The following is a 57,671-nucleotide window of genomic DNA, read 5'->3' as shown; positions in this document are numbered from 1 at the left end:
CCTGCCACCGGAACGCGCCCGCACGCCCGACAATTCCAGGCCTGATCACCAGGCCTCGCGCTTCCTGGGCTTGCCGGATCCGGGCCAGCCGCGAGCTGATGGCCGGCAACAGTGTCAGGGTGGAGGCGACCACAAACGCGAACCGCGCGTGGACGCCGCGAGTGGACAGGGAAGCCACCAGGTCCGGGACGCTCATGGTGAACGAACAGAGCAGCAGCACCAGCACTGCTGCGGAAATCTGCGCAGCCCGTTGGAGGGCAAACTGCAGTCCTTCGACGGTGACGCGGGCCGGTCCCCACTGCGCCAGGACCGTGGTGCCCTCAGGAAAGAACAGTCCGTGCAGGGCAAGCAGCGACAAAACCAATGGAATAAGGATGACCGCCGCCGCCGGCAGCATCCGGCGCGCGGCTCCCCCGGCGACTGACAGAACCGCGGCCGCGGCGATCACGGCGAGGGACAACGGCCAGCTTGCGGCCGCCGTCGTGATGATTGCGGTGCTGCCAGCGGCCGCGAGCGATGTCAGAGGGTGGAGGCGCATCAGGGCGTGGGTCAGGAATCCCGGACGACGGGCTGGTCGGTGGAATTGCCGGCGGGCTGGTCGATGGATTTGCCGGCGAGCTGGTCGATGGATTTGCCGGCGAGCACGCGGCGCCCCCGGACAAAAGGGAACTGCAGGAGGGTACGGCGTGGCAGGGCGTACACCAGGACGGCTACGAGCGTAAAGACGATGGCCTTGTCCATGGGGTCCGAGATCAGGGCCTGCTTGGTGATCGCGGCCAGGAGCGTGTCGCCCATGGAGCGGAAAGCGCTGACGATGGCGCCGGTGGCCAGCCCTGAGGTGCCGCCGAAGACGAACGCGGCCACGGGGGCGGAGACCACACCGCCGATGATGCCGGTCAGGAAGCCGGCCACCGGCGCCAGGTAGAAGCGACGGAACAGGCCGTAGCGGGCGGCGAGGCCGGCCAGGCAGCCGATCAGGGCGGCACCGGCGGCGAAGGGCAGGACTGTCGGGTTGAAGAATGACCAGACAATGCTGCTGAGGGCGCCCGTGGCAGCACCTGCGGCAGGTCCGGCCAGAACGGCAATCAGGACGGTGCCGATGGCGTCGAGGTAGAACGGCACCAAGGTGCTGCCCACGAACTGGCCCAGGACAATGTTCAGCACCAGGGCCACCGGAATCAGAACCAGCGTGGAGACGGGCAGCGTGGGCAGGACGCCGATGATCAGCAGCGCCGCGCCCACGAGGAAGCCGGACAGGGCGATCAGGGCTGAGGCGCTGCCCGGGCCGCCGGTGATGTCCGCGGGCTGGTTCAGCACCAGATAGATATAGGTGCCGGCAATGGCCACGGCACCGAGGATTTCGAGCAGGCGACGGTTCCGGGCAGTGGCCGGCGTGTGCGGCGGCAGTGTGAGGGGGTGCGATGACATGGCGTTCCTTCGAAGGATGCGGGCTGTGGCGCCCGGATGGCCCCGGGCGTTGCGGAACGCCGCCTATGTCACCTCGGCGGCAGCCGGGGGCGTCTGCGCCGGCCCGGTCCCGCCCATCATTCTACCGGGAAGGGCCCGGTCTCAGCCGACCCTGCGGGCCAGGCGCCCGAGGGAGGACACCAGTTCGTCGAAGGCCTGCGGCGGGTTGTTGTCCGAGACGATCCGGGCGTTGGGCGGATGCTTCCACAGGTTCCTGTAGTCGGCCACGGTGGTCCCCATCAACAGCGCCGATTCAACCTCGACATCCACGGTGGCCAGGCGGGTTGCATAGTCGAGGGTCCCGGCCGCCACACCGGCGGCGAAGTAGTCGTGGACGTGCGCCAGGTAGCCCTGGCCATGGAGCCGGTGAAACTCAAAGTAGAAGCGCAGGGCATCGGACAGGTGCCGTACCAGCGGACTGTCCGCAGTGCTCCTGAGCCCTTCAGGCTGCTTTGGCAGCACCAATTCCGGCTCGCCGCAGCCGGCAGCTTCCGCAAGCCGCCACACATGCTCGGGCCGCAGCTCGATCCGCTCAGTGGTGTCCAGTGAACAGACAATGGGCAGCCGGTCCACCGGCAAGCCGCGGTAGGCCGCATAAACTTCCTTGGCCGCCTGCGGATCAACGTGCGTATTCCATTCGGCTGTAGGCGTGGTGTTCCCCTGGTGGTAAAAGCTGCCGCCCATGATCACCACCTTGCCCAGCAGTTCGGGCAGCCGCGGTTCACGCCGGATGGCCAGCGCGAAATTCGTCAGCGGTGCCGTAATCAGGGCCGTCAGTTCCCCCGGACTGGCCCGGGCCGCCTCCACCCATAAATCGGCCGCGTGCCGCGGCGACACCGTCCCGGACGGCCGCGGCAGGACCGCATACCCAAGCCCCTGGGGGCCATGTGTCTCCGGTGTTGTCACCAGCGGAATGGTGAGTGGACCTTCCGCGCCGACCACGACCTCAACCCCGGTGCGGCCGCACAGTTCCAACATGGCCAGCGTGTTGCGTGCCACCTGGTGCGCATCCACGTTCCCGGCCGACGCCGTGACGGCCACAAACTCCACGTCGGGCAGCGAGGCCAGGTAGGCCAGCGCCAGGGCGTCGTCGATCCCGGTGTCAACGTCCAGCAGGAGCCTGGTCATCGGTGGGATCCCTAGAAGAGTGCCACTTTGGGGACCTTGGGAAAGATCCCGTCCAGTTCCTCAAGCTCCGCCGGCGTAGGCACCCATGCCACGGCCTCGGCGTTCTGGCGGATCTGTTCGGGCCTGGTGGCCCCCGCGATCACGCTGCTGACGGCAGGCTGCGCCGCGAGCCAGGAGAAGGCCACCTGAATCTCGGTCAGCCGGCGTTCCGCGGCGAAGTCGCTGAACCGCTGGAGCTGGCCCCAGTCGGCGTCGTGCACCATGTGGGTTCGGGTATGGCTGAGCCGGGAACCTTCCGGCGCCTTGTCCGGCGCGTATTTTCCGGTGAGCAGCCCGTTGGCCAGCGGGAAATACGGCAGGACGCCCAAGCCGTAGGCTTCCGCCACCGGAGTGACTTCCAGTTCGGCCCGCCGATCCAGGAGGTTGTAGTGGTTCTGGGTGGAGATAAAGCGCGCCCCGCCGGCTGCGCGGGCCACAAATTCGGCCTCGGCGATCTGCCAGCCGGCGCGGTTTGAGTGCCCGATGTAGCGCACCTTGCCGCTGGTGACGAGGTCATCGAGGGCGGACAGGGTTTCCTCGATGGGGGTCAGCGGGTCCGGAGTATGGAACTGGTACAGGTCGATCCAGTCAGTACCGAGGCGGCGCAGTGAGGCTTCGGCGGCGCGGATGATGTAGCGCCGGGAGCCCCTGGCACCGTAGTCTGGTCCGTTGGCTCCGCGCATGTTCATCCCGAACTTGGTGGCCACCACGGCCTCATCGCGCCGGCCGGCCAGGGCCTTACCCAGCATCGTTTCGCTGAGTCCGGGCTCGCGCCCGTAGTTGTCGGCAACGTCGAAGAGCGTCACCCCGGCGTCGAGGGCGGCATGCACGACGGCGTCCGTCCCCTCCTGTGACTCGGTCACCGTTTGGGCGCGGCCCAGGTTGTTGCAGCCGAGCCCCACCACGGAGACGGTCAGCCCGGACTTTCCCAGGCGGCGGTATTCAGTCACGGAGATCCCCTAAACGCTGAAGCTGTTGGCGGGTTTCGCCGAGTGCTTGAGTTTGAAGTTGGCCGGTTCCTTGCAGGGTGCGGCGCCGATGCTCAGCTTGGTGAAGTCCAGGTCCTCACCACGGCTGCAGATCTTGATGGCGCTGACAGCCTTGTTCACCTCAGGGCAGAGGCAGAAGATGTTCAGCTTGTAGTCGCTGAACTCGGAGCGTTCAACGGTACCCAGTCCACGCCAGGCCAGATGGCTGATGAGGGCGTCCTTGGCTTTCTCCTCAAGGTAGCGGTCCCTCTCGGTGCCGTCCTTGGTCTTGAGGGCGAACTGGGCAACCACCCAGAACTGTTCTTCCTCAGGGATCTCGGCGTAGCCGTCCTCGCCACACTGGACCGCAAAGGCGTCCATCAGTCCCTCCGCGGCAGCGGCGTCCGCAACGTCTGTCTCTTCGGTCTTGCTCTGGTGGCCCACCACACCGTAGTTCATCACAAACTGGCTGTAGTCCTCGTCAAACCAGCCTTCGCGGAAGTGCAGCGCTCCCTCGTCGTCCCGTTTGTAGACCCTGATAATTCCGCTCATGCCCGTCCCTTCGTGAACCATTCGACGTGGGTGCCGTCGAACGGTGCGTGCTGTGCCTTGACGGCCTGATATAGCTCGTCCGCGGCCGCCTGGATATCGTCCACCAGCCGGTCCGGGTAGTTCATGGCGATCCGGTGCTCGGCGAACTCGTCCTGGTCGTCAATGAAGACGCCACGCCCCGCCATCCGGATGACGTCCAGGTCCATGTCGATGACATGGAACTCGGTGACGGCCGCCCGGATCTCCGTCCACTCATGGGCAACTGCCAGGTCGACGTAGACCCGGACCCCGCTGGGGTGGGCCGAATCGTAGAACGTTGCAACCCAGTCTCCGGAACGCGGTACCAGCAGCACGGCATCGGACTGGGTGTAGAACGCCGCACCGGGCCGGGAGCAGAACTCGTTCGTCCCTTGGAAGATCCACCAGCCGTGCCGGTCCTCCCCCAGGTAGCGCCCCGGAACCACCCAGTGGGCTTTGCCGTTCCATTTCCTGTTGCGCGCCACCACCAGCTGGCCGGGCTGCAGGTCGGCTGGAACCCGCGTGGTGCTGGTATGCGTCGCCGGTCCTCTTTCCGCTGCTGCGCCCGGATACTTCAGTGCGTCTTCTTCCCTCACAGAATCGGAAGACTGCCGGTGGTGGGGTGCTCCTGGCCGGGCAGGGGCCGCGCAAACGGGACCTTTGTGCCCAAAACCTGGGCGACGACGTCGTGCGTGACCTGCTGTGCTGTCAGTCCCACGCGTTCCATGACCTGGCTCCGGGTACCGTGATCCAGGAATTCAGCAGGAAGCCCCACCTCGTTTAAGGCGGTGTCCACCCCGGCCGCGCGCATCTCCTGCCGGATGCGTGACCCTACGCCGCCGGCCCTGACGCCATCCTCGATGCAAATGACCAGCCGGTGGTGGGAGGCCAGCGCAATGATGGAACGGCGCACGGGCAATACCCAGCGCGGATCCACCACGGTGGTGCTGATGCCCTGGGCGCCGAGCCGGTTGGAGACGTCCAAGGCGAGTTCGGACATTGCGCCGACGCTGACTATCAGGACATCGTTTTCGCTGGAACCTGCGGGGCGGCGGGCCAGCACGTCGACACCGTCGCTCAACCGTTCGAGGGCTTCCACTTCGGCGCCCACCGAGCCCTTGGAGAAACGCACCACTGTGGGGGCGTCGTTGATGGCCACAGCTTCGCGGAGTTCCTCCCGCAACCGGGAGGCGTCCCGTGGCGCGGCAAGGTGCAGTCCGGGCACAATCTGGACCATGGCCATGTCCCACATGCCGTGGTGGCTGGCGCCGTCCGGCCCGGTCACGCCGGCCCGGTCCAACACGATGGTGACGCCGGCCTTATGCAGGGCGACGTCCATCAGGAGCTGGTCGAACGCACGGTTCAGGAAGGTGGCATACAGGGCCACGACGGGGTGGAGGCCACCGAAAGCCATGCCCGCTGCGGAGGTGAGTGCGTGCTGTTCGGCAATGCCGACGTCGATCACGCGGTCCGGGTGCTTGGCGGCGAACTTGTGCAGGCCCACGGGGATCAGCATGGCCCCCGTGATGCCCACAATGTCAGCGCGCTCATCGGAGATGACCGAGATCTCGTCGGCAAAGACAGACGTCCAGGACTGTGCACCGGAGGCTCCGGTGGGTTCTCCGGTTTCGGGGTCGATAATGCCTACGGCATGGAACTGATCGGCCTCATGCGCCCGGGCCGGAGCGTAGCCATGGCCCTTTTCGGTCATGGCATGGACAATCACGGGCCCTGCATAGGTCCGGGCGGTGGAGAGGGCGTGCTCCATGGCCTGGAGGTTGTGGCCGTCCACGGGGCCGATGTACTTCATGCCGAGGCCCTCGAACATCCCCTGTGGAGCCCACCAGTCCTTGATGCCTTTTTTCATGGCATGCAGACTCTTGTAAGTGAACTGGCCCATCGGGCCGCCACTCTGGAGTTTTTTCTTCCACCAGTCCAGCGTGCCCTCATAGGCCGGAGCAGCGCGAAAGGAGTCGATAGTGGGGCGAAGCGAGGCCAGATAGTCCGCGAAGCCGCCGACCGTGGGCGCATATGAGCGGCCGTTGTCATTAACAACAATCACTACGCGGCGGCGTTTGTCCGCCGCAATGTTGTTGATGGCTTCCCAGGCCATGCCGCCGGTCAGGGCACCGTCACCGACGACGGCAACCACGTAGCGGTCACCTTCCCCGGTCAGCTGCCTGGCGCGGGAAATACCGTCCGCCCAGGACAGGGAGGAAGACGCATGCGAGCTTTCCACGATGTCGTGCTCTGACTCGGCGCGGGACGGGTAGCCGGACATCCCGCCCTGCTGGCGCAGGGTGCGGAAGTCCTGGCGACCGGTCAGGAGTTTGTGCACGTAGGACTGGTGGCCCGTGTCGAACACGATACTGTCCCGCGGCGAATCGAAGATGCGGTGCAGGGCCAGCGTCAGTTCCACAACACCGAGGTTGGGACCCAGGTGTCCACCCGTCTGGGAGACATTGGTGATCAGGAAACTCCTGACCTCATCAGCCAGTTCTTCGAGCTGCCCCTGGGACAGTCCGTTCAGGTCCTGCGGATTCCGGATGGTGTCCAAGATTCCCAATGACCCCTCCTTCGGGTGGTAGACGTGCCTAATAACTCTAACGCCTTGGTTGAAATGCAAAGCCGAAGCCCCGGCTGGTCGGTGACCGGCCGGGGCTTCAAAAGGCTGCTGCGTGGGTTCAGTTACCGGCTAGTTTGCGGAGATCTGGCGCAGGACGTACTGCAGGATGCCGCCGTTGCGGTAGTAGTCGGCCTCGCCCGGGGTATCGATGCGGAGTACTGCATCGAAGGACTTGGCGGAGCCGTCTTCTGCTGTGGCCGTGACCTTGAGGGTCTTGGGCGTGGTGCCTTCGTTCAGGGCGGTGACGCCCTCAACCGAGAAGGATTCCGTGCCGGTCAGGCCCAGGGTGGCGGCAGATTCTCCAGCCGGGAACTGCAGGGGCAGGACGCCCATGCCGATCAGGTTGGAGCGGTGGATGCGCTCGTAGCTTTCGGCGACGACGGCCTTGACGCCCAGGAGCGCCGTACCCTTCGCAGCCCAGTCGCGGGAGGATCCGGAGCCGTATTCCTTGCCCGCCAGGACTACCAGCGGGGTGCCGGCTGCCTGGTAGTTCTGAGCGGCGTCGTAGACGTTCGCCTGCGGACCGTCTGCCTGGCTGAAATCGCGGGTGAAGCCACCCTCGACGCCGTCGAGCAGCTGGTTCTTGATGCGGATGTTCGCGAACGTGCCGCGGATCATGACTTCGTGGTTGCCACGGCGTGAGCCATAGGAGTTGAAGTCCTTGCGCTCCACACCGTTGGCCAGGAGGTACTGGCCGGCGGGGGTGTCCGACTTGAAGGAACCGGCCGGGGAGATGTGGTCGGTGGTGACCGAGTCGCCCAGCTTCAGCAGCACGCGTGCGCCGGTGATGTCCTGGACGGGCTCCGGCTGTGCTTTAATGCCGTCGAAGTACGGGGGCTTCCGCACGTACGTGGAGTTCGGATCCCAGGCGAAGGTGTCGCCGGCCGGCGTGTCGAGCGCCTTCCAGCGTGCGTCGCCGTCAAAAACACCCTCGTAGCCGCGGGCGAACATGTCCTTGTCGATCGAGGAATCGATGACCTGCTGGACCTCGACCGGGTTGGGCCAGATGTCCTTCAGGAAAACGTCATTGCCGGCTTCGTCCTTGCCCAGGGAATCGGTGTCGAAGTCGAAGTCCATGGACCCGGCCAGGGCGTAAGCGATGACAAGCGGCGGGGAGGCCAGGTAGTTCATCTTCACGTCCGGGTTGATCCGGCCTTCGAAGTTGCGGTTACCGGAGAGCACCGCGGTGACGGAAAGGTCGTTGGCCTGGATGGCTTCCGAGATTTCGGCGTCCAGCGGGCCGGAGTTGCCAATGCAGGTGGCGCAGCCGTAGCCCACGATGTAGAAGCCGAGCTTCTCCAGGTACGGCGTCAGGCCTGACTTCTCGTAGTAGTCGGTGACTACCTTGGAACCGGGGGCCACGGAGGTCTTGACCCACGGCTTCGACACCAGGCCCTTGTCGACGGCGTTGCGGGCCAGCAGCGCGGCTGCCAGCATCACCGACGGGTTGGACGTGTTGGTGCAGGACGTGATCGAAGCGATGGAGACCGCTCCGTGGTCCAGTTCGAACTCGCGGCCATCTTCAGTCTTGATGTGCACCGGGCTGCTCGGACGCCCGTCGGCGCCGTTCGCGGCGGACACAACACGGCTGGTCTCGGTGGTGTGCGAGTCGGCGTGCGTGAAGGACGGTGCGTCCGAGGCCGGGAACGATTCGTCCAGGGACTCGTCCACGCTGCCGTCTTCGATGGCGACGTAGTTGTGGATGTCCTTGCGGAACTGCTCCTTGGCATCCGTTAGCTCGATGCGGTCCTGCGGACGCTTCGGGCCGGAGATGGACGGAACAACCGTGGACAGGTCCAGTTCGAGGTACTCGGAGAACTTGATCTCATGCGACGGATCGTGCCAGAGGCCCTGTTCCTTCGCGTAGGACTCCACGAGTGCCACATTCTCGTCCGAACGGCCGGTGAGCCGCAGGTAATCCAATGTGACGTCGTCGATCGGGAACATTGCGGCGGTGGAACCGAATTCCGGGCTCATGTTGCCGATGGTGGCACGGTTCGCGAGCGGCACCGCGGCAACGCCCTCGCCGTAGAATTCCACGAACTTACCAACAACACCGTGCTTGCGCAGCTGCTCGGTGATGGTCAGCACAACGTCGGTGGCGGTGGCGCCGGCCGGGATGGACCCGGTCAGCTTGAAGCCAACAACACGCGGGATGAGCATCGAGACAGGCTGTCCCAGCATGGCCGCTTCGGCTTCGATGCCACCCACGCCCCAGCCCAGGACACCCAGGCCATTGACCATGGTGGTGTGCGAGTCGGTACCAACGCAGGTGTCGGGGTAGGCCCGGACAACGCCGTCGATTTCGCGGGTCATGACCGTGCGCGCCAGGTATTCGATGTTGACCTGGTGCACAATGCCGGTTCCCGGCGGAACAACCTTGAAGTCATCAAAGGCCGTCTGGCCCCAGCGCAGGAACTGGTAACGCTCACCGTTCCGCTGGTATTCGATCTCCATGTTGCGCTCCAGTGCGCCGGAGTTACCGAAAACGTCAATCTGCACGGAGTGGTCAATGACCATTTCCGCGGGGGCCAGGGGGTTGACCCGCTTGGGATCGCCGCCCAGTTCCTTGACGGCTTCACGCATTGTCGCCAGGTCCACCACGCACGGGACGCCGGTGAAGTCCTGCATGATCACGCGGGCAGGCGTGAACTGGATTTCTGTATCGGGCTGGGCATTAGGATCCCAGCCCGCCAAGGCGCGCACGTGATCGGCAGTGATGTTCGCGCCGTCCTCGGTCCTCAACAGGTTTTCAAGCAATACCTTGAGGCTGAACGGAAGGTTTTCTGCACCTTCAACGGAGTTCAACCGGAAAATTTCGTATTCGGTTCCGGCTACATTAAGTTTGCCTTTTGAACCGAAGCTGTCCACAATGCTCATCGCAGGACTCCTCTCGCAACAGTTTCATCTTTGTCGTGCGGTACACCGCTTGCTAGTTAGGCAGGCCTAATCAGCGCAGGCCGCCAGAATTCAGGGGCCAGCCATGGGAATACCAGGCGCGACGCGGGATTACTACCGCCATCGTAGTCCACTCAGGCGTGCTGTCACTGGTGAGGCGTCAGCAACGCGACCGTCTCCAAGTGGTGCGTGTGCGGATACAGGTCAAAGCCGCGAAGCCCGGCCAAGGACCACCCCGCCTGCTGGAAGTACCCCACATCGCGTGCAAATGATGCCGGATCACAGGAAATGTAGGCCACCGCCCGGGGCCCCGCAGCTATCAGCTGGCTGACCACGGCCTTGCCGGCCCCCGCCCGGGGCGGATCCAGCACAATGGCGTCGAAATTCCGCTGTTTCTGGCGGAGAATGCGCTCCACCCGTCCCTGCACAATTTCCACCTGCGGCGCTTCGTGCAGGTTTTTGCGGGCGTCCCGACTGGTTCCCGGAGCACCCTCCACGGAGAGCACAGACCCGGTCTGGCCCACCGCGTCCGCCAGCGGTGCCGTGAACAGCCCGGCTCCCGCGTACAGGTCGGCCACCACGGAGCCCGGCGCGAGGAAGCCGCCGTTCTGGAGGAATTCTGTGACGGCACCCACAAGTGTCCCGGGCGCGTCGCGGTGGATCTGCCAGAAACCAGCACCGGTCACCCGGTAGTCGTGGCCGGCCGCTGACTCCTGGACCCATGTGCGGCCCCGCAATTGCCGGACTTCTTCGGTGAGGGGGTCGAAGGCGGCCACAGAGACATGGTCCGGAAGCTGGGACGCCACGGCATTGAGCCGCTTGGGGCTGGTGCCGGGAGCGGGGGCGAGCAGCACCAGGGGGCGCGAGCCGTTTGACGGCGCGGCCACCTCAACGCGCTCGATGCCTTGGAAATCCAGGTCCCACAAGCGCAGCTGGTTGATACCGGCGGCTGCCAGGGGCATCTCCCGGACAGGAATGATGTGGTCCGAACGGTGGGCGTGCATGCCCAGTTTCCCAGCGGTGGTGACCGAAAAACTGACGCGGGTCCGCCACCCCAGGCCGGTGCCGGCGTCGTACGTTGCGTCCGTCCCTGACCCTGCCTCCGCGCCCGCACCGCTCCCCTCAACGGCCTCCACCAGGTTTCCGGCGTCCTGGCCATCGGGCAAACGTTCGACGCCGGCGAGCCGCTTAAGCTGTTCGGCCAGGACCGCCGATTTAAGTCCGCGCTGGCGGGCCAGCGCGATATGGCCGAATTCGGCGCCGCCCACCGGCGGGTGCCCGTGCTGCCAGGAACGGAGGGCGTCCGCCGCGTGCCAGAAGTGGCCTACGCGGTCCGGGGAAGCGGCCAGCACCTCCACCACATCGGCGCGCCAGAATTTTGCTGACTCCCCCGCCTCGGTCAGGCGGGCACGTATCTTTTCGCCGGGAATGCCGTGCCGGACAAAGATCACCCTGCCCTCGTGGCGGGCCACGCAGTGGCCGCCGTGGGCCACCGGGCCAACGTCGAGCACCAGCTCGACGGCCTCTTGTGCGGGAGCGGCAGTGGAAGGGGACTGGGACTGGGTGCTCATTGGGTATCCTGCAGGTTCTTTGCTTCTTCGGATGATTTAAGCTGCCACGGGACGCTGGCCACCATCACGCCAGGTTCGAAGTGCAGCCGGGTCTTGATGCGCAGTGCAGTCTGGTTGTGAACCAGCTGTTCCCACCACTTCCCCACCACGTATTCCGGTATGTAGACCACAATCAGGTCGCGGGGGGAATCGCGCCGCATGTTCTTCACGTATTCCATGATGGGCGTGATGGTTTCCCGGTAGGGACTGGCGAGTACAGTCAGCGGCACGGGGATTTCCAGCTTCTCCCAATCCGCCACCGTGTGCGCGGTTTCCTCGGCGTTGATGTCCACAGTGATGGCGTCCAGCCGTGACGGCCGCGACGCCCGTGCGTAGGCCAAGGCACGCAGCACAGGTTTGCGCACATGCGAGACGAGCAGGACGGCGTGCACGCGAGAGGGCAGGGCGCGAGGGGAGGAATCCTCATCCACCGCCAACTCCTTGGCAACGTTATCGTAGTGCGCCCGGATGCTCCACATAATCAGGAACAGGATGAACATGGCCAGCAGCGCGATCCAGGCGCCCTGTTCGAACTTGGTGATCAGGACGATCACCAGCACCAAGGCCGTCATGCCGAAGCCGATGCTGTTGATGGTGCGGGACTTCATCATCCGGCGCCGGATGGTCTTGTCCTTGGCGAGCTTAAGATGCCTCCCCCAGTGCCTGATCATGCCCAGCTGGCTCGCGGTGAATGAAATAAAGACACCCACGATATAAAGCTGGATCAGCTTGGTGACATCGGCGTTGAAGGAAATGATCAGCACCAGAGCTCCGGCAGCCAGGGCCAGGACACCGTTGCTGAACGCCAGGCGGTCTCCCCTGGTCCGCAACTGACGGGGAAGGTAGCCGTCCTGGGCGAGGATGGAGCCCAGGACCGGAAAGCCGTTAAAAGCGGTGTTCGAGGCGAACACCAGGATCACGCCGGTAGCCGCCACCACGATGTAGAAGGCGATGGACCCGGGCCCGAAGATGGTCTGGGCGATCTGGCTGATGGCCGGATTCTGGACGTAGTCTTCGGGCAGCGGCTGCCCGTCCAGGAGGAACTCCCGCGCCGGATCGAGCACGATGTGGACCTTCGTGGCGTTGGCCAGGAACATGATGCCGGCCAGCATCGCTGCACCGATGGTGCCGAGCAGCAGCAGGGTGGTGGCCGCGTTTTTGCTCTTGGGAACCTTGAAGTTGGGCACCCCGTTGCTGATGGCTTCGACACCGGTCAGGGCAGCAGCGCCGGAGGAGAACGCCCGCAGCAACAGGAAGGCGCCGGCAAGTCCTACCAACCCTTCGTCGAAACCGGGAGCCGGCACAATCTCGAAGGCCGCCGAGGGCGCCTCACCCAACTGGCCGGTGGCGACCTGGAAGATGCCCACCACAGTCATGCCCAGGATCGAGGCCATAAAAATATAGGTGGGGACGGCGAAAACGCTCCCTGCTTCCTTGATTCCGCGCAGGTTGACCAGCGCGAGGATAACGACGCCGATCGTGGCGATGAGCGCCTGTTGTCCGTGCAGGGAGGGCACTGCCGTGGTGAGGTAGGCGGCCGCCGAAGACATCGAGACCGCAACTGTCAGGACGTAGTCCACCAGGAGCGCCGATGCCACCGTCAGCCCGGCAAACCTGCCCATGTTTTCGTTGGCGATCTCATAATCCCCGCCGCCGGAGGGGTACGCGTGCACGTTCTGCCGGTAGGACGCGACGACGGTCAGCAGGACCACCATAACTGCCAGCCCCACCCACGGCGAAAAGGCCACGGCACTGACTCCGGCCAATGCCAGTGTCAGGAGGATTTCGTCGGGAGCATACGCCACGGACGACAAGGCGTCGGAGGCGAAAATCGGGAGTGCAATGCGTTTGGGCAGCAAGGTGTGGGCGAGCCTGTCATTCCTGAAGGGCCTGCCCACCAGCACCCGTTTCACGGCATTGAGTATTGTCAGCACTCCACAAAGCTAGTCTTATTCCCTGCCCATGTCATGACGGCGCCCGGGCGGCCTCTGCACGCGCGGTGCCGGTAGAGTTCTAGCAGCAGCAACAAGCTACGGAAGTTAAGGAGATACGGTGGCGCATTTCGTGATTATGGGATGTGGCCGGGTAGGGGCTACTCTCGCGCACACGCTGGAGGACGCCGGTCATTCCGTCGCCATCATTGACCAGGACGACCGCGCATTCCGCCGGCTTCGGCAGGGCTTCACCGGACGCAAAGTCACCGGGGTGGGCTTTGACCGGGACACCCTGCAGCAGGCCGGAGTGGCCGACGCCTACGCGTTCGCCGCCGTATCGAGCGGCGACAACTCCAACATCCTGGCCACCCGCGTCGCACGCGAGACCTTCCATGTCCCCCACGTCGTGGCCAGGATCTACGACCCCGGCCGGGCCGAAATCTACCAGCGGCTCGGGATCCCCACAGTTGCGGCCGTCCGCTGGAGCGCGGACCAGGTGTTGCGCCGCATTCTTCCGGAGCAGCACCTCGCAGGGGACTTCCGCGAACCCTCCGGCCGGCTGGTGCTCGCGGAAGTGGATCTCGACGCCGGGTGGATCGGCCATCGGATCAGTGAGATCGAAAAAGCCGCCGACGTCCGGGTGGCATACCTGACCCGGTTCGGCGAGGGCACACTGCCCGAATCCGGCACCTTGTACCAGGACGGCGATACCGTGCACGCCATGCTGCCGGTGGACCGCAGTTCCCAGGTCGCCCAGATCCTGGCCAAAGCACCCGCTAAGGAGTTGTAGTGAAAGTTGTTATCGTCGGCGCGGGCAGCGTTGGATCATCGATCGCCAGGGAACTGCTGGCGCACAAACACGACATCCTGCTGATCGACCTCAAGCCTGAGGTCATTGGACGCAGCGGGCTGCGCGGCGCGCACTGGCTCGTGGGCGACGCCTGCGAGCTCAGCACCCTGCAGGGCGCAAAGTTGGTGGACGCCGACGTCGTGGTTTCAGCCACCGGGGATGACAAGGTGAACCTGGTGGTCTCACTCCTGGCCAAGACTGAATTCGGCGTGGGCCGCACGGTGGGCCGGGTCAACAACCCCAAGAACGACTGGATGTTCAACGATTCCTGGGGCGTGGACGTAGCCGTCAACACCCCCCAGCTGATGACCGCGCTGGTCGAAGAGGCAGTGGAAATCGGTGACCTGGTCAGGCTGCTGACGCTTCAGACTGGTGTTTCCGCGCTGGTGGAGTTCACGGTGCCGCACGATTCCCATGTCATTGGCCTGACGGTGGGCGACATCCGGTGGCCCGAGGACTCCACGCTGGTGGCTATCCTCCGGGACCATGCGCCCATCACGCCGAGCCGCGACGACGTGATCGACGGCGGCGACGAACTGTTTTTTGTCACCACCATCGCCGCCGAGGATGAGCTGCGGGCACTGTTGTCCCCGGAATCAGCCCAGGCTGCGGATGATGCCCGGGAGCCGGAAGGCGCCCAGGCCGCCGAGGTTCAGGCCCCGGAGGACGACGGCTTCGGCGGCTGATAATCGGCGCCGGCCGGCGCCGGCCGGGTGACCAGCCACGCAATCCAGACGCCGAGGATGTACAGCGGCGCCGCCATGATCAGCCGTGTGGTGGCGAGGGCGGCCAGGCCGTCCTCCCCCATCAGGTACAGGGGAACCTGGACCACCAGCCGAAGCACCAGGACCGCCACGATGATCCACGTGCCCAGGCGGTAGGCCTTGAGCCTGACGGGGTTCTTGCGCCAGTCAAGGCCTTCGTTGCGGATGAAGCCGAACAGCAGGCCGGCCACTGGCCACTTGATCGCGATGGAAATGACCATGGCCAGAATGTAGGCGGCGTTGGTGAAAAAGCCGGGCAGATAAAAGTCCTCCACCTTTCCGGTGGTGTTGGCGAACCAGGCCGAAATGCCTACTCCCACAATGCCGGCCAGCGCCTGGGTCAGCGGGCGGCGCTGGACAAGACGCAGCACGGAAAAGACTGCGGCCGAAACCAGCGCAGCCACCAGCGCCGGTGTCAGGTCACGGGTGATGGTGAACGCCACCAGGAACACCAGGCCCGGCACGATGCTCTCCGCTATGCCCTGGACTCCACCGGCGGTCTTGAGGACATCGATGCGGCCGTCGTGGGTGCGGTGGAGGCCTGCTTTAGCGGCGTAGTCCGCCGCGAGGCCCGCCATGGGGGACGGATCTGTTCCGGACGCCTCATCGCGTGACTGTTCTGTCCCGTACGGTTTGGGGCGGGACGGTTCCATGCCGGACGCCTCGGGGCGGGGTGGCTGGGTGCGGGACGGCTCAGGAGGGAAGGGGCCTGGTCCGGAGGGCGGCTCGGGCAACTGGGACGGGGTCATTCGTGCTCCTGGGAGGAAAGTATTTCGTAGCGCGGATTGAAGATGGTGGGCAGTCCGTGGCTTTGCGTCACCATGCCCTCGACGCGGACTTCCGTCCCGGCGTCGATACCCTGCACCCGGCGCCGTCCCAGCCAGACCACGCGCAGGCGCCCGCCACTGCCATGTACCGGCCCGGAGCCGGAACTCGGAACGTCAGCGTCCGTGAGAGTGGCTGTGAACGCCGGGCTCTGGTCTGCGGGCATGTAGGTTACCGATTCAATGTACCCGTGGCACACCACACGGCCCTTTTCCGGGAGCCGGCTGACAGGCATCCCGGCACCCGACGGGGACGGGTCCAGTGAACCTTGGCGGGAATCAGCCAATCTGCGTAACTTCCGGGCCGCGCTCGGGCTCCTTGACCTCGGGGCCGCCAGGCGGCGGATTGACGCTGGCATCCTTGGGCAGGCGCAATTGCAGCAGGTCGCGCGGCGGCATGGGGCTGTCGCCGCGGATTACCACAATCCGGCGGAACAGGGCCTCCAGCGGAGCGGCGGCCTCACGCTCCATCGCGGCTTCCCCGCCCAGGACGCCGCGCAGGAACCACCGCGGTCCGTCGACGCCGATGAAGCGGGCTACCCGGTAGCCCTGGCTCCCGTCCGGGGCACCGGCGGGCAGCTTCGCCACCAGCTCGGTTCCGAAGGCACCCTGGACCTCTTCGACCTGGCCGCCCTGGCTTCCCACGGACTGCCCGATCTGCTCGCGGATCTCTTCCCAGAGACCCTCAGTCTTGGGGGCAGCAAAAGCCTGCAGCTGCAGGCTGGAGCCGTTGAGGTCCATGGTCACAGCCACCACGCGCTGGGTGGCTTCCTCAACCTCAAGCCGGAGCTGGAGCCCCTCGCTCGGCGCGATCAGAAGCGCACCGAGATCCACGTAGCCGTCGCGGCTGGCGACCTCGGAAACATCAAAGGGGCCATTAACCCGTGGACCGGTGTCCGCCGAACTGTTCCCGGCAGAATCCTCTGATCCCGCTGAGGCGGGGGATTCATCCGGTTCGGCGGCCTGTTCTTTCTTGGATTTCCGGCCGAGCCCAAAAACCATGGGGTTGTCTCCTTAGTTGTGAAAGTGCCCGGCCGGCCTTTGGGGCCTGCCGCAAATATTCGCTGCCGCCGCCAGCCAGCTCCAGGGTGCCACAGTGTGGCGGGTGTCAGGCGTTTTGCGGGGTGAATCCGCCGGTGGATCCGAATCCGCCGGCTCCCCGCACCGATTCACTCAATTCGTTGACCGGGACAAACTGGGCGTACTCCACGCGCTGGATCACCATCTGTGCAATTCTATCGCCGCGCCGCAGCTGGATGGCTTCCCGGGAATCAGTATTCAACAAGGTGACCGAAATTTCCCCGCGGTAGCCGGCATCCACGGTGCCCGGTGCGTTGACGATGGTCAGCCCGAGCTTCGTGGCAAGCCCTGAACGGGGATGGATCAGGGCAACAAAGCCCTCCGGAAGGGCGATGGCGACACCCGTGGGCACCAGCTTCCGCTCCCCCGGCTGCAACACCACATCATCCCTGGCACGGAGGTCCGCACCCGCATCACCGGGGTGGGCGTAGGACGGAGCCTCCAGCCCGGCGTCGAGCATTTTCAGCTGGACTTGCAGGGTCGGGGCACCGGCGGCCACGGCAGCTTCCGGCGCAGAGCCTCCCGGCGCACTGTCAGGAACGGTCTTAAGAGTGGCAAGTTCGTCAGTCACAATCACTCACTCTAACGCCCAGCCGCACTTCCCTCCTAGATGCGCTGACGGCCAACTGGCCCAAGGCCTGGCTGAAAAGGCCCGGACGAGGACGCCAAGGTGAATTACCGGGCCAAAGATGAAAAGCTGATGGCATGCCCGAATCCAGTTCCGCTGCCCACGTCCCCAATACCCACTCTGCAGGCACCCCGGCGGTCTACCGGGAGAAGCTGTGGCCCAATATCTGGATCTGGATCATCGCGGCGGGCGTCTCCGGCGCCGGCATCCTCGTCTTCGCCCCGATCAGCTTGGGGGCGGGTTACACGGCCGCAGGGGTGCTCTTCGCGATTATCGCTGTCCTGCTGGTGATTTCCACCCCCACCATCCTGGTCACGGACGACGCCCTCACCGTTGGCCGGGCCACCATCGAACGCCGTTTCATCGGCGCTGCAGGAGCCTTTCGGGGCAAGGAAGCCACCGCCGAGCGGGGCACCAGGCTCAATGGTCTCGCCTACCTGTGCATCCGGGGCTGGATCGACCCGGTGGTGCGGATCGAAATCACCGACCCGTCAGACCGGACGCCCTACTGGCTGACCTCGTCCCGGCGGCCCGAGGAACTCACCGCCGCCCTGTCAGGGAAATAGCTCCCGCCGGAGAGGTCGGCCGCGGGAAGCCCGGAGCCTGCCACGCACCGCAGGTTGCTGCCCCGGCGCACGAAAGTCGCGGAATATTGCGGCGCGCCCTTGCTCCTCACCCAAAACTGCGCCCTTGAGTGGCAGAGTTTCGATTGATAGTAATGCCAGGGTGGAGGATTTGTATGCAGGATCTACGGCTTGTAGGCGTACACGACGACGGAGAGCATCTCCTGTTGAGCGGTGCCGGCGGCGAGATGTTCCAGCTGCCGATCGATGAAGCACTGCGGGCGGCCAGCCGGTCTTCGGCGAAAGCAGCATCGGCGGCTGCGCCCATTGCCATGTCCCCGCGGGACATCCAGGCGAGGATCCGCAGCGGCGCCACCGCAGCGGACGTGGCGGAGCTCTCCGGGCTGCCCCTTGCCAAAGTGGAACGCTATGAGGGCCCTGTCCTCGCCGAGCGGGAATATGTGGCCCAACAGGCGCGCAAGATTGAGGTGGCTTCGCCCTCCCCCGGCCATGACGCCTACCGCTCCGTATTTGGTGAGAATCCTGCCACCCTCCACGACATGGTCAACCACCGGCTATCAGCCCACGGGATTGAACCGTCCTCGGTGGAATGGGATTCGTGGCGGCGCCAGGACGGCAATTGGACGGTGGCGGCCCGGTTCAACGCCAAAACGGCTGGCACGGCCGGCATCGGCGAGGAGCCCCCGGCGCTGTGGACCTTCAGCCCCGCCCGCAGGTCATTGCAGAACGCCAACCGCTGGGCCCAGCAACTCAGCGAGCTGGAGCCCCTGGACGGCCCTGTTCCGGCCCGCCGGCTGACGGCGGTCTCGGACCGGCCTTTCGACTTTGAAACCGATGCCGAAGCGGCCGCCCGCAACGCAACGGGCCCGCAGCCCATTCTCCAGGCCAAGGAATCCGACGGACTGCTTGATATGCTCCGTTCCCGCCGCGGCCAGCGCCTGGGCGTGGACGAGGACGCTGACGATGCTTTGGCGCTGCTGCTGACCCACGGCGTCCCGGCAGCGCATCCCCGTCCGTCGGAGGTAGTGCCTGAGCCGGAGCATGGAGCCGGCGAAGACACGGAAGAGGACAACCGGGAACCGGCTGGCATCGAAAGCACCGGTCCAGACAACACGGCGCCGGCTGGCCAGCCGGAGGCCCTGACTCGCAGGCGTGACGGCCGGCCGTCCATGCTCGCCCGCCTGAGTCTCATTCCGCCGCACCGCAACGATGATGATCAGGACAACCTGAAACTGCACGACGGCGTCAGCACCGAAACCAGGGAAATCACCATTGTGGCGTCCCCCCCTTGCCCGGCAGGGCCCGCGGTACCGGCCGAAGGACCTACGCAACCCGGACACGCTGCCCCGAGCGTGGGGCTGGACGAGCTGCTGGGCGGCGGAAGCCCCCGCCGGGCAGCCTACGCTGCCAGTCCCGACGAAGCCGGGTCCGGCCAGCACCATAACAACGGTGCAGAACTGCCTGAGCGGCAGCCGGCTAAGCCCAAGCGCTCAACCGTCCCCAGCTGGGATGAAATCGTCTTCGGCACCAAGCGGGAATGACGCGTCAGCGTCCACGGACCTTGCCTTCAGCCTTAAAGCACAGGAGCGGAACTTCGCGTTCGGCTTTGGTCAGCGAACCGTGCTGGCCCACCACCTCCATCGCGGCCGGCCGCACGCGTCGCGTGTCGTAAAACGCCAAAGCGTCCCGCGCGGCAACCAGTACGTCCCCGATGCGGGGCCCGACGGCGGGACGCAGCGTCCCGAACAGGCCGCCTGCTATGGCGTCGTCCCGGGTGAAAGCCCAGATCCTGTCGCCGAAACGGGCTCGCCAGGCGTGCAGCAGGCGCTCCCGGCCATGGACGTCGGCGGGGTCTTCAAGGTAGAGGTGCACCATCCGCGGCTCCCCCGCGGTATGTCGCACACCATCGATAAGTGCCGGGTCCGCTGTGTAGTCGATCCGCTGCTGTTCCGGCACGTCCAGCATGCCGTGGTCCGCGGTGAGTAGGACGGTGGTCCCGGCGGGAAGGGACGCATTGAGCCTTTTGACCGTGGCGTCGAGCTCTTCGAGCTGGTGTTCCCATTGTTCAGACTGGCAACCGTGGCGGTGGCCGGCCTTATCCAGTTCGTTGACGTAGAAGTACATCAGCGTGGGGCCGGCAGCGGCCATGGCGTCGGCGGCGGCAGCGGTGCGGGCATGGGACGTGACGGCGGAGACGAAATTCCCGCCCCGGAGGGCTGCCTGGGTCATGGGCGAGTTCCCGAACTGCGGCAGGCTGACGGTGGTCACGCTGACAGACTCAGCGGCCCGCTCGAACACGGTGGGGAACGGCTGCCAGGCGAGAGGGTCAACCTTGGGATCCCAGTTGCCCAGCATGTTGACCACCTTGTCCTGCTCCGGATCAAGCACGTCGTAGCCCACCATGCCGTGCTGGCCGGGCGGGAGCCCGGTGCCGAAGCTGGCCAGCGCCGCGGCGGTGGTCGACGGGAAGGTGGAGTCCAGCCAGACCGGTACCTCGCCCTGCCCGGCCTGCAGCACGGAGCGCAGGAACGGCGTGTGGGCGGACTTCTGCTTCAGCAGATTCCGGCCGAGGCCGTCCGCCAGGACCACGCAGACGCGCGATGCCGGCGGCAGGCCCAGGGTGTTGGTGAAGCCTTCCACGCCAAGGCTTGCCGCTGCGCTGGTGAGGACCTCAGCGACGGAGCGCTGGCCAAAAGCGGGAGCGGGCGGCACGTTTGGCCGGGTCATCCCTTCGGACGGAGCTGCCGGGACGGTTGTTTTCCCTTGGGCCGGCATCTCAGCGCTGGTGCCCGCGGCTGAGCCTGTTGGCGAACACGCCCGTCCGGGGCCGTGGCTGGAGCGTCTGGGCGGCGTAGGGCACAGGCGCCGCTGAGCCGGTGTTGACGGCCCGCAGGGCGCGGGCGAAGAGTTTTGCGTCCTGCACGGCCTGGGAGCCGTCCGCTTCGGCGCTGATCCGCAGGACAATGTCCTCCTGGGCAATGGTGCCGCTGTAGCCGTGGTCGGCCTCGCACTGCGGATCGCCGCAACTTGCGGGTCCCATGTCCAGCCGCTGGCCCCCGGACCAGGCGATGGCGAGGGTGACCTCCCGGACCGGATCCGAGGGCTTGTAGTTCTGCGGCTGGGAATACATGTAACTGAGGACCACGGAGCGGATCTGCGCCACAGGCACTGATTCGGTGGAAATCTGCGCGACGATTTGTTCGCCGGCATCATCAAGCTGCTGGTCATCCACGTGCGTGATCACCAGCATGTCGGAGGTGAGGACCAGAACGGTGATGTGGCGGCGGACCTCGGCCCGGTCAAAGTGGGTTTCCAGGTGCACCAGGTGGGCCACGCATTCGCGGCCGTCCAGGGCGTCGTCTACAACGTCGGCCACCAGGGGCGGGTAGAAGCCGGCCTTCTGGAGCGCGCCGTCCAAGCTCTGGGCCTGCGGCGTGTGGCTGTGTGAGCTGTGAGGTCGGGTTGCCTGGTTGTCATTGCCGGGCGTGGATGGCGTCGACTGGGAAGGCTGTGAGCTCATTCCCCCATTTTCACAGATCGGCCGGGGACATGCTAACCGCGCTCAGCCCAGCATGGCCCGGCGGGCGCTATCCGTGCGCCGGGCGGCGTTGCCGATCCGGATGTCTGCCGCGAGGATGGACGCGCCGCGGGTGCCGCACAGGACGGGGTTGAATTCGACCAAGGCAATTTCCGGATGGTTGTCCTTCATCCAGGCCAGCCTGGCGGCGAGATCTTCCAGGGCGTCCACATCGACGGCCGGAAGGCCCTGGTAGCCGAAGAGTTTGCGGGCGGCCCGCGGTGCACGGATGAAGTCCTTGACGTCCGCGGCGGACAGCGGCGGCACGCGGTGTGCCCAGTCGTCCAGCAGGTTGACGGCGTCCCCGGCCAGCCCGAAGGAGATTACCGGCCCCAACAAAGGATCCTCAATGGCGCGGAACGTACAGGCCTGCCCCACAGGTGCCATGGACTGCACCTCCAGGGACGACGAACCGTAGGGGGACAGCGAGCGCCGCATTTGCACGATGTTCCGGCGCAGTGAGTCTGTATCCTCGATGTCCAGGCGCACTCCGCCCAGATCCAGCCGGTGACGAAGGGCCGGGTCGGTGGTTTTCAGGGCAACGGGCCAGCCAAGCCCCGCCGCGGCATCAACCGCTTCATCCGCCGACTCAAAACCTGCGGACGGCAGCACCGCAATCCCATAGTGCGCCAGGAGCGACGCCGTGGACAACGGATCCAGGGCTTTCAGCTCGGCTCCGTGGACGTCGTGGAGCAGGCGGTCCAGGAGGACCTGCGCACTGTCCGGGTCGCAGCCGGCGGGCTCCACGAAGTGGCCCGCCTCCCGGGCGAGCCACTCCGAATAGCGCACCACGGCGGCGAGCGCCGCCACTGCTGCGCCCGCGTTGGCGAAGCAGGGGACGGCCTGCCCCGCGGCCCCCACCATGCCTTCCACGTAGACGGAGGGGTCGAGGATTCCGGTGAACGCGGCCACCACTGGCTTGCCGGCCGCGGCCGAGCATTCGGCCAGGACCTCGCCGATCCGGTCCACGGTCAGGCCCCGGACGGGCAGCAGCGCGGCCACCACGGCGTGGACAGCGTCCGAGGCGAGAGTGTGTTGGAGGCTGCGTCGGAGGGCCGGCAGTGCGAGGGACATCCCGGCCTCGAGATCCACGTCGGTGACGATGCCGTCCACCGCCAGGCCGTGCGCCTCAGCACTGTCCGCCACAACTTTGCCCAACGCCTGGGAGTTACTGAGGATGGCCAGCCCGGGCCCGGCGGGCAGCGGTTGGCCGGAGACAATCTGGGCGACGTCCATTAGTTGTTCGATGGTCTGGACCCGGATCACGCCGGCCTGGCGCATCATCGCATCCAGTGCCCCGGCGGGCGCCTGTGTGGTCCGGACGGCGTGGCCTGGCGGCAGCCGAAGGCCCATGGTCTCGGACTTCGCCACCACCACCGGTTTGGTACGGGCGAGCCGCCGCGCGATCCGGGAAAATTTGCGGGGGTTGCCGATGGACTCCAGGTAGAGCCCCACTGCCGTGGTGTCGGCATCGTCCTCCCAGAACTGCATCATGTCGTTGCCGGAGATGTCGGCCCTGTTGCCGGCTGACAGGAAGGTGGAGAGTCCCAGCCGCCGCCGGCTGGACGCCGCGTACAGGGAGACTCCGATGGCCGCCGACTGGCTGAACAGTCCCAGCCCGCCACGGAGCGGCATGGCCGGGGCCATCGACGCGTTGAGCAGAACATCCGGGTGGGTGTTCACAATCCCCAGCGATGCCGGTCCGATCACCCGCATTCCGCTGGCCCGAGCCTTCCGCACGAGGTCCCGCTGGCGGGCCAGGCCGCGTTCGCCGTCGTCCGCGAATCCCGAGGACGCAATCACCAGCCCCTTGACCCCTGCGTCGGCGCACTGGTCCACCACGCCCGGTACTTCCTCGTAGGGAACAGCGATCACGGCAAGCTGAACCGGGTCCGGAACTTCGGCAAGGCGGCCGAACGACATCATGCCGGCGAGTTCCAGCGCCTCAGGATTGATGGCGTACACCGGCCCGGCAAAGCCGCCTTCAATGACGTGCTCCAGCAGTTGGTGGCCCACAGTCCCCCATTTGCGGCTGGCACCGATGACCGCAATGGACGACGGCGTCAGCAGGTCCCGGACGCTCCTCGCCTCGGCGCGGTGCTCGCGTGACTCCATCACGGCCCGTGATTTTTCCGTGGGACCGATGTTGAATTCCAGGCTGACAACGCCGTCGTCGAAATGGCGTTTGACGTCGTAGCCGGCGTCGGCGAAAACCATCAGCATTTTCCGGTTTTCGGGCAGCACTTCCGCCGTGAACCGGCGGATTCCGTTTTCGTGGGCGGCCGCGGCCAAGTGTTCCAGCAGGATGGAGCCGATCCCCCTGCCCTGATGGGCGTCGGCAATGTTGAAGGCGACTTCGGCCTCGGTGCGTTCATCGAGCCTGTCGTAGCGGCCGATCCCCAGGATTTCGCCGCCGAAGGTAATCACCAGCGCCACGCGGTCCGCGTAGTCCACTTCCGTAAAGCGCTTGAGCTCCTTGCTGGACAGCCGGGCTTTAAAGGAGAAGAAGCGCATGTAGATTGAGTTCTGCGACTGTCCGACGTGGAATGCCTGGACGGCGTCCGCATCACTGGGGTGAATGGGCCTCAGGTGCGAGGTGCCTCCGTCCCGGAGCACGACATCGGCTTCCCAATGTTCCGGATATTCGCCGTCCCCGGGCTGATCCACCATAGGCTTAGCCTAACCACAAAGCGACGCCGCAGGCCGTCTGCCCAAAAAATCCTGCGCCAAACCAGAGCACCGCCAGTTACCCAGAAGGATCCACCAGCCCCATGGCCCGCCGCCAAAGCCCAGCCCCTGCAGGGGAAGCCACCCAGGATTTCGTCGATAATATCGTGGACATCGATGTCACGTCCGAAATGGAAGGTTCGTTCCTGGAGTACGCCTATTCGGTGATCTACTCCCGGGCACTGCCGGACGCGAGGGACGGACTCAAGCCGGTGCAGCGCCGGATCCTGTACATGATGAGCGAGATGGGCCTCCGGCCGGACCGTGGCCACGTTAAGAGCGCCCGGGTGGTGGGCGAAGTCATGGGTAAGCTCCATCCCCACGGCGACACGGCGATTTATGACGCCATGGTGCGCATGGCCCAGGACTTCTCGCTGCGCCTGCCGCTGATTGACGGCCACGGCAACTTCGGCTCGCTCGACGACGGACCGGCGGCTCCCCGGTACACCGAAGCCCGCCTCGCGGCGGCAGCCCTGACGCTGACGGACCACCTCGACGAAGACGTAGTGGACTTCGTCCCCAACTACGACAACCAGCTGACCCAGCCGGACGTGCTTCCTGCCGCATTTCCCAACCTGCTGGTCAACGGTGCCACGGGCATCGCCGTTGGCATGGCCACCAACATGGCCCCGCACAACCTGGTGGAGGTCATCTCCGCGGCACGGCACCTGATCGCGCATCCGGACGCCACCCTCGATGACCTCATGCGGTTCGTCCCCGGGCCGGACCTTCCCACGGGCGGCCGGATTGTGGGCCTGGACGGCATCCGCGACGCCTACGCCACCGGCCGCGGTTCGTTCAAAACGCGCGCCAAAGTGGAGATCGAGCAGCTCTCGGCCCGGCGCACCGGCCTGGTGGTCACCGAATTGCCGTACATGGTGGGTCCGGAAAAGGTGATCGAGAAGATCAAGGATGCCGTCAACGGCAAGAAACTGACCGGCATCAGCGACATCGTGGACCTCACGGACCGCAAGCATGGCCTTCGCCTGGTCATCGAGTTGAAGAACGGGTTCAACCCGAACGCCGTACTGCAGCAGCTGTACCGCTACTCCCCCATGGAAGACTCGTTCGGCATCAACAACGTGACGCTGGTGGACGGCCAGCCCCAGACCCTCGGGCTCGTGGATCTGCTGTCCGTCTACGTCGGCCACCGCATCGACGTGGTCCGCCGGCGGACGGCGTTCCGGCTAGGCAAGAAGAAGGACCGGCTGCACCTGGTGGAGGGTCTGCTGATCGCCATCGTGGACATTGACGAGGTCATCCAGATCATCAGGTCCTCTGACGAGGTCTCCGCCGCCCGCGAACGGCTCATGTCCATCTACGACCTCTCGGAAATCCAGGCCAACTACATCCTGGAGCTGCGGCTGCGCCAGCTGACCAAATACTCGCTGATCGAGCTCGAGAAGGAACAGGACGAGCTGCGCCGCGAAATTGCCGAGCTCGAAGCCATCCTCGGCTCCGAGCAGCGGCTGCGTGAACTCGTGTCTACGGAACTCGGCGAGACCGCCGAGAAATACGGTACGCCGCGCCGGACCGTCCTGCTCGAATCGGAGGCTGTCTCCCCGACGGTGGCCGCTGCCCTGGCCGCGGCTCCCGGCAATAAGGGCAAAGCTGCGCCGCTGGCCCTGGAGATCGCCGACGATCCCTGCTGGGCGATCCTCACGGCGTCGGGCCAAATCGCGCGCACGTCCAACCAGGAACCGCTCGCCGAGTCAGGCCCCCGCGTCAGGCACGATGTGTTCCGGTCGGTGGTCAAGACCTCCGCCCGCGGTGAAATCGCCGCTGTCACCTCGCAGGGGCGGATGCTGCGGCTCCAGGTCATGGACATGCCGGTGCTGCCGCCGATGTCCGGCCTGCCCAACCTTGCCGGGGGTGTCCCGGCGAAGGACTTCATCACCTTGCTGAAGGGTGAATCACTGGTGGCCTTTGCACCGCTGGATGGGATCCTGGCCATCGGTACGGCCCAGGGTGTGGTCAAGCGGGTCCAGCCGGACTACCCCCTGAACCGCGAGGACTGGGAAGTGATTGCGCTGAAGGACAAGGACGTGGTGGTGGGCGTGGCCCCGGCCGGGTCCGAGGACACGGACCTGGTGTTTTTGACCCGTGAAGCGCAACTGCTCCGGTTCGGCGCCGCCAACGTCCGCGCGCAGGGCAGAACGGCCGGCGGCATGGCCGGCATCAAGCTCGGTGCCGGCGACCAGGTCGTGTTCTTCGGTGCTGTGGCGCCGGACGATGACGCCGCCGTCGTGGTGACCATCGCAGGTACCGACGGCGCCCTGCCGGGGACCGCACCCGGCGCCGCCAAGGTGACGGCCTTCGCTGAGTACCCTGCCAAGGGCCGCGCCACCGCCGGTGTCCGCGCCCACCGCTTCCTTAAGGGTGAAGACACGCTGCTGCTTGGCTGGGCAGGGCATGGGCCGGCGAAAGCCTCCTCACTGGCCGGTGTTGCGAGGTCGTTGCCGCAGGAACACGGGAGGAGGGACGGTTCGGGCATTCCGCTGTCCCAGGCCGTGGACGCAGTGGGCCCGGGCATGGCATGGGCGGATCCGTCCTAGACTGCTGCCATGCCTATCATTCCTGATCAGAAGGACTGGACCTGGGTGCTCTCCCGGCCGTGCCCGGAGTGCTCCTTCGACGCTTCCACCGTCACCCCGGCTACCGTGCCGGGCAGCGTGGCCAGCATGCTGCCGCGCTGGCGGGCGGTCCTTCGCCGGCCCGAGGTTGCAGAACGCCCGGATGCGGGCACCTGGTCAGCCCTGGAGTACGCCTGCCATGTCCGCGACGTGTTTTCCCTTTTCGACCAGCGGCTGAACCTGATGCTCGCTTCCGACGACGCACGGTTCGAGAACTGGGACCAGGACCGCACCGCCGTGGAACAGGACTACGCCAACGCCGACCCCGCCGTGGTCAGTGCGGCACTGGCGGCAGAGGGCGAGCAGATCGCGGCGTCTTTCGCGGGCGTCCGCGAGGAGGAGTGGGGCAGAAAGGGACTCCGCAGCAACGGCTCGGAGTTCACGGTCCTGACGCTGGCGCAGTACTTCCTGCACGACGTCGTCCATCACCTCCATGACGTGGACGGCTGACTACAGCGCTTTATCCCACGCCATGCTGCGGTTCACCGCGTGGCTGGCCAGCTGATACGCCGCCACTTCACCGGCAGCACTGTCCAGGACCACGGCGCTGAGGTCCTGACGGGCCTGCGGGTGGCTGACAGTGAAGGACCAGGATTCCTCATCCCGGGGGTTCGCTGCCCCAGTGGTCCCGGAAGGCCGCATTCTGCGCCAGACGAACGAGTTCGTGCGGCGGCCTCCAGGAGCGTGGCCTAAAGCCGTGTGCCTTGTCTGAGTCCCGGTTCTTCGAGATCCCGGCGTACACCCGGAGGATTCCCGCACCGTCCAGGCCCGGCACCGTGTGGCTGGCCGCCGGATTCTTCCGCGACTGCACCTGTTGCTGCAGATCGGCCTCGCGTTCGTACCAGACGGGTTCTCGGTGGTCCGGGCAATCAGCGCCGCCCCAGGCCGGCACGTCAAAGTCTGCGGCCAGCAGCCAGTGCAGCGTGGAAAGTCCACCCAGGGCTCCCTCATGGCATCAGGCATGACATCAGGTTAGCGAAGGCTCCCCTCCGGTTGCGGAAGCCGGCGCCGCCCGCGGCGCCGGCCAGTGACGCGGCGGACAAGTCCAGGAGCGTGTCAGCGGGATCGATGTCAGCGGGGTTGTGGGTGACCATCACCACCGTGCGGCCCTTGAGGCCCGCGCGCAGGTCGGCCAGCATTTCCCGTCCAGCCTCCGCGTCCAGGTGGGCAGTGGGCTCATCCAGCAGGATCACCTCGGCGCCCGTCAGGATGGTCCGGGCCACGGCAAGCCGCTGCCGTTCGCCGCCGCTGAGGAACGAACCGCCGGGGCCGATCCGGGTATCCACCCCGTCCGGCAGCCGCGACACCAGGGCATTGAGTCCGACGGCGGTTAACGCCGCCGCCAGCTCCGCGTCACTGGAGGCGGAGGTGCCGTTCCCGCGGGCAGGCAGGCCCAGCAGCAGGTTGCCGCGAAGCGTCGAATCGAACAGGTGCGCCTCCTGCGGGCACCAGGCTGCCGTCCCAGTCACGGCGGCCCGGCCGGCGGCGGCCGGGAGGAATCCCAGCAGGACCGCGAGCAGGGTGGACTTACCCGCACCGGAAGGGCCGGTAACGGCCAGCCACGAACCGGGCCCGGCAACGGCCGACACTCCGGCGAAGACTGTTCCCCCTCCGGGCCACGAAGCCGCTAGGTTGTCCAGCTCCACGCCGGCAGCAGCACCGCGGCGGGGCGGGAGCTGGTGGACTCCGTCGCCTTCCGGAGCCTCCGCGTTAGTGGCGTCCAGCACACCTGACTCCGCGACCCGTTGCATGACTGCACGCAGCGCAGGATACTGGCGGACCGCCGTCGCCATGGCTGCGTAGGGTTCCACGAGGGCCAGCTGCAGGAGCACCATGACCGCAGCCGTGGCCGGTTCCATGGCACCGGCGATGACCTGGGGTGCGGTCAGCACGGCAGCGGCCAGGGCCGCCGTTCCGCAGGCAGCCACCGTGATGGCCTGGCCAAGGCCTTCCGCCCAGGCTGAGCGCTGTGATGCCCTGGTTGCCCTGCGGTCCTCGGCGCGGAGCGCGTCAAGAACTGTTGCGGCGATGCCGTTCGCGTGGAGTTCCGCCCTGGCGTCCAGGGCTGCGGAGGTGCGCCGCAGTACTCCCGCCCGCAGGCGCTGTTCCGCTGTGGCCGACCGGCGGTCGCCCCAGAGTGCGGCCAGCGGTGCCACAACCAGGCTCAGTACTGCTGCCGTGGCAACGGCCGGCAGAGCGGCCGGCGCCACCAGCGTTGTGGCCAGCAGGGCAGACCCGGCCACGGCGAGCGCCGTGACGGGTGGCAGCACAACGCGCGGCAGCAGGTCCCGGACGGTGTCGACGTCGTCAATCACCGTGCCGAGGACATTGCCGCCCTGCAGGAGCCGCCGCAGGGACAAGGCCTTGCGGCTCAGCGATTCCCAGAGCCGGCCACGGAGCCTGGTCAGGGCGCCAAAGACGGCGTCGTGCAGCAGGAGCCGTTCCCAGAAACGAAGGACGGCGCGTCCGATCCCGAAGAACCGCACCCCCACGATCGCGGTGAGCAGGTACAGGATGGGCGGCTGCTCGCTTGCCCCGATGATGAGCCAGCCGGAGAGCCCGGACAGGGCCACGGCAAAGAGGGCTGCGAAGGTCCCCGCCACGGCGGCACCGGTGAACCGGCCCGCAACCGGCGCCAGCAGGCCGGCGAGGAGCCGGTTTGTGGGCGTGGGCCGTCCATCCCCTGCGACGGGCATGGCAGCAGGCAGGGCCGCAGTCCCGGGACTGTGCTGATCCTCGCGGACCCCGTCTGCGGGACTGCTGTGTTCGGTGGTGTGCCCAGCAGCGTGCGGCATGCCGGTGATCCCGGACGGTGCCGTGATGCCGCGCGCCGAGACGGGAACCAGATGGTCCGCCAGTTCGCGGGTCTGCTCGTCGTGGGCCACCAGGATGACCGTCACCTGTCCCCGGAGCTCCCGGATTGACTCCTGCACCAGCGCCGCCGAGACAGCGTCCAAGTGGGCGGTCGGCTCGTCAAGCAGCAGGACATTGGCGCCGGCACGCAGCCGCGCCAGGCCGCGGGCCAACGCCACGCGACGCAACTCCCCCGGGCTCAGCTCGGCCGGATGATGGCCAGCGAGGTGGCCCGCGGCAGCAGCGGCCAGGCACTCCAAGGCGACGTCCTGCACGCCCTGCAGGTGCTGGACTGGTCCGGCACTGTCGGAGGACCTGGCACTGCCGGAAAGCGAACTGACTGTTCCGCCATTGACGTAAAGCATGACCTCGTCGAGCACGGAGTCCGCCACCATGACCGGGTGTTGCGGAACCCACGCGACGGCGCCACGGTCCAGGCCGGAAATATGGCCGGACACGGTGGTCCCGCCGCCGTCGCCCACGGTGCCGGCCAGCACGCCAAGGACCGTGCTTTTACCGGCGCCGCTGGGACCATCCAGCGCGGTGATCTGCCCGTGCGGGGCGGTAAAGGCCAGGGGCCCGACGGCGGCAGCGGACCTGCCAGCATGCGTGACAGTGAGGTCGGTGACCGTCACTCCCCGGGAGACGTGCGCTGCGAAGCGGCCGCCGCCGTCGTCCGCCGGCAGCGGCCGTGGCTCCGGTGCTTCGGTGACGGTCCGCGTCGCGGCGAGGGCCGCCCGGCCGTCGTCGCTGGCGTGGTGCGCGGTGCCCAGCTCGCGGAGGGGCAGGTAGCAGTCCGGCGCGAGGATGAGGGCCAGCAGGCCAGCTTCGAGGACCATGTCGCCGTGCACCAGCCGGACGCCGATGAAGACGGCCACCACGGCCACCGAAATCGTGGCGATGAGCTCCAGGGCCAAAGCAGAGAGGAACGCCGTCCGCAGCGTGCCCATGGTCCGTGAACGGTATTCCTCCGAGATCTCCTCGAGCGCTTTGCGCTGCGCGGTGGCACGGCCCAGGCCCACCAGGACCGGCAGGCCTTTGGCAAGTTCCAGTATGTGCGCGGACAGCCGGGTGAGGGTTTGCTGCGCCTCGCGGACATGGTCCTCGGTGTACCGGCCGATCAGCACCATAAACAGCGGCACGAGCGGAACCGTCAGAACCACCACCACTGCGCTGACCCAGTCCGCGAAGAGGATGCGCGCGCCGAGCAGCAGCGGGATCGTGGCGCAGTTCACGAGGGCCGGCAGGAACTGCGTGTAATAGTTGTCCAGCGCGTCCAGGCCCCGCGTCGCCAGGACTGCCAGGCCGCCGTCGGCCGGCCCGGTGCTGCGTGCACCATTACGCAGGGCGCGCGCCAGGAGCCCGGACCTGAGCTCCTCCTTGATGCCCAATGCGGCGCGGCGCGCGGCAATACCTTGCGCCCACACCGCGGCGGACCGCAGGACGACGCCGGCCAGGCCCCAGGGCAACTGGTCCTGCCAGGATTCATTCCCGGTGGCCAGTCCGGCGAGCATGGCTGCCACCGCTTGCCCCGTCAGGACCAGGGAGAGCGCCTCCAGCGCAGCAAGCAGGCCAAGCCAGTAGATGGCGGAACGGGTGGCCGGTCCGGCCGGAATATCGGGGCGCACGCCGGGTCAGCCCTTCGTGGTGAAGGCCCTGACGGCAATGGCCGGCAGGAAACTGTGGGCCGGCGGGATGTGTGCGGCGCTCACGCGGCGGCGGAAAACCCAGTAGGTCCACGCCTGGTAGACGATCACCAGGGGCAGGCCCACCGCCGCCGCCACGCTCATGAGCCCCAGCGTGTAGTCGGAGGAAGACGCATTGGCGATCGTCAGGTCAAACGCCGGGTCCAGCGTGGAGGGCAGCACCACCGGGAACACGGCGCCAAAGATCGACGCGCTGCCCAGGAGCAGGAAGGCCCCCATCGCCATGAACGCCCTGCCCTCGGCTCCGCGCCGTGCCAGGAACCACGCGGCCACGGCCGCCACAACGGCCAGGATCACCACCGCCCAGGTCCACGGCTTGCCTTCCAGGAACTGGATAACAAGTGCCCAGGCCGCCAGGGGAAGCAGGAGGACCGGAAGCAGCCGGACGAACCAGGCGCGCGCCCGGTGCCGCACGTCGCCGTCGGTCTTCAGTGCCAGGAACGCCAGGGCGTGCAGCAGGGAGAACCCAACCACGGCCAGCCCGCCGAGCACGGCGTATCCGCTGAACCAGGCCATGGCACCGCCTTCCCTGTCACCGTTCGCGTTCAGCGGCAGGCCGGTGGTGGTCAGGGCCAGGGCGGCGCCAACGCCGAACGCGGCGAAGAAGGAGCCCAGGGCAATGGCCCAGTCCCAGCGCGTCCGCCAGCTGTCGCTGTCCATTTTCCCGCGGTATTCGAAGGCGACCGCACGGAAAATGAGGGCCACCAGCACCACCAGGAGCGGGAGGTAGAGGGCGGAAAACAGCGAGGCGTACCAGTGCGGGAACGCCGCGAACGTGGCGGCGCCGGCCGTGATCAGCCAGACCTCGTTGCCGTCCCAGACCGGGCCCACGGTGTTCAGCAGCACCCTTCGGTCGGTGTTGTTCCGTGCGAAGAGCTTCATCAGCATTCCCACGCCGAGGTCAAAGCCTTCCAGGAAGAGGTACCCGGTCCACAGCACCGAGATGACAATGAACCAAATGGTGGGCAGGAGCTCCATGTTGAATATCCTCTGCTCTTCTTAGTAGGCGAATGCCAGGACGTCGTCGGCCGGTTTCGCCGGGCCGGTGCCGTGGGGGCCGGGGTAGCCGTCCTCGTCTTCATCGGCCGGAGCATGGGCCAGTTCCGGCATCGCGGAGACCACGCCGCCACGGATGTACGTGACCAGGAGTTTGACCTCCACCACCAGCAGGGAGGCGTAGACGGCGGTGAGGACGATCAGCGAGGTCAGCAGTTCACCGGCAGAGACCCCCGGCGACACCGCGGCCGCGGTGAACATAAACACCTGGTCGATGCCGTTCAGGTCCGGGTTGGGTGCCACCACAAACGGCTGCCGGCCCATTTCGGTGAAAATCCAGCCGGCGGCGTTGGCGCCGAACGGGGCGAGGATGCCGAATACTGCCAGGCGCATCAGCCAGGGCGCTGCGGGGACCGTACCCTTTCTGGTCAGCCACAGGGCCCCCAGGGCGGCAAGGGCAGCCAGGCCACCAAAGCCGATCATCATCCGGAAGCCCCAGTAGGTGACTTCCATGACCGGGACATACTGGATCTCCTGGCCGGCCCGCTCGCCGTAGATCGGGTTGTCCGGCAGGTGGGTTCCGTAGTCGGCCTTGTACTGGTCGAGGAGACCGTTGACCCCCCGAACCTCGGTGGTGAAGTCGCCGTTGGCGAGGAAGGACAGGATGCCAGGAATCTCGATCAGGGCCACAATGTCATCGCAGTTCTTCGAGCCAAGGTTTCCCACGCTGAGCACGGAGAACCCCGTGCCGTCGTGGCAGGCGGCTTCGGCCGCAGCCATCTTCATAGGCTGCTGCTCAAACATCAGCTTGCCCTGCAGGTCGCCGGTGAGGGCGGTACCGGCGAAGGAGAGCATGGCGACGACGGCGCCGATCCGCAGGGAGCGGATCCAGACTTTGTAGTCGGTCAGGTCGCGGCCCGGGATGGCAGCTTCGCCGGGAACCACCTTGCCGTACGGGCCGATGGTGTCGATGCCGTCCTTGCGCCTGCGCCAGAGGTGGTACCAGGCGATGCCCAGGAGGAAACCGCCGGCCACGGCCAGGGCTCCCATCAGGGTGTGCGGGAAGGCCACCAGTGCGGTGTTGTTTGTGAAGACTGCCCAGGCGTCCGTCATCACCGGCCGGCCGTCGATGATTTCCGCGCCAACAGGGTGCTGCATCCAACTGTTGGCCACGATGATGAAATAGGCCGAAAAGACCGATCCCACTACGGCAATCCAGAGGCAGGCCAGGTGGATGGCCGGCTTCAGTTGCTTCCAGCCGAAGATCCACAGCCCAAGGAACGTTGACTCCACGAAGAAGGCCAAGAGGGATTCGAGCGCGAGGGGAGCCCCGAAGACGTCCCCCACGAACCGGCTGTATTCGCTCCAGGCCATGCCGAACTGAAACTCCTGCACAATGCCGGTGGCGACGCCCATGATGAAGTTGATCAGGAAGAGCTTGCCCCAGAACTTGGTCATCCGGAGGTACTCCACCTTGCCGGTGCGGTACCAGAGGGTCTGCATCACGGCGACCACCAGGCCCAGGCCAATGGTGAGCGGCACCATCATGAAGTGGTAGACGGTGGTGATGCCGAATTGCCAGCGTGCGATTTCCAGAGCTTCCACAGCAGTCCCTCGGTTGGCGGTTACACATTTCTACGTTACGTAGAACAATGACTTCTACAGAGTGTAGAACAATGGGCCGGGCATTGATAAACCAAGAGTTCCATCTCACTCCGACCCTAACGAGGTCGCGCCACGCCGAGTGTTCTACCGTACGTAGAAACTCTGGCCAAAAACAGGTAACTTGGTACCGTATCTGAAAAGACACATTTGCAGTCACCGCGGCAATCAGCCGACCGGTGCAGGGAATCGAGAAGGATGTAGGCAATGGCAAGTCTTGGGGAACTGGAACGGGCAGTGATGGATCTGCTCTGGGCGGGCCACGATGCAGCCACCGCAAATACCCTGCGCGACAAGCTGGCAACGAGCACCGAAGCAAAAGGGGACGCTGCGGGCCATGAGGGCAAGGAACTTGCGGTCACCACTGTGCTGACTGTCCTCTCCCGGTTGGAGAAGAAAGGTCTCGTTGAGCGGGAGCGCGGCACCAGGCCGCACCGCTACCAGGCGGTTTCCAGCCGGGAAGAACACACAGCCGAACTGATGCACGAAGTGCTGGGCTCCGCCCCAGACCGTGAAGCGGTCCTGGCACAGTTCATCGGGTCCGTAACACAGAGTGAAGCCGAAACGCTGCGCAAACTGCTCGGTCATATCTAGCAGGCCATGTTCTGGACCTCATACCTGCTGGCGGTCCTTGCGATAGTCCTGGCGTGGCCGGTGCCTGTCTTTCTTTCCCGCGCCCAGTGGCCCGGCCGGGCGCCCTCCACCGCGATGCTCCTCTGGCAGGCAATCGCCCTTGCCGGCGGGCTCTCGATGATCGGCGCGATGCTGGTGTACGGGCTCGAACCGGTGGGCGACAACCTGATTGCCGGGCTGCGGGCCCTCGCAGGCATGGTGCTGTTCAATGCGGCCACCACGGCGCTCGGATTCTGGCATCTCTTTGCCCTTTCCGCCGCAGCCCTGCTGACCGCACACCTCGTCTTCACCCTCTTGCTGACGTACTACAAGATCGAGCGGCAGCGTCGGCGCCACCGTGAACTACTGGCCCTCCTGGCCTCCCCTGCCGCGGACGGGACGGGAACCGTGGTCATCAGCCACGACTCGCCGGTGGCGTACTGCCTTCCCGGCGGGGCACGCTCTGTCACTGTCCTGTCCGACGGCCTGATGGCCGCCCTTGAACCGGCCGAACTACGGGCAGTCCTGATCCACGAGACCGCCCACCTGAACCAGCGCCACCATCTGCTGCTCTGGGCCTTCGCCGCCTGGCGCCAGGCACTCCCCTGGCTTCCCACCACCAGGCTGGCCCAGGAGTCCGTGAACTCGCTCATCGAGATGCTGGCCGATGACGTGGCGCTCAAGACTGAGAGCAGGGCAACCCTCATCAAGGCGATAGCGATAGTGGCCAGCGGTTCAGCGGGGGCTGCCGGTGGTTTCCAGCCTGTGGGCCAGGCACGCCTTGCGCTTGAGGGACTGGAAGCGGCGGCCGGCGTCACCGGCTCAGACTCAGCCCGCACCACAGCCTCCCGGGTCAGCCGGCTGCTCTCACCACAGCCTCAGCTGTCCTCCACCGCCCGCGGCGCGGTGCTTGCGGGCTGCGTCCTGCTCCTTGCCCTGCCCACGGCGCTGCTGATCGTGCCGGGCCTGCTGGGCTGACCCTGGCTGCCTGACCCCGCCTGCCGGTCAGGCGTCGATCCGCTCCCGGTCCAGGCTGGAGGCACCGGCGATGATGAAGTCCTTACGCGGGGCAACGTCGGAACCCATCAGCAAATCGAAGGTGTCCTCGGCCTGCTTGGCGTTGTCGATGCCCACCTTGCGAAGGGTCCGGTGCCGGGGGTCCATGGTGGTCTCCGCCAACTGTTCCGCGTCCATTTCGCCGAGGCCCTTGTACCGCTGGATTGGCTCCTTGTAGCGTTTGCCCTCCTTTTCCAGCCGGGCCAGGAGGACATGGAGCTCCGCCTCGGAGTAGGTGTAAATCATTTCATTGGCCTTCTGGCCGGCGTTGATGACTTCCACGCGGTGCAGCGGCGGGACGGCGGCAAAAACACGGCCGTTCTCGATCATCGGCCGCATGTACCGGAAGAACAGTGTCAGCAGCAGCGTCCGGATGTGGGCGCCGTCGACGTCGGCGTCGGTCATGAGGATGACCTTGCCGTACCGGGCCGCGCTGATGTCGAAGCTGCGGCCCGAACCGGCACCCACCACCTGGATAAGTGCCGCACATTCTGCATTGGAAAGCATGTCCCCAACGGATGCCTTCTGGACGTTCAGGATCTTGCCGCGGATGGGCAGCAGGGCCTGGAAATCGGAGGACCGTGCCAGCTTGGCGGTACCCAGCGCGGAGTCACCTTCGACGATGAACAGTTCGGAACGCCCGACGTCGTCAGTCCGGCAGTCCGCAAGCTTGGTGGGCATGGAGGACGTTTCCAGGGCGTTCTTGCGCCGCTGTGTTTCCTTGTGGACCCGTGCGGAGATGCGCGACTTCATCTCGCTGACGATTTTTTCCAGCAGCAGCGCCGAGTGGGCTTTGTCGCTGCGGTTTGCGGAGTTGAGCTTCGCGGTGATCTCCTGCTCCACCACCTTCGAGACGATGGCCCGCACGGCTGAGGTGCCCAGGATCTCCTTGGTCTGGCCCTCAAACTGCGGCTCCGCCAGCCGGACCGTCAGGACAGCCGTCAGGCCGGCGAAGATGTCATCCTTCTCGATCTTGTCGGTGCCCGCCTTAAGCTTGCGGGCGTTGGCCTCCACCGCCTTCCGGAACGTCTTGACCAACGCCTGCTCGAAGCCTGACTGGTGGGTTCCGCCCTTAGGTGTGGAAATGATGTTCACAAAGGTGCGCACCGTGCTGTCATAGCCGATGCCCCACCGCAGCGCCACGTCCACTTCACAGTCACGCTCCACCTCGGCGAGCTGGCTGTGGCCACGCTCATCGATTACCGGGACTGTCTCCTTGAACTTGCCCGAGCCGTGGAGCCGCCAGATGTCGGTGACGGCGGGATCGGCGGCGAGGAAGTCGACAAACTCGGAGATGCCACCGTCGTGGTGGAAGACCTCCTCATGGGCTCCGCCCTCACCGGGAGTGCCGGCCAGCCTGCGCTCGTCGCGGACCGTGAGCTTGAGCCCCGGCACCAGGAACGATGTCTGCCGCGCCCGGGCGGCCAATTCGTCGTACGAGAACTTCGCGTCAGGTGTGAAGATCTGGCGGTCCGCCCAGTAGCGGATCCGCGTTCCCGTCACACCCCGCTTGGCCTTGCCGATGACGTCAAGCACGGAGCCATCCATAAATGGTTCGAAAGTCGACGCGGGGTCAATTTTGCTGCCCTGATCCTTGAAGCGACCGGGTTCACCGCGCCGGAACGACATTTTGTACGTTTTGCTGCCACGGTCCACCTCCACGTCCAGGCGGGCGGACAACGCGTTCACCACGGAGGCACCCACGCCGTGCAGGCCGCCGGAGGCGGTGTAGGAGCCACCGCCGAACTTGCCGCCCGCATGCAGCTTGGTGAACACCACCTCGACGCCGGTGAGTCCTGTCTTCGGCTCCACGTCCACGGGGATGCCGCGGCCGTCGTCGTGGATTTCCACCGAGTTGTCCGCGTGCAGGATGATTTTGATGTCATGCCCGAAGCCCGCCAGCGCTTCATCCACCGAGTTGTCGATGATCTCCCAGAGGCAGTGCATCAGTCCGCGGGAGTCGGTGGAACCGATGTACATGCCGGGGCGTTTGCGGACGGCTTCGAGGCCCTCCAGGACAGAAAGGTGCCGGGCGGTGTAATCAGAACTTGGTGCCACGGGTTGTGAACTCCTTCAGTGACGGAACATCTGGCGCTGGGAACGCACGTTCCAGCCTAGTCGGCGTGGCAGCGGACGGCCTGCTGCCACACCATGCCAGGGCTGTGGGCGGGGCCACTCGGCATCTTGCCGCGACGCACATTTGCGGCTTGAGCCATTCTTGCGGCTACGCGGACAGCGAACTTGACCCGTCCTTGCGATGGGATTGCTACGAATGCTGGTTATATAGACATACAGATCTACCAAGGAGGCCGACATGACAACAGCAGTGGCAGACCGCACACTCAACGCACTGGACCGGTGCGATCGTTGCGGAGCTCAGGCATACGTCCGCGTTGTACTTCAGACCTCCGGCGGTGAGCTGCTCTTCTGCGGCCACCATGCCCGTGCAATCGAGGCAACGCTCAGGCCGTTGAGCTCCGACTGGCACGATGAGACAGGCAGGCTTCACGAGAAGGCTCCCGTAGCCGTCGACTGACCTGACAAACACACCATCAGGACCTCCTCCTTTGGGAGGGGGTCCTGTTTTGTTAAGCCCTGCCCCACGACCCCGTGTTTCGCAAAAACGCGGGGCCAGCCCCGCCCAGGCATCCGAGAATGCTTGGCGGACACTGACCCCGCGTTTGGTGGGTCCTGATCTAGTCCAGGTAGTCCCTGAGCACCTGCGACCGCGACGGGTGGCGGAGCTTGGACATGGTCTTGGACTCAATCTGGCGGATACGCTCACGCGTGACGCCGTAAACCTTGCCGATTTCGTCTAAAGTCTTCGGCTGGCCGTCGGTCAGGCCGAACCGCATGGCCACTACCCCGGCTTCGCGTTCGGACAGGGTATCCAGGACCGAGTGCAGCTGTTCCTGCAGCAGCGTGAAGCTCACGGCATCTGCGGGGACTACAGCCTCGGAATCCTCAATAAGGTCACCGAACTCGGAGTCGCCGTCCTCGCCAAGAGGCGTATGGAGGGAGATTGGTTCACGGCCGTACTTCTGGACTTCGACGACCTTCTCCGGGGTCATGTCCAGTTCGAGGGCAAGCTCCTCCGGCGTTGGTTCGCGGCCGAGGTCCTGAAGCATCTGACGCTGGACGCGGGCCAGCTTGTTGATGACCTCGACCATGTGCACCGGGATGCGGATGGTGCGGGCCTGGTCGGCCATGGCCCGGGTGATGGCCTGGCGGATCCACCAGGTCGCGTACGTGGAGAACTTGAAGCCCTTGGTGTAGTCGAACTTCTCCACTGCGCGGATCAGGCCAAGGTTGCCTTCCTGGATGAGGTCCAGGAACAGCATGCCGCGGCCGGTGTAGCGCTTTGCCAGCGAGACCACCAGGCGGAGGTTGGCTTCGAGCAGGTGGTTCTTGGCCCGCTTGCCGTCGTGGATGACAAACTCAAGTTCACGCTTGAACTTGGGTTCCATCGAGCCGTCGTCTGCGTTGATCTTCTCTTCGGCGAAGAGTCCGGCTTCGATCCGGAGGGCGAGGTCCACTTCCTGCTCTGCGTTGAGCAGCGCAACCTTACCGATTTGCTTGAGGTAGTCCTTGACGGGGTCAGCCGTGGCTCCGGCGGACATCACCTGCTGGACGGGGGCATCATCGTCGTCGGCATCCGAGTAGACGAAACCCTTGCCCGTGGCGGCCGATGCGGCCTTGGCGGCGTCAATCTCGCTGTCGTCGGCGCTTTCGATGCTGATGTCGTCAGGGTCTTCGACATCGTCGTCATCGGAATCCGATGCGCCGCGCGCAGCTTTCCCGGCGGCTTCGGCAGCAGCTTTAGCGCCGGGCTTTGGGCCGCGCTTCTTGGGTTCAGGCTTACCGTCGCCGGCGGATTCACCGGCGGTGGCATCCTTGACGGCTTTGTTGGCTGCCCGCGTTGCTGCTCGCTTGGCGTTCGTTGCAGCCTGCTTCTCCTCAGGGGACAAGTCCTGGGCGGCGGGTTCCTTCTTCGCGGAAGACGGGGTCACAGAAAACCTTTCTAGCGGCGGTCTGTGGAATCACCATACGGGCAACACCACTATGACCCTGTCAAGTCCGTGATCAACATCAGGTGCAACCACAACCGGCAGAGCCTACAAGTAGAACTGCCGGGGCGGCTGTAATGTTCCCGTCAGGGCGCCATTACAGGCACTTGATACACGGACCCAACCGGGTCTCGGCAACCATTGTCTCACGGTTTTCCGGAACCGGACTCAAAGCAGCGGCAGGACCTAGGCTGCGTCCGGTTCGAACTGCCGCCAGGCGGCCTCCTTCCGCGCAGCCCAGCCGCAGAGCGTTCCCCGCCGCACCAGTTCCAGCATGAGTTCGGCCAGCCGGTAGCCCGGCTCTACCTCAAGGGCCTGCTTAAGATAGGCGGCGGCGTAGGATCCACGGCCCCGGCACCACGCGATCCACCCCCGTCCGGTCAGGGCAGCTGCGCCGGGCTGCCCGCCACACGCTGAGAGTTGTCCCAGGACTGCGTCCAGGCTGTTCAGTGTGTGCCAGGCGGGAATTTCAGGCTCAAGCCCCAACAGGACCTCGCCGTATCCTGGCGACGGCTGCCCGTCATCGGCCTCGCCCGCGGCTTGCCGGGCCGGCTGGAAAGCGTTCTGGCCGGCTGCTTCAACGGCGGTCCCCTGGCCCGTGTGGATAGGCCCAACCGGCACCAGGCCGCAGCCGGACTCGAAGATACCGAACACTTCCGCGCCGGCAAGTGCGGCCGAAGTGCCGGCCGCGGCCATGACCAGGACGGCATCACGCCAGGCCGGGACGGCGAGCGAGGCGCGGAGGAACGCAACGTCGTCTGCCGGCAACATCCGGCCGGTTTCGTTGGTCAGGACGAATCCCCAGTGGGCCAGAAGCCTAGTGAATTGTTCCCTGCTCCCCCGGCGCCGTTCCAGCTGCGCTGCCCACGCTTCTTCCCACGCCAGGATGGCGGCGCGCTCGTCGCCGGAAACCGTGGGGGCCGGGAGGGCGCCGTTCTCCGGCGCCGGTCCCACGCTGCTTCCCCGAAAGACCATTTCGGCGTTCAGCATGCTGTCCCGGATTGCCTGCACGGATCTGCCCGGTGCCGGGCAGCACAACTCATCAGCGCATCTTGCGTTTCGCCAGTAGGTGTCTCCGACGTACCAGGCGTCGCGTACTGTCATCCCCGCGGCGTCCAGGTGGGATTCCAGGGCGTTCAGGAGCCCCCAGTACGTTCCGGGCGGTTCCGTCCAGCCGTCATTGCTGAAGATGGCCAGCAGGGCGCCATCGGCATTCTGGTCTGCCGCCAGGTAGTCGCGGACGGTCCGGGCGTAGGCCCGCGGGTCCGCCAGAGTCTCGGGACCGGGGAGGTCCAGCCGCAGGGTGGCTCCCAGCCTGTTTCCGTGCAGGGTCATGGCCACCAGGCTGTCTGCCGGCCAGTAGCCCAGGGAGTGTGGAATGAACCCGAGGATGTCTTCAGGGCCTCGGACGGTCAGGTGTTCTGGAGGTTTCATGACTCCAGCTTTGGCGCACCGGCGGCACGTGTGAAGCGCCTACTTCCCCTATGTCAACAACCGGCCCTGTGGGGGACGAGTGTCAGTCTTTGGCCGCCCCGTCCCGGTGGCGCCGCTGGGCCAGGTTCTCCCGCCGCTGCCGCGCCATGGCCTGGAGCAGCGGAGCAACCACTACACCGTCCGCGGCCATCTGCCGCCGTACTTTGCGCCGGCATACCACCATCATGATGGCCCCGAAGCCCAGCAACAGGAAGTGGACGCTCAAGGCGATCCGGAACGGTTCCAGCCCGTACAGGACACCGTCGGAATAGCCGCTGGCCAGGAGGAGGTCCAGCACCAGGCCGATCATAAAAATCGCCACCAGGGCCGCGATGAAACCTCCCACGTTAACGATCCCCGTGGCGGTCCCGATCCGGTGTGCGGGGTTGAACGTCCGGGCGAAATCAAAGCCGATCATGGACCCCGGACCGCCGATCGCCAGCACCACCACCAGGACGGCCAACAGCCACAGCGGGGACCGGCCCGGCGTCAGCAGGACTGCGGCCCAGGCTGCCGCCGTCGCGCCCGAGATCAGCAGCACCATGGTGGACCTGCGGAGTGGGTGCCGGGCGACAAAACTGCCGATGAAGGGGCCTACGGCGAGTCCGGCTGCAACATAGAGGGTCATGAGTCCCGCCACGGTTCCGGCATCCAGCCCTTGCCCGGAGATAAGGAACGGATAACCCCATGTCATGGCGAAGACGGTGCCGCTGAACTGGATGGTGAAGTGGCTCCACATGCCCAGCCTGGTCCCCGGCTGGCGCCAGGCCCGGGCCAAGGAGACTCCGGTGGCTCGCAGGCCCCGCTGGACCTCCGGCGCGCCGGCTCCGTGCGGCTGGTCCTTCAGGAGCACCACCACTAGGACCACGGCCAGTCCGGACATGCCGGCGAGCATAAGGAAGCCCGGCGTCCAGCCGAAGGAATGCAAGACGTAGGCGAACGGCAACACGCTGAACAGCTGTCCCAACTGGCCGGACATCCCGGTCAGCTGGGTGACCAGGGGCACCCGCGCCGGCGCGAACCACAGGGGAATCAGGCGGATCACGGAGATGAACGTCATGGCGTCGCCGGCACCCACCAGCACCCGCCCCGCTACTCCGCCGGGAATGCTGACCGCGAAGGCCAGCTGGAGCTGTCCGAGACCCATCAGGATAGCCCCGCCGGCGATCATGGCCCGTGAACCGAACCGGTCCACCAGGACGCCCACCGGTATCTGCAGCGCCGCGTAGACCAGAAGTTGCAGCACCGTGAAGAAGGAGATGGCGGATGCGCCGGCATTGAACCGTTCGGTTGCCTCCAGCCCCACCACGCCGAACGACGTGCGCTGGGAGACGGCCACCAGATACGCAAAGATGCCAATGGTCCAGATCAGCCAGGCTCGGGGTGAAGTCACTATCTCATTATGCCCGGGCTGCTTCGCTGGCCGGGGCACCTGTGTGATCGATGGACGCGCCTGTCCGGGCCAACACAGGACAGGCTGTTGACGGGCCAGCTAAATGCCGGGGTTCTCGCGCGCCAGGTAGGCCTCCACGGCAGCGCCGAGTTCATCCCCGTTAGGCAGTTCGTCGTTTTCGTCGGCCAGGAGCGAGCGCCGGACGGTGCCGTCGGCCTTCTCGTCGTACCGTTCCTCCAGCCGGGAGACCACCTGCCGCACCTCATCCGAGGCTTCGACCTGCTCGGCAATCTGGCGGCCCACTTCCCGGCCGGCTTCACGCAGCCTGTCGGTGGGGAGCATCAGGGACGTGGCCGCGCCCAGGAATTCGAGCCCGGCGACGGCGGCGGTGGGGTATTCCGCTTCGGCGAGGTAGTGCGGAACGTGGATCACGTAGCCGGCAACGTTGCGCCCGGCGTCCATCAGGCGCAATTCCAGGATGTGCCCCACGGCTGCCGGAACATCAACGGTGGGTTTCCAGACGGAAATGCCTTCGATGAGTTCGGGCCGGTTGCCGTGGACGGTGACACCCACCGGCCGCGTGTGCGGCACCGGCATGGGAATGGAGTGGATCCATGTCACCAGATTTACATCCAGTTTTTCCACGATTCCGACGACGGCGCGTGCGAACCGCTCCCACTGGAGGTCGGGTTCAAAGCCAGCCAGCAGGAGGAAGGCATTGCCCAGCCCGTCCTTAAGCTTGTAAAGGGCCAGCTTCGGCGCCTGGTAATCCTGGAGATGATCCTCTACGAAGGAGATGTGCGGCCTTCGGGACCGGTAGTCGATGAGCTGGTCGGCATCGAACACTGCCACCGTTTCGGTGTCCAGAGTGTCCAGCAGCTCCGCATTGATCTGCTTCACCACATGGCCGGCATCGGCGAAGCCGGTGAAACCCATCACCAGGTCCAGCCCGCGGAGCGCCGGACTGTGGAACAGCTCGATGTTGCTCGCGTAGAGCGCATCGGGGTCCAGCAGTGAGCCGGAAATCCGTTCAAGCACGGCGTCTTCCTTTCGAGGAATTCGGATGGATAAGTTATACAACGCCGCCGGGCCGTCGGGCATTCCGCCGGTTGGTGTGGCGCAGGTCTCAGGAGATTCCGCTCCCGCTGCCCCCAGCGGCTACGATCGACCAATGGCCTGCCGGACGGGTTTCGCCGGCACCCCGGCTACGTCCTGATCGGACGGCCACCGGATTTCCATGGCCAGCGCCAGACATCCATTTCTGCGCGAACAGCCTTTCGAGAATTGAGGACTTACCCCGTGGTCAAGAATACTGAAATCAACCTTAGTACCCTTGCGAAGGGCCTGTTGAGGGCCCCCAGTGACGCCGTTGTCATCGGCGTGGGACAGGGATCGGACGGCCCCGTGCTGCTTGATAACCCGCTGACCGCGAAGTCAGCTGAGGCGCTGGCCGATTCCCTCAAGGCTCTGGGGGTCACCGGCGCAGCGGACCAGGTGGTCCGGCTGCCCGGCCTTTTGGAGACGGGAGCCAGCGTGCTGGTTCTTGCCGGTGTTGGCAAAATTGCCGCGGGTAAACCCCTCTCCGAAGAGGCACTCAGGCGCGCCGCAGGCTCTGCCGTGCGCCAGCTCTCCGGCCTGCCCACCGTGGTGCTGGCATTCCCGACGACGGGACTCGCCGACGTCGCAGCAGTTGCCGAGGGTGCCGCGCTGGGCGCCTATGCCTTCACCGAGCACCGGTCCACCAGCAACGGACTCAAAGACCCAGTCCGCAACGCGGTGATTTACACGGACGTGACCGTCAACGACGAACTCCGCTCAGCCCTGACCCGGGCAGCCCTGGTCGGCCAGGCCGTCAACGCCACCCGGTCCCTGGTCAACCAGCCCCCCAGCCACCTCTACCCGGAATCGTTCGCCGAGGCGGCGAAGGAGCTCTCCAAGGGCCTGCCGGTGAAGGTAACGGTCTGGGATGAAAAGCGCCTGGAGAAGGAAGGCTTCGGCGGCATCATGGGCGTGGGCAAGGGCTCCACCCGCCAGCCGCGCCTGGTGAAGGTGGAGTACTCCCCTGCTAAGGCGACCAAAAAGATCGCCCTCGTCGGCAAGGGCATCACGTTCGACACCGGCGGGATTTCGCTGAAGCCGGCCCTCGGCATGGGCGACATGAAGAGCGACATGGCGGGCGCCGCCGTCGTACTTAACACTGTGCTCGCGATCGCTGGTCTTGGCCTTGCCATAAAAGCCACGGCGTGGCTTTGCATCGCCGAAAACATGCCATCCGGTTCGGCTTCACGACCCGCCGACGTGCTCACCATGTTCGGCGGCAAGACCGTGGAGGTACTGAACACCGACGCCGAAGGCCGCCTGGTCATGGCCGATGGCATCGTCGCCGCGAGCCGAGAATACCCCGATGCCATCATCGATGTCGCCACACTCACCGGCGCGCAGCTTATTGCCCTCGGCAACCGCACGGCCGGGGTCATGGGTTCGGACAGCGTGACTGCCCCGCTCAAGGCCGCCGCCGACCGCGCGGGCGAACTGGTGTGGCCCATGCCGCTGCCCGAGGAGCTGCGCCAGAGCATCGACTCCCAGGTGGCGGACCTGGCCAATATCGGCGAACGCCACGGCGGCATGATGACCGCTGCGGTTTTCCTGCGCGAGTTTGTGGGAAAGGGCAAGGACGGCGAGCAGATCCCCTGGGCGCACATCGACATTGCCGGCCCGTCCTTCAACAACGGCAGCCCGTACGGCTACACGCACAAGCAGGCCACGGGCTGTACCGTCCGGACCCTGCTGGCCTACGTCGAAGACGTCCTCGCGGCGGCCTGACCAACTCAAGGGGCTATGACGCGGCTTTGTGACACCAGGGTGATCCTGTAGGTCACAAGGCCGCGTGACACTCACCACAAGCGCCCCACAAACACGGCGGCGAGGTGGAGCATGGATAAGTGGTTCGCTAAGGTGAACCACCGTAGTCACAAATGAAAGCGAACCAGCCTGCTGGCATAATCACGGCAGTACAAGTTCCAAGACCAGATGATGCGCAAGCTCGCGTCATCGTTCACGCGAGGGAGCGTCTAAGTGGCCGATCAGGCAACTGCGCAAGAATTCGACATCCTGGTACTCGGTGGCGGAAGCGGCGGCTACGCCACCGCCCTCCGGGCCGTTCAGCTTGGCTTCACCGTTGGTCTGGTGGAGAAAGCGAAGCTGGGGGGTACGTGCCTGCACAACGGCTGTATCCCCACCAAGGCCCTGCTGCACTCCGCAGAACTGGCCGACCACGCCCGTGACTCCGCCAAGTACGGCGTGAATGTCACCCTGGACAGCATCGACATCACCGCTGTCAACGCTTACAAAGACGGGATCATCGCCGGCAAGTTCAAAGGACTGCAGGGGCTGATCAAGTCCAAGGGCATCACCGTCATCGAAGGCGAAGGCAAGCTGACCGCCCCGGACACCGTCACCGTCAACGGCACCGCCTACAAGGGCAAGAACATCGTGCTCGCCACCGGTTCGTACTCCCGCACACTCCCGGGCCTGGAAATCGGCGGCAAGGTCATCACCTCCGACGAAGCCCTCACCATGGACTACATCCCGAAGAGCGCCATCATCCTGGGCGGCGGCGTGATCGGCGTCGAGTTCGCTTCAGTCTGGAAGTCCTTCGGCGTGGACGTCACCATCATCGAAGGCCTCCCCTCGCTGGTGCCGAACGAGGACGCGACGATCGTCAAGAACTTCGAGCGCGCGTTCAAGAAGCGCGGCATCAAGTTCTCCACCGGCGTGTTCTTCCAGGGCGTGGAGCAGAACAACGACGGCGTCAAGGTCACCCTGGTGGACGGCAAGACCTTCGAAGCCGACCTGCTCCTGGTTGCTGTTGGCCGTGGCCCCGTCACGGCCAATCTGGGCTACGAGGAAGCCGGCCTCACCATTGACCGCGGCTTCGTCATCACCAACGAGCGCCTGCACACCGGCGTTGGCAACATCTACGCCATCGGCGACATCGTCCCGGGCGTCCAGCTGGCACACCGCGGCTACCAGCAGGGAATCTTCGTCGCCGAGGAAATCGCCGGTCTCAAGCCGGTCGTTGTCGAAGACATCAACATCCCCAAGGTGACCTACTCCGAACCGGAAATCGCGACCGTCGGCTACTCCGAGAAGGCAGCCAAGGAGAAGTTCGGCGAGGACCAGGTGGAAACCCAGGAATACAACCTCGCAGGCAACGGCAAGAGCTCCATCCTGGGCACCAGCGGCCTGGTCAAGCTGGTCCGCCAGAAGGACGGCCCCGTCGTCGGCGTGCACATGATCGGCGCCCGCATGGGCGAGCAGATCGGTGAGGCCCAGCTGATCGTGAACTGGGAAGCCTACCCGGAGGACGTCGCACAGCTGGTGCACGCCCACCCGACCCAAAACGAGTCCCTCGGTGAAGCCCACCTGGCACTCGCGGGCAAGGCCCTGCACGGCTAACACCCCCCCCGTTTTACCGCAAGACATCAGAGTTTGATGCACCCGGCTCAATCTGCCGGGTGCACTAAGCTCGAACAAGGCAGCAATCATCCGCACTAAAGATCAATAAGGAGAACGGGGACGATATGTCTGAATCCGTTAACTTGCCCGCCCTCGGTGAGAGCGTCACCGAAGGAACCGTCACCCGCTGGCTCAAGCAGGTAGGTGACCGGGTAGAGGTGGACGAACCGCTGCTCGAGGTTTCCACCGACAAAGTAGACACCGAAATCCCCTCTCCGGTAGCCGGCATCATCGAGGAAATCCTCGTGGCCGAAGACGAGACCGCCGACGTCGGCGCTCCACTGGTCCGCATCGGCGACGGGTCCGGCGGCGGCGCAGCCCCCGACGCAACACCTGCCGCTGAAGAAGCGCCCGGAGCTCCGGCACAAAAAGCCGCAGCTCCGGCAGAGGAAGCTCCCGCCGCACCGGCTGAAGAAGCTCCTGCCGCGGAAGCCCCCGCTGCATCCGGCGGCGAAAGCCACGACGTTACCCTGCCCGCCCTGGGCGAAAGCGTCACCGAAGGCACAGTGACCCGCTGGCTGAAGGCCGTGGGCGACACCGTTGCTGTCGATGAGCCGCTCCTCGAGGTATCCACCGACAAGGTTGACACCGAGATCCCCTCCCCAGTTGCCGGCACCCTCCAGGAAATCCGGGTGAACGAAGACGAAACCGCAGAGGTCGGCGCTGTCCTCGCCGTCATCGGCTCCGGCGCGGCCGCTCCCGCAGCTGCCGCTCCGGCCAAGCCGGCACCCGCTGCCGCGCCTGCAGCCCCCGCCCCGGCCGCAGCCCCGGCACCCAAGGCAGAAGCGGCTCCGGCTGCTCCTGCCCAGGCTCCGACCGCTGCCCCGGCCCCGGCTGCTGTTCCAGCCGCGGAGTCCGCTGCCGGCAGCGAGTCGGGTTATGTCACCCCGTTGGTCCGCAAACTGGCCAACCAGCACGGCGTTGACGTCTCCTCACTGTCCGGCACCGGCGTCGGTGGCCGCATCCGCAAGCAGGACGTCCTGGCGGCAGCAGAAGCGAAGGCCGCCCCGGCTGCAGCTCCAGCCAAGCCGTCTGCCGCTCCTGCCAGCGCCGCCGCTCCCGCCGCTTCCACGCTGCGCGGCACCACGCAGAAGGCTCCCCGCATCCGCCAGGTCATTGCCCGCCGCATGCGCGAGTCCCTGGACGTGTCCGCCCAGCTGACGCAGGTGCACGAGGTGGACATGACGAAGATCGCCAAGCTGCGCACCGCGGCCAAGAACGGCTTCCTCGCCACCAACGGAGTCAAGCTGACGTACCTGCCCTTCATCGCCAAGGCTGTCGCCGAGGCACTGAAGCAGCACCCTAAGCTGAACGCTGAATACAACGAAGAGGCCCAGGAGATCACCTACCACAATGCCGAGCACTTGGCGATTGCGGTGGACACGGAAAAGGGTCTCCTCGTTCCCGTGATCTCCAATGCAGGAGACCTGAATCTGGCCGGCCTGGCCGGAAAGATCGTCGATGTTGCTGACCGCACCCGCCAGGGCAAGATCGGCCCGGACGAGCTTTCCGGCGGCACCTTCTCCATCACGAACATCGGCAGCGTGGGAGCCCTCTTCGACACTCCGGTCATCAATCAGCCAAATGTGGCCATCCTTGGCACCGGCGCGATCGTCAAGCGCGCGGTAGTCGTGGCTGATGAGAACGGTGACGACTCGATTGCCATCCGCTCCATGATGTACCTCTCCCTGACCTACGACCACCGCCTGGTGGACGGCGCGGACGCAGGCCGCTTCCTGCAGACCCTGAAGGCACGCCTTGAAGAAGGCGCCTTCGAGGCTGACCTGGGACTCTAACACCAGGTAAACGAACGACGGCGGTGCAGGGCTCCGGAGGGAAACTTCCAGAAGCCCTGCACCGCCGTCGTTCTTGAGCATTGCCCTGCGAAGGGGGCCTCCGTGGCTTTGCTACAGGAGGTAGAACAGACTGGCTAAGCTTGAACCATGACTATTCTCTTCAGCATTCTGCTGTTTCTGCACATCGTCGGCGCAGCCATGATCGTGGGGTACTGGATCGCCACGATCAAGCAGCCCACCGTGCACCCCCGCCAGCGCGACGGAGCATTCCTGCAGCTGCTCACCGGCATCGCCATGATGGGTATCCTTCCATTCATGCCCGACGCCCACCCCAACTACGCCAAGCTTGGCATCAAGTTCGTCATTGCCGTCGTGGTCGCAGTGCTGGCCGTCATCGGCACCCGCAAGGTCAAGAAGGGTGAACCGGTTTCCACTGGCCTCGCCCACGGGGTTGGCGGTCTGGCCCTGGTTAACATCGCGATCGCCACCATCTGGAACTGATCCCCCACTGCGCCACTTACGACGGCGCCGCTCCCTTCTCCGGGGAGCGGCGCCGTCGCGTTTTAATGACCGCCCGCGGTCATAATCCACTGAGAGCGGACAGCCCGTGCGCGGGTGCCCTGGAATCCCTAGGATAGGAACCGGCGGGGCCGGGCAAAGGCCGGCCCCGGTTCAAATCGACTTGAGGAGTGGACATGGCAGCAACACGCACCGCGCACACAGTATGGAACGGCGACCTGATGTCCGGATCAGGCCAGACCACGCTGGACAGCTCCGGCCTGGGCACTTTTGACGTCACTTGGAAGGCGCGCACGGAAGCCGCCGAAGGCAAGACCAGCCCGGAAGAACTGATCGCTGCGGCCCACGCCAGCTGCTTCTCCATGGCTTTCAGCAACGAACTGGCCAAGGCCGGCCACGCACCTGAGGAAGTCAACACCAAAGCGGACGTCACGTTCGTTCCCGGCACGGGCATCACCGGCAGCCACCTGACGGTGTCAGCAAAGGTTCCCGGCATCACTGAAGAAGAGTTCCAGCGGATCGCCGGCGAGGCCAAGGTCGGTTGCCCTGTTTCGGGCGCCCTCGCCAGCATCGAGATCACCCTGGATGCGAGCCTCGAGGCCTAGTCCACTTAGCGGCGTGCACAGCCACTGACAACAAGAGGCCCTGCCCCGCCCGGATGACCGGACGTGGCAGGGCCTTTTGTGATGGCTGGCGAAGAAACCCCGTCAGCCACCGTGCCGGCGGGCCGGCAGCGGGGCGGGCCGCAGGCGGCGGTAGCCTTCGCGCGCCGGGGGCGTGTCCGTGGGCAGCTCCTGGATCATTTCCTTGAGGGCGCCGATGCCGTATTCCAGCTGCGGGTCCGTACCGGCGGCATAGGCGTGCGGCGGGAATGTCACTTCAATGTCGGGGTCCACACCGTAGTTCTCCACGGACCACCCCACCCCGCCGCCGAACCAGGTGGCGTACCGCGGCTGGGTGACGCCGGTGCCGTCGGCCAGGGAGAACCTGTTGTCGATCCCCACCACTCCGCCCCAGGTGCGCGTGCCGATCACGGGGCCGATCCCCCGCAGCTTGGACACCTGGGTGATGATGTCGCCGTCGGACCCGGCAAACTCGTCGGCGAGGATGATCACCGGGCCCCGCGGGGCGTGGTGCGGGTACGTCCTGGGGCGTTCGCCGCGCGGCATGCTCCACCCCGTGACCTTCCGGCCGATCAGCTCGGCAACCAGCTGCGACGTGTGGCCGCCACGGTTGCGCCGGACGTCCACGATCAACCCGTCGAGGGCGGTCTCGGTGTCCAGGTCGCGGTGGAGCTGCGCCCAGCCGTTGGCCATCATGTCCGGGACGTGGAGGTACCCGTAGCGTCCGCCGGAAGCCTCCCGGACGGTTCTCCGGTTCGCCGCCACCCATTCCTGGTAACGCAGGCGCTCCTCGTCCCTGACCGGGACCACTGCGATGCGTCGCTGTTTCCCTTCCCCCGCTCCGTGGCCGGGGCCGTTCCGGAGGGTGAGCTCAACTGGGCGCCCGGCGGCGCCCACCAGCTGCATCGCTGGAGACAGCGTGCCGGACAGCGGAACGCCGTCAATGGCCAGCAGCACGTCTCCGGCGATGGCGGCAGCGCCCGGACGGGTCAGCGGGGAGGTGGCAAGCGGATCGGATGACTCACCGGCCAGAATGCGGGTGATTTCCCAGCCGGCGGGTGTGAAGGCGAGGTCGGCGCCGAGCCGTCCCTGGCCGTTGCTGCCGTTTTCCGTCACCATGGCCGGCCGGACGTAAGCGTGTGAGGTGCCCAGTTCCCCGTGGAGTTCCCAGAGCAGGTCCACCAGGTCGTCATGCGATCCCAGCCTGTCCACCAGCGGACGGTACCGCTTATGGATCGACTCCCAGTCCTGCCCGGCCATATCCTCTGCCCAGAAGAAATCGCGCTGCAGGCGCCACGCCTCGTCAAAGGCCTGGCCCCAGACGCTGGCCGGGTCCATCATCACGCGGATCCTGCCCAGGTCAACCTTGACGAGCTTGCCTGATTCCTCGTCGGCCTTCGCATCAGAGGGAACAACACTGACCTTCTTATCGCTGACCAGCACCACTTTTTTGCCGTCCCCGGATAGGCGGTAGCTGTCCAACGCCTCAACCAGCGTGGCGGGCTTGCGCCGGGCGAGGTCAAACCGGACCAGGCTGGGGCGGGCGTCCTGATCGTCCTTGCTGGCCTTGCCGTCGCCCGTAACGCCCGCAAGTGCCCAGTCCAGCCAGAGCAGGGCGCCGTCCGTGGCGGTCAGCGCGGTGTAGTTGCCCTGCGGTACGGGAACGCCGATGACGCGGTGGGACAGGCCCTCCGGGTCCACCCGGACCGGTGAAACTTCTGCCTCGTCAGTTTTCGCTTCCGGGCTGGCGGCCGGTTCCAGGTCAACGTCCGGGCCAAAGGGCGACGGCGTGGCTGCCGCCAGTGCCACGAGGTAAGGCTTGATGGGGCTGGGGAACGAGAGGTCGAACGAGTGGCCGTCGTATACCGGGTCAAAGCTCCGGTTGGACAGGAACGCCAGGAATTTCCCGTCCGGCGTGAAACTCGGCGATGCGTCGCAGAATCGGCCGTCAGTGACTTCAACTATGCCGTCGCCCAGTTTCATCACGCCGGCCAGGCGGAGCCGGCTCCTGGAGCCGAAGGAGGTGACCGGTTCAGACCACGCCAACCACTGCGAGTCGGGCGACCACGCGAGTTCCTCAATAGTGCCCTCGCCGATGCTGGTGACCAGCGAAAGATCACCAGTGGACGTGTTGGCCACAAAAACGTCGCCGAAAGCGGTCCCCACGGCAATCCACTTGCCGTCCGGGCTGGCTTCCATGGCGCTGGCGCGCGAAGGCTTTGGAAAAGCGATACGGAGCGGTTCGCTCCGCGGCCCGGCAGCGGCCGCGGACCCCGCGGTGCCGCCGGCAGAATCGGCACCGGACTCAGCACCGGATCCACCGTGCTCTGCGTCATCGGGCACCTGTATCACGACGTCGGCAGTCACCAGGGCGGCCGCGCCCGCCGCCGGAACAGGCCGTGGCAGAGCTGCGGAAGCTCCGCCGGACGCTTCGGTTGTGGCTGCACCCGGAGCTGCCGCCGTGGCCGGAGCTGCCGTCCCGGCAGGAACCGCAGGAGCGGGAACCGCCGGCGCGCCAACCTCGGCGGCGATTTCCTTAATGTAGATGGCTTCCACACCGTCGTGGTCGCCCACGTAGGCGAGGCGGCCGCCGTCGAGCGGACGGGGCAGCCGTGCCCGGACCCCGGGGGTGGCCTCAACGATGCGGGAGGGGCCGTCCTTGTGCCGGAGCCAGTGGAGGGTGCCGTGCGTCTCGACAGCGCTGGCGGACCCGGTGGCATCCGGCAGCACCGCGCCCAGGTGTTTGGCTGCCTTCAGCAGGCCCGGGCGCCGCGATTGCGAGGCTGAGCCCAGGGTGATGTCCAGCCGCACCGGGTCCGAGGACAGATCGTGGAGGACCCAGAGCTCACCCGCGGATTCGAAGATCACCCGTTTACCGTCGCTTGCGGCGTGCCGGGCGTAGAAGTCCTCGTGGTCGGTGTGGCGGCGCAGGTCGCCGCCGCCGGGCAGTACCGAATACAGGTTGCCGTACCCCTCGTGGTCGGACAGGAACGCCACACGGCCGCCAACCCAAAGAGGGTCCGTGAGGTTGCCGTCCAGCCCGGGAACCAGGCGTTCGAACTCACCGTTCCCGTCGGCATCAATCCAGAGCTTGCCGGCGGTGCCGCCGCGGTATCTCTTCCACCAGGCAGGTTCACGCGAGAGCACGCTTGCCAGGACAACCGGGCGTTCGTCCCCTACTTCCGGTCCGAACGCCACGGATTCGACGGGTCCGAAGGGGAGTTCCGCCGCCCAGCCGCCGGCGACGGGCACGCTGTAGGCGTAGGTATGCCGGCTTTCGGCCTGGCGGAAGGCGCTGGTCACGACGACGTCACCGCCGGCGGTGAAGCCCTTGACCTTGGTGCTGCCATGGCCGAAATAGGTCAGCTGACGGTAGCCGCCGCCGTCGACGTCCGCCGTCACCACTTCCGGCGCGGTCCCCTGGATAACAGTCCAGACGAGCCGCTTGCCGTCCGGCGTGAAGCGCGGGTTCCGGGCGGGCAACTGCAGTGACGAAACACGCCACGCCCGGCCCCCGCTGAGCGGCGCGATCCAGACGTCGTCCTCGGCCACAAACGTGACCAGATCGCCGTGGACGTGCGGAAACCGGAGGTAGCTCGAAGAAGTCATCGTTCGATCATAGTCAACCCGCGCTGGGGTCCATGGGAGGCGCCGCAGTTCCGTCTGGCTGTGCGGCATGGTGAGATGGGTCATGCACATTGTGATTGCCGGTGCCTCCGGGCTGATCGGGACTGAGTTGTCCGCAACGTTGCGCGCGGCCGGCCATGAGGTGGTCAGCCTGGTCCGCCGTGAACCGTCATCCGCCGCTGAAGTGCGCTGGGATCCCGCCGCGCAGCGCCTGGATCCGGCGGTGCTGGCCGGCGCCGGCGCCGTGATCAATCTGTCCGGGGCCGGTATCGGCGACAGGCCGTGGACCCGCCGCCGGATCAAGGAGCTGCTCAGCTCACGGCTGGGCGCAACGCGCACCCTGACTGAGTCCATGGGCAAGCTTGATGACCCGCCACGGGCATTCATTAGCCAGTCCGGTGCTGATTTCTACGGCGATTCGGGGTCCGCGCAGCTCCGGGAAGATGCCTCGCCGGGGTCCGGCATCCTCGCCCAAATCTGCGTGGAGTGGGAGGCCGCCGCCCATCAGGCGCCCGCCGGCGTCCGCGTGGTAACGCCCCGCACCGGGATTGTGTTAAGCCGCTCCGGCGGCTCGATGGGACGGCTGTTACCGCTGCTCCGGCTTGGCGTGGGCGGTCCGCTGGGCAATGGCAGGCAGTACTGGCCGTGGATCACTTTGCCGGACGTCGCCTCCGCTTTTGAGTTTCTGGCGGGCTCGGACATCCGCGGCCCGGTAAACCTGTGCGCACCGCAGGAAGCAGACGTGAACGCGTTGATCGCTGCGCTGGCCTCGGCCCTGCACCGTCCGGCTTTTTTCCGGGTGCCGGCACCGGTGCTGCGGCTGGTGTTGGGCAAGATGGCCGACGAACTCCTGCTGTCCGGCCAGCGGATGGAGCCGGCGGTGCTGGAAGCGGCCGGCTTCCGATGGCAGCATCCGGCCCTCGCCGAAGCTGCTGCCTGGGTAACCGGACCCTAGGGGTCAGGTGGCCAGGTAGCCTGACACCGGGCGTCAGGAACCCGGCAGGACATCCGCAATCCGCCACTGCCCATCCACGGCGACCAGTACAAGCCGAAGGGCCTGTTCCGCACCCGGGGCAGCGGTAGCCACGACCTGGCCGGAGCTGTCCTGTTCCACATAGGAAGATGTTGCGGACGTGACACCCACTACCGCCCGGCCTGCCGAACTCCCCGGCTGGACCTGGACATTTGAGACTGTGCTGGTGAAGCCGGCCAGGAGGTGTCCGGATGCCTGGAGCTCGTCCATAAGGTGTGCATCGGCGGCGGCGGCCGTGGAGCCCGGGGCGTTGACAAGGTCCAGAAGCTCCAGCCGGCCCGAGCTGAAAGCCAACGACCGAACTGCAGCCAGCCCTTGGACTGCCTCGGCTGGCTCAATCGAGCCCAGCTGCGCCGCGACGGCTGCCGGAATCCCCCTGTCAGCATCTCCAGTCGCCGCCGGCCCGGCCATGTGAACAGCGGAACCGTTCTGCGTACTGTCTGTGACCTCAGTGCCAGCCGGACGCGGTCCTGGCCTGGTCAGGCCTTCCAGGGGTCCGCCCGGGCCGAACGCGCCGGCAGTCCAAATGGCACCTGCCATCACCACGGCAGCGGCCGCGGACAGCAGCACGGTCCCACGTCTGTTAGCCGCCCTCCCCGCCCGGCCGCCCCGCCGTTGCGGACCTTGTCGTTGGGGATCTGGGCGACCGGGACCTGAGCGTTGGGCATCTGGGGTTTGCGGGCCGGGGGCTTGCGGACCTGAGGCTTGCGGACCCGGGCCGCGGGCAGGGAAGTCCGGCGCCCGCCGCTCGGCACCAGGTTCCACAGCGTGCCGGCCGCGCAGCGCACGTTTCTCCACTTCCGCCGTCCGGGCAGCCGTGGCCTGCCCGGCCATCTGGGTAGTCTTGGCCCGCATTACCGCCCTGGCCGCGCGCGGTCGCGCCGCGAACTCATCGTCCCCCTCGGGGAAAGGCAGCAGCTGGCGTGCCCCGGTGAGGCCGGACCAGCGCGACGTCGAGAGCCTGCGCCGCCAAGCCCGCAGCCCGTTACGGACGGCGCCGTCCGGGCGGTCCGGGATGCGACGCCGGGTCAGCAGCTGCGGGATAACGGTGGCGTGGACGGAGGAAGCGAGGTCTACGGGCAACGGCGGCGCGCTGCGGTAGATCGCCGTCGCCAGTTCCACGGCACCTGGCCGCAGCCGCCGGTCCTCGTTGAGGCCGGCTTCCAGGGCAGCGGCCAGTTCGGGGGGCACCTCCGGGAGCAGGAGCGACAACGGCGGCCGGTCGGCCGTCCGGCGCGGCGGCTCACCCGTCAGGCAGTACCACCCCAGCGCCGCCACCGAATACACATCGCGCTCCGGTTGAAGTCCGGCCCGCACGGCATCCACCGGGGCCGGGTCCATAAAGCCGGCTGTGCCGTGGTCTGGCACTGCCACAGCGTCTCCCACCATCCTGGCTATGCCGACGTCGGCCAGCAGCGGCTTGCCGTGACCGGTAAACAGGACGTTTCCCGGCGAGACATCGCCGTGCGTAAAGCCATTGGCGTGCAGGTAAGCCAGCACCTGGGCAATCGGAGTCAGAATAGTCACCGTCTCCCCCACTGGGAGTTTGCGCCGGCTGGCTATGAGCTCTGCCAGGGAACCGCCGGGCGCATAGTCCAGCAACAGGCCGATTCCACCGTCGCCCGCCTCCCCGGATCCTGCTGCTCCCTGTTTCGGCGTGAACCGGACCGCGTCGTGTGCCCTGATGAGATGTTGGTGGTCGAGCACCGAAAGGATCTGGATTTCGCGTCGGATGTCCTCCTCTGCGGCGGCATCCGGTAGTCCGACGTCAATGCCGTGCGCACTCCGGCCGTGCTTGACGCCAAGACATTTCAGTGCAAAGTCCCGGCCAGACCTTTCGTCCGTGACCAGCCACACTGTTGAACTTCCGCCGCGGCCCAACACACGCCCCACCAGGAAGCCGGGAACATCCGGGGCAGTGAAATCATCCATGAGCCATGTCTAGCGGAATCCTCAGCTCGCTGCAGAAGTTATCCACAGGCTGCGCCGCCGCTGGGTCAGCCAGCGCGGCATGAGACCTATGCCACTTATATCTGGCCCCTCACGGACCGGGGTCTAAGCTGGATGCCATGACTCTTGAGTTTTCACAGGTGGGTCTCGCCCCGGACTTCGTCGATTATGTCCAAGGTTGGGATTTGCAGCGCGAAATCCACGCCAAAGTCGTCGCAGCCGAGGCGCCCAGCACAGTCCTCATCCTTGAACATGGCGCTGTTTATACGGCAGGCAAGCTCACCGAAGAGCACGAGCGCCCGTTGGACGGCACCCCGGTGGTCCCCGTGGACCGCGGGGGGAAGCTGACTTGGCACGGCCCTGGCCAGCTGATCGCTTATCCCATCCTAAGACTGAAGAACCGGTCGGGCATCCGTGACTACGTCGAGCGGCTTGAAGCCGTGATGATCGCCGTTATGGCCGACTACGGTATCAACGCCGAACGCATCAAGGGGCGCGCAGGTGTGTGGATCACCGCGGACAGCAAGGGTCCGGACCGGAAGATTGCCGCCATCGGCATCCGCGTCCTGGACGGGGTCACCATGCACGGAGTCGCCATCAACTGCAACAACGACCTGGCACCCTATGCCCAGATCATTGCCTGTGGCATCACCGACGCCGGCGTCACCACGATGTCCATCGAAGCTGGCAAAAACATCAACCCGAGCGATATCGCGGACCGGTTTATGGACGAGTTCCGCAAACACGAAGAAGCGCTCGTTTCAAACCCCGAAGGAGCACTCCTGTGACATTGGCACCAGAAGGCCGGAAGCTGCTGCGCGTTGAGCAGCGTAACGCGGCTGTACCCGTGGAGCGGAAGCCGGAGTGGATCAAGGCCAAG

The 57,671-nt window shown here is 66.0% G+C and carries 44 protein-coding genes (1 of these 44 running past the window's edge); 16 read left to right on the top strand and 28 right to left on the bottom strand.

The window, feature by feature from the left end; all coding sequences use genetic code 11:
- The 10 genes from ABIB45_RS15030 to ABIB45_RS14985 form a co-directional block, all read right to left on the bottom strand.
- Positions 1-538 carry the 5' portion of an energy-coupling factor transporter transmembrane component T gene (locus ABIB45_RS15030; protein WP_354216660.1) on the bottom strand. Its footprint begins 206 nt before the window's first position, so 538 of the gene's 744 nt are visible here — the first part of the coding sequence; its start codon is at positions 536-538; its stop codon lies off the left edge, out of view.
- 11 nt (positions 539-549) lie between these two features.
- A complete protein-coding gene (locus tag ABIB45_RS15025; RefSeq protein WP_354216659.1) occupies positions 550-1,428 on the bottom strand; it encodes an ECF transporter S component in 879 nt (292 codons plus the stop codon).
- Positions 1,429-1,569: 141 nt separating this feature from the next.
- Positions 1,570-2,595: a nucleoside hydrolase gene (locus tag ABIB45_RS15020; RefSeq protein ID WP_354216658.1), complete on the bottom strand. Its 1,026-nt coding sequence runs from the start codon at positions 2,593-2,595 to the stop codon at positions 1,570-1,572.
- An 11-nt stretch (positions 2,596-2,606) separates the two neighbouring features.
- Entirely contained in the window at positions 2,607-3,584 is a 978-nt protein-coding gene (locus ABIB45_RS15015; RefSeq protein WP_354216657.1) for an aldo/keto reductase, read from the bottom strand.
- Between the two features lie 9 nt (positions 3,585-3,593).
- Positions 3,594-4,154 (bottom strand): hypothetical protein, encoded by a 561-nt coding sequence (locus tag ABIB45_RS15010; protein WP_354216656.1) that lies wholly within the window; start codon positions 4,152-4,154, stop codon positions 3,594-3,596.
- Entirely contained in the window at positions 4,151-4,768 is a 618-nt protein-coding gene (locus ABIB45_RS15005; RefSeq protein ID WP_354216655.1) for a DUF402 domain-containing protein, read from the bottom strand. The genes ABIB45_RS15010 and ABIB45_RS15005 overlap by 4 nt, the downstream gene beginning before the upstream one ends.
- Entirely contained in the window at positions 4,765-6,738 is a 1,974-nt protein-coding gene (gene dxs / locus ABIB45_RS15000) for a 1-deoxy-D-xylulose-5-phosphate synthase (protein WP_354216654.1), read from the bottom strand. The genes ABIB45_RS15005 and dxs overlap by 4 nt, the downstream gene beginning before the upstream one ends.
- Positions 6,739-6,867: 129 nt before the next feature.
- Positions 6,868-9,678, bottom strand: a complete 2,811-nt coding sequence (gene acnA / locus ABIB45_RS14995; protein ID WP_354216653.1) for an aconitate hydratase AcnA — start codon at positions 9,676-9,678, stop codon at positions 6,868-6,870.
- Between the two features lie 164 nt (positions 9,679-9,842).
- Positions 9,843-11,267, bottom strand: a complete 1,425-nt coding sequence (locus ABIB45_RS14990) for a class I SAM-dependent RNA methyltransferase (RefSeq protein WP_354216652.1) — start codon at positions 11,265-11,267, stop codon at positions 9,843-9,845.
- Positions 11,264-13,240 (bottom strand): APC family permease, encoded by a 1,977-nt coding sequence (locus tag ABIB45_RS14985; RefSeq protein ID WP_354216651.1) that lies wholly within the window; start codon positions 13,238-13,240, stop codon positions 11,264-11,266. The genes ABIB45_RS14990 and ABIB45_RS14985 overlap by 4 nt, the downstream gene beginning before the upstream one ends.
- A gap of 118 nt (positions 13,241-13,358) precedes the next feature.
- On the opposite strand from ABIB45_RS14985, the gene ABIB45_RS14980 reads away from it, so the two are divergent.
- Entirely contained in the window at positions 13,359-14,030 is a 672-nt protein-coding gene (locus ABIB45_RS14980; RefSeq protein ID WP_354216650.1) for a potassium channel family protein, read from the top strand.
- The gene (locus ABIB45_RS14975) at positions 14,030-14,776 is read left to right on the top strand and encodes a potassium channel family protein (RefSeq protein ID WP_354216649.1); all 747 of its coding nucleotides are present in this window, start codon (positions 14,030-14,032) and stop codon (positions 14,774-14,776) included. The genes ABIB45_RS14980 and ABIB45_RS14975 overlap by 1 nt, the downstream gene beginning before the upstream one ends.
- Here the strand turns inward: ABIB45_RS14975 and ABIB45_RS14970 are convergent.
- From ABIB45_RS14970 to dut, 4 genes are all read right to left on the bottom strand, one after another.
- Positions 14,743-15,603, bottom strand: a complete 861-nt coding sequence (locus tag ABIB45_RS14970; RefSeq protein ID WP_354216648.1) for a DUF3159 domain-containing protein — start codon at positions 15,601-15,603, stop codon at positions 14,743-14,745. The two genes, ABIB45_RS14975 and ABIB45_RS14970, sit on opposite strands and share 34 nt — an antisense overlap.
- A complete protein-coding gene (locus tag ABIB45_RS14965) occupies positions 15,600-15,965 on the bottom strand; it encodes a single stranded DNA-binding domain-containing protein (protein WP_354216647.1) in 366 nt (121 codons plus the stop codon). The genes ABIB45_RS14970 and ABIB45_RS14965 overlap by 4 nt, the downstream gene beginning before the upstream one ends.
- Positions 15,958-16,680 (bottom strand): DUF3710 domain-containing protein, encoded by a 723-nt coding sequence (locus ABIB45_RS14960; RefSeq protein ID WP_354216646.1) that lies wholly within the window; start codon positions 16,678-16,680, stop codon positions 15,958-15,960. The genes ABIB45_RS14965 and ABIB45_RS14960 overlap by 8 nt, the downstream gene beginning before the upstream one ends.
- A 106-nt stretch (positions 16,681-16,786) precedes the next feature.
- The gene (dut, locus tag ABIB45_RS14955) at positions 16,787-17,329 is read right to left on the bottom strand and encodes a dUTP diphosphatase (RefSeq protein WP_354216645.1); all 543 of its coding nucleotides are present in this window, start codon (positions 17,327-17,329) and stop codon (positions 16,787-16,789) included.
- Positions 17,330-17,463: 134 nt separating this feature from the next.
- Between dut and ABIB45_RS14950 the strand changes: the two genes are divergently transcribed.
- Both ABIB45_RS14950 and sepH read left to right on the top strand, forming a co-directional pair.
- Positions 17,464-17,952: a DUF3093 domain-containing protein gene (locus ABIB45_RS14950; RefSeq protein ID WP_354216644.1), complete on the top strand. Its 489-nt coding sequence runs from the start codon at positions 17,464-17,466 to the stop codon at positions 17,950-17,952.
- Between the two features lie 173 nt (positions 17,953-18,125).
- Positions 18,126-19,511 (top strand): septation protein SepH, encoded by a 1,386-nt coding sequence (sepH, locus tag ABIB45_RS14945; protein ID WP_354216643.1) that lies wholly within the window; start codon positions 18,126-18,128, stop codon positions 19,509-19,511.
- 4 nt (positions 19,512-19,515) lie between these two features.
- Here the strand turns inward: sepH and ABIB45_RS14940 are convergent, their stop codons facing one another.
- Genes ABIB45_RS14940 through ABIB45_RS14930 form a run of 3 tightly spaced genes read right to left on the bottom strand, consistent with a single transcriptional unit; the run spans position 19,516 to position 24,217 of the window.
- Positions 19,516-20,697: an alkaline phosphatase family protein gene (locus tag ABIB45_RS14940; protein WP_354216642.1), complete on the bottom strand. Its 1,182-nt coding sequence runs from the start codon at positions 20,695-20,697 to the stop codon at positions 19,516-19,518.
- A 49-nt stretch (positions 20,698-20,746) separates the two neighbouring features.
- Positions 20,747-21,490 carry a DUF5998 family protein gene (locus tag ABIB45_RS14935; RefSeq protein WP_354216641.1) on the bottom strand — a complete coding sequence of 248 codons (744 nt, stop codon included), beginning with the start codon at positions 21,488-21,490 and terminating at the stop codon, positions 20,747-20,749.
- A gap of 42 nt (positions 21,491-21,532) precedes the next feature.
- Positions 21,533-24,217, bottom strand: coding sequence for a bifunctional acetate--CoA ligase family protein/GNAT family N-acetyltransferase (locus tag ABIB45_RS14930; protein WP_354216640.1), 2,685 nt, complete (start codon positions 24,215-24,217; stop codon positions 21,533-21,535).
- A gap of 101 nt (positions 24,218-24,318) precedes the next feature.
- On the opposite strand from ABIB45_RS14930, the gene ABIB45_RS14925 reads away from it, so the two are divergent.
- Positions 24,319-26,829, top strand: a complete 2,511-nt coding sequence (locus ABIB45_RS14925) for a DNA gyrase/topoisomerase IV subunit A (protein WP_354216639.1) — start codon at positions 24,319-24,321, stop codon at positions 26,827-26,829.
- Positions 26,830-26,838: 9 nt separating this feature from the next.
- Positions 26,839-27,357: a DinB family protein gene (locus ABIB45_RS14920; protein ID WP_354216638.1), complete on the top strand. Its 519-nt coding sequence runs from the start codon at positions 26,839-26,841 to the stop codon at positions 27,355-27,357.
- On the opposite strand, the gene ABIB45_RS14915 is transcribed toward ABIB45_RS14920, so the two are convergent.
- The 4 genes from ABIB45_RS14915 to ABIB45_RS14900 all read right to left on the bottom strand — a co-directional run bounded on the left by ABIB45_RS14915 (position 27,358) and on the right by ABIB45_RS14900 (position 34,067).
- Positions 27,358-27,549 (bottom strand): hypothetical protein, encoded by a 192-nt coding sequence (locus tag ABIB45_RS14915; protein ID WP_354216637.1) that lies wholly within the window; start codon positions 27,547-27,549, stop codon positions 27,358-27,360.
- A 305-nt stretch (positions 27,550-27,854) separates the two neighbouring features.
- Positions 27,855-31,388 (bottom strand): thiol reductant ABC exporter subunit CydD, encoded by a 3,534-nt coding sequence (gene cydD, locus ABIB45_RS14910; protein ID WP_354216636.1) that lies wholly within the window; start codon positions 31,386-31,388, stop codon positions 27,855-27,857.
- Between the two features lie 6 nt (positions 31,389-31,394).
- Positions 31,395-32,444: a cytochrome d ubiquinol oxidase subunit II gene (cydB, locus tag ABIB45_RS14905; RefSeq protein ID WP_354216635.1), complete on the bottom strand. Its 1,050-nt coding sequence runs from the start codon at positions 32,442-32,444 to the stop codon at positions 31,395-31,397.
- Positions 32,445-32,465: 21 nt separating this feature from the next.
- Positions 32,466-34,067, bottom strand: a complete 1,602-nt coding sequence (locus tag ABIB45_RS14900; RefSeq protein WP_354216634.1) for a cytochrome ubiquinol oxidase subunit I — start codon at positions 34,065-34,067, stop codon at positions 32,466-32,468.
- Positions 34,068-34,331: 264 nt separating this feature from the next.
- Between ABIB45_RS14900 and ABIB45_RS14895 the strand changes: the two genes are divergently transcribed.
- Together ABIB45_RS14895 and ABIB45_RS14890 are read left to right on the top strand one after the other, a co-directional pair.
- On the top strand, positions 34,332-34,718 hold the full coding sequence (locus tag ABIB45_RS14895; RefSeq protein ID WP_354216633.1) for a BlaI/MecI/CopY family transcriptional regulator: 387 nt from the start codon (positions 34,332-34,334) through the stop codon (positions 34,716-34,718).
- Between the two features lie 6 nt (positions 34,719-34,724).
- Positions 34,725-35,714, top strand: a complete 990-nt coding sequence (locus ABIB45_RS14890; RefSeq protein ID WP_354216632.1) for a M56 family metallopeptidase — start codon at positions 34,725-34,727, stop codon at positions 35,712-35,714.
- Positions 35,715-35,741: 27 nt separating this feature from the next.
- Here the strand turns inward: ABIB45_RS14890 and ABIB45_RS14885 are convergent, their stop codons facing one another.
- Positions 35,742-37,850, bottom strand: a complete 2,109-nt coding sequence (locus tag ABIB45_RS14885) for a DNA gyrase/topoisomerase IV subunit B (RefSeq protein ID WP_354216631.1) — start codon at positions 37,848-37,850, stop codon at positions 35,742-35,744.
- A gap of 256 nt (positions 37,851-38,106) precedes the next feature.
- Between ABIB45_RS14885 and ABIB45_RS14880 the strand changes: the two genes are divergently transcribed.
- Positions 38,107-38,328 (top strand): DUF7455 domain-containing protein, encoded by a 222-nt coding sequence (locus tag ABIB45_RS14880; RefSeq protein WP_354216630.1) that lies wholly within the window; start codon positions 38,107-38,109, stop codon positions 38,326-38,328.
- Between the two features lie 160 nt (positions 38,329-38,488).
- Here ABIB45_RS14880 and ABIB45_RS14875 read toward each other — a convergent pair whose 3' ends face one another.
- From ABIB45_RS14875 to ABIB45_RS14860, 4 genes are all read right to left on the bottom strand, one after another.
- On the bottom strand, positions 38,489-39,802 hold the full coding sequence (locus ABIB45_RS14875; protein ID WP_354216629.1) for an RNA polymerase sigma factor: 1,314 nt from the start codon (positions 39,800-39,802) through the stop codon (positions 38,489-38,491).
- Positions 39,803-40,045: 243 nt separating this feature from the next.
- Entirely contained in the window at positions 40,046-41,293 is a 1,248-nt protein-coding gene (locus ABIB45_RS14870) for a DUF4192 domain-containing protein (protein WP_354216628.1), read from the bottom strand.
- 82 nt (positions 41,294-41,375) lie between these two features.
- Positions 41,376-42,725, bottom strand: a complete 1,350-nt coding sequence (locus tag ABIB45_RS14865; protein ID WP_354216627.1) for an MFS transporter — start codon at positions 42,723-42,725, stop codon at positions 41,376-41,378.
- Between the two features lie 99 nt (positions 42,726-42,824).
- On the bottom strand, positions 42,825-43,763 hold the full coding sequence (locus tag ABIB45_RS14860) for a proteasome assembly chaperone family protein (protein ID WP_354216626.1): 939 nt from the start codon (positions 43,761-43,763) through the stop codon (positions 42,825-42,827).
- A 261-nt stretch (positions 43,764-44,024) separates the two neighbouring features.
- Here ABIB45_RS14860 and ABIB45_RS14855 point away from each other — a divergent pair, with 261 nt between their 5' ends.
- The 5 genes from ABIB45_RS14855 to ABIB45_RS14835 all read left to right on the top strand — a co-directional run bounded on the left by ABIB45_RS14855 (position 44,025) and on the right by ABIB45_RS14835 (position 50,163).
- On the top strand, positions 44,025-45,548 hold the full coding sequence (locus ABIB45_RS14855; protein WP_354216625.1) for a leucyl aminopeptidase: 1,524 nt from the start codon (positions 44,025-44,027) through the stop codon (positions 45,546-45,548).
- Positions 45,549-45,800: 252 nt separating this feature from the next.
- Complete coding sequence (gene lpdA / locus ABIB45_RS14850; RefSeq protein ID WP_354216624.1) at positions 45,801-47,183, top strand: dihydrolipoyl dehydrogenase; 1,383 nt, start codon at positions 45,801-45,803, stop codon at positions 47,181-47,183.
- 125 nt (positions 47,184-47,308) lie between these two features.
- Entirely contained in the window at positions 47,309-49,039 is a 1,731-nt protein-coding gene (sucB, locus tag ABIB45_RS14845; RefSeq protein ID WP_354216623.1) for a 2-oxoglutarate dehydrogenase, E2 component, dihydrolipoamide succinyltransferase, read from the top strand.
- 147 nt (positions 49,040-49,186) lie between these two features.
- Positions 49,187-49,540, top strand: a complete 354-nt coding sequence (locus tag ABIB45_RS14840; protein ID WP_354216622.1) for a hypothetical protein — start codon at positions 49,187-49,189, stop codon at positions 49,538-49,540.
- 194 nt (positions 49,541-49,734) lie between these two features.
- Positions 49,735-50,163, top strand: a complete 429-nt coding sequence (locus tag ABIB45_RS14835; protein ID WP_354216621.1) for an OsmC family protein — start codon at positions 49,735-49,737, stop codon at positions 50,161-50,163.
- Between the two features lie 102 nt (positions 50,164-50,265).
- Here the strand turns inward: ABIB45_RS14835 and ABIB45_RS14830 are convergent, their stop codons facing one another.
- Positions 50,266-53,790, bottom strand: coding sequence for a S41 family peptidase (locus ABIB45_RS14830; RefSeq protein WP_354216620.1), 3,525 nt, complete (start codon positions 53,788-53,790; stop codon positions 50,266-50,268).
- A gap of 82 nt (positions 53,791-53,872) precedes the next feature.
- On the opposite strand from ABIB45_RS14830, the gene ABIB45_RS14825 reads away from it, so the two are divergent.
- The gene (locus ABIB45_RS14825) at positions 53,873-54,763 is read left to right on the top strand and encodes a TIGR01777 family oxidoreductase (protein WP_354216619.1); all 891 of its coding nucleotides are present in this window, start codon (positions 53,873-53,875) and stop codon (positions 54,761-54,763) included.
- Between the two features lie 33 nt (positions 54,764-54,796).
- Here the strand turns inward: ABIB45_RS14825 and ABIB45_RS14820 are convergent, their stop codons facing one another.
- The gene (locus ABIB45_RS14820; protein ID WP_354216618.1) at positions 54,797-56,773 is read right to left on the bottom strand and encodes a serine/threonine-protein kinase; all 1,977 of its coding nucleotides are present in this window, start codon (positions 56,771-56,773) and stop codon (positions 54,797-54,799) included.
- Between the two features lie 137 nt (positions 56,774-56,910).
- On the opposite strand from ABIB45_RS14820, the gene lipB reads away from it, so the two are divergent.
- Complete coding sequence (gene lipB / locus ABIB45_RS14815) at positions 56,911-57,579, top strand: lipoyl(octanoyl) transferase LipB (RefSeq protein WP_354216617.1); 669 nt, start codon at positions 56,911-56,913, stop codon at positions 57,577-57,579.
- Positions 57,580-57,671: the final 92 nt, after the last annotated feature.

The sequence above is a fragment of the Arthrobacter sp. UYCo732 genome (assembly GCF_040547265.1).
Taxonomy (GTDB): domain Bacteria; phylum Actinomycetota; class Actinomycetes; order Actinomycetales; family Micrococcaceae; genus Arthrobacter.
This window is presented reverse-complemented; position numbering and strand designations above follow the sequence as displayed.

Coding starts and splice junctions, on each gene's coding strand:
- ABIB45_RS15025 (WP_354216659.1), bottom strand. CDS start 1,428: ATGTCATCGCACCCCCTCACACTGCCGCCGCACACGCCGGCCACTGCC.
- ABIB45_RS15020 (WP_354216658.1), bottom strand. CDS start 2,595: ATGACCAGGCTCCTGCTGGACGTTGACACCGGGATCGACGACGCCCTG.
- ABIB45_RS15010 (WP_354216656.1), bottom strand. CDS start 4,154: ATGAGCGGAATTATCAGGGTCTACAAACGGGACGACGAGGGAGCGCTG.
- acnA (WP_354216653.1), bottom strand. CDS start 9,678: ATGAGCATTGTGGACAGCTTCGGTTCAAAAGGCAAACTTAATGTAGCC.
- ABIB45_RS14990 (WP_354216652.1), bottom strand. CDS start 11,267: ATGAGCACCCAGTCCCAGTCCCCTTCCACTGCCGCTCCCGCACAAGAG.
- ABIB45_RS14970 (WP_354216648.1), bottom strand. CDS start 15,603: ATGACCCCGTCCCAGTTGCCCGAGCCGCCCTCCGGACCAGGCCCCTTC.
- ABIB45_RS14960 (WP_354216646.1), bottom strand. CDS start 16,680: ATGGTTTTTGGGCTCGGCCGGAAATCCAAGAAAGAACAGGCCGCCGAA.
- ABIB45_RS14950 (WP_354216644.1), top strand. CDS start 17,464: ATGCCCGAATCCAGTTCCGCTGCCCACGTCCCCAATACCCACTCTGCA.
- sepH (WP_354216643.1), top strand. CDS start 18,126: ATGCAGGATCTACGGCTTGTAGGCGTACACGACGACGGAGAGCATCTC.
- ABIB45_RS14940 (WP_354216642.1), bottom strand. CDS start 20,697: ATGACCCGGCCAAACGTGCCGCCCGCTCCCGCTTTTGGCCAGCGCTCC.
- ABIB45_RS14935 (WP_354216641.1), bottom strand. CDS start 21,490: ATGAGCTCACAGCCTTCCCAGTCGACGCCATCCACGCCCGGCAATGAC.
- ABIB45_RS14930 (WP_354216640.1), bottom strand. CDS start 24,217: ATGGTGGATCAGCCCGGGGACGGCGAATATCCGGAACATTGGGAAGCC.
- ABIB45_RS14925 (WP_354216639.1), top strand. CDS start 24,319: ATGGCCCGCCGCCAAAGCCCAGCCCCTGCAGGGGAAGCCACCCAGGAT.
- ABIB45_RS14920 (WP_354216638.1), top strand. CDS start 26,839: ATGCCTATCATTCCTGATCAGAAGGACTGGACCTGGGTGCTCTCCCGG.
- ABIB45_RS14915 (WP_354216637.1), bottom strand. CDS start 27,549: ATGCGGCCTTCCGGGACCACTGGGGCAGCGAACCCCCGGGATGAGGAA.
- cydB (WP_354216635.1), bottom strand. CDS start 32,444: ATGGAGCTCCTGCCCACCATTTGGTTCATTGTCATCTCGGTGCTGTGG.
- ABIB45_RS14895 (WP_354216633.1), top strand. CDS start 34,332: ATGGCAAGTCTTGGGGAACTGGAACGGGCAGTGATGGATCTGCTCTGG.
- ABIB45_RS14890 (WP_354216632.1), top strand. CDS start 34,725: ATGTTCTGGACCTCATACCTGCTGGCGGTCCTTGCGATAGTCCTGGCG.
- ABIB45_RS14880 (WP_354216630.1), top strand. CDS start 38,107: ATGACAACAGCAGTGGCAGACCGCACACTCAACGCACTGGACCGGTGC.
- ABIB45_RS14870 (WP_354216628.1), bottom strand. CDS start 41,293: ATGAAACCTCCAGAACACCTGACCGTCCGAGGCCCTGAAGACATCCTC.
- sucB (WP_354216623.1), top strand. CDS start 47,309: ATGTCTGAATCCGTTAACTTGCCCGCCCTCGGTGAGAGCGTCACCGAA.
- ABIB45_RS14840 (WP_354216622.1), top strand. CDS start 49,187: ATGACTATTCTCTTCAGCATTCTGCTGTTTCTGCACATCGTCGGCGCA.
- ABIB45_RS14835 (WP_354216621.1), top strand. CDS start 49,735: ATGGCAGCAACACGCACCGCGCACACAGTATGGAACGGCGACCTGATG.
- ABIB45_RS14830 (WP_354216620.1), bottom strand. CDS start 53,790: ATGACTTCTTCGAGCTACCTCCGGTTTCCGCACGTCCACGGCGATCTG.
- ABIB45_RS14825 (WP_354216619.1), top strand. CDS start 53,873: ATGCACATTGTGATTGCCGGTGCCTCCGGGCTGATCGGGACTGAGTTG.
- ABIB45_RS14820 (WP_354216618.1), bottom strand. CDS start 56,773: ATGGATGATTTCACTGCCCCGGATGTTCCCGGCTTCCTGGTGGGGCGT.
- lipB (WP_354216617.1), top strand. CDS start 56,911: ATGACTCTTGAGTTTTCACAGGTGGGTCTCGCCCCGGACTTCGTCGAT.